The sequence below is a fragment of the Puniceicoccus vermicola genome (assembly GCF_014230055.1).
In the GTDB taxonomy this organism is placed as follows: Bacteria; Verrucomicrobiota; Verrucomicrobiia; order Opitutales; family Puniceicoccaceae; genus Puniceicoccus; species Puniceicoccus vermicola.
In genome coordinates this window covers 7,501-65,171 of sequence record NZ_JACHVA010000081.1, presented here as the reverse complement: position 1 = coordinate 65,171, position 57,671 = coordinate 7,501, and the positions used below count along the sequence as shown (strand labels likewise).

Below are 57,671 nucleotides of genomic sequence, written 5' to 3'. Positions count from 1 at the left end.
ATGAGATCGATTTGCACACCCGCCTGGGAGGCTTCGTAGAGGGACTCGATCGTTTCCTGATCGATGAGGCTGTTCACCTTGGCGATGATCCGGGCTGGCTTGCCGGCGCGGGCATTGGTCGCCTCTTGTCGGATGAATTTCTGGATCGAAGCGTGGAGGTTGAAAGGGGCGACCAGCAGATGCTTGAAGCTGGGGGAGCGGGCGAAGCCGGTCAATGAGTTGAAGAGATCGGCGACCTCCTCGGTGATGTGTGGCTTGGCGGTAAAGTACGAATAGTCGGTGTAGAGGCGGGCGGTCTTCGGGTTGTAGTTTCCCGTCCCCATGTGAACGAAGCGGCGCAGCGTGTTGTCCGGCTCACGGCGAATGACGAGGCAGGTCTTGCAGTGGGTTTTGAGCCCGACCAAGCCATAGACGACGTGGACTCCGGCATCCTCCAGCTGTCGAGCCCAGTGAATGTTGTTCGCCTCGTCGAAACGGGCTTTGAGCTCGATGAGGGCGGTGACCTGTTTGCCTTGGGTCGAGGCTTCGATCAGTGCTTCGATGATCGGTGAGTCGCCGCTGGTGCGGTACAGCGTCTGCTTGATGGCGTAGACTTTCGGGTCCTTGCCTGCCTGCCGCAAAAATTCGACCACAGGGGTAAATGATTCGAAGGGATGGTGCAGGAGAAAGTCCTCCCGGGAAATCGTATCGAAGATATTCGTCGACTCGGCGAGAGCCTGCGGAGTCGATGAGGGGAAGGGAGGAAACTTGAGGTCGGGGCGGTCCACCATGTCATAGAAACCCATGACTCGGAGGAGGTTGATCGGGCCGTCGACGCGGAAGACAGACTCCTTCGAAAGGTTGATCGCCTGGAGTAGGCGCTCGAGTGCGTTTTCGGGAACCGTGTCGGCAATCTCGAGTCGCACCGAGGCGCCCTTCTTCAGCTTGTGCAATTCCTCCTCGATGGTTTGGAGAAGGTTATCCACTTCTTCCTCGTCGATGTAGAGGTCGCTGTTGCGGGTCACGCGGAAGGCATGGGTCGAGAGAGTTTCGAAACCCGGAAAAAGCTGGCTGGCATATTTTCCGATGACGTCGCTCAGGAAGACGTAGGTGCGGTATTTGGTGCCCTTGGAGGGGATTTCGACAATGCGGGGGAGAATGCGTGGAACCGGGAGGATCGCGAGTAGATCCTCCTCACCTTCCTCGTGGTTGCGAATGCAGGCGAGGATGTTGAGGGACTTGTTTGTGATCTGCGGGAATGGATGTCCCGGATCAATCGCTAGCGGGGTCAGAACCGGGAAAACGCTTTCTTCGAAGTACTTCTGGACCCAAGTGTCCTCGGCTTTCGTCAGTTGGTCGACCTTTTTGAAGACAATATTCTCTTCTTTGAGATCCGGGACCAGTTGGTTGTTCCAGCAAGCGTACTGGTCATTGACCAGCCGGGAAGTGATCTTGCGGATCCGGTTGAGCTGCTCTTTGGGCTCGAGACCGTCGAGACCCGTCCGAGTGATGCCGGAGTCCACCTTCTGCATGAGTCCGGCGACGCGGATCTCGAAGAATTCGTCCAGATTGGAGCTGACGAAGGCTATGAAGCGGACCCGCTCGAGGAGGGGATAGTCAGGATTGGTGGCCTGCTCGAGCACCCGCTGGTTGAAAGCGAGCCAGCTGAGCTCACGATTGAAAAAGGGGCGGTCCCCGTGGAACGGGCTTTTGACTCCTTCCGGGAGAGAGAGATTTGTCCGTTTGCGAGTGGTCACTTCTCTTGTTTAGCCCATTCTCCCAGTTGGGCAAGGATCGCTTTTTGCATATGGAGGCGGTTTTCCGCTTCGTCGAATAGAACCGATTTCTCGCTGGAAAGAACTTCTTGGGTCACCTCCTCGCCAGGGTGGGCTGGCATGCAGTGAAGGAAAATGCTCTCCGGTTTGGCCTTCTTCATGAGGTCGGCCGTCACCGAGTAGGGGCGCATCGCTTTTAGGCGAGCGGCTGCTTCTTCCTCATCTCCCATGCTGACCCAAACGTCCGTGTAAACGGCGTCGGCGCCTTCGATGGCTTCCTCGGGATTCTCCGTGAAGGCAGGAGTTTTTCCGGGGGCGATCCGGGCCAACTCCGCCGCAATTTCTTTCCCAGGGCCAAAGGAAGGAGGGCCGCAGAGGACGACTTCGATGCCGAACAGGGCGCCGGCGAGAACCCAGGAATTGGCCATGTTCGAATTGCAATCTCCGAAAAAGACGAGCTTGCGTCCCTTCAAAGAGGCCAGGTCCGCGCCGTCTTCGCCGAATTTCTCGGCAAGGGTGAAGACGTCTGCGTAGATTTGGCAGGGGTGCAGGTAGTCGGTGAGCGCATTTACGACCGGGATTCCCGCGTGCTGGGCGAACTCATCGACGATCTCCTGTCCGTAGGTCCGGATGACGAGGCCGTGCAGGTAGCGCCCCATGACTTTGGCGGTGTCTTCGATGCTCTCGCCGCGACTGATTTGAGTCGCGTTGGTGTCGAGGCGGACGGCGTGCGCTCCCAGCTCGCGGAGGCCGACTTCAAAAGATATCCGGGTCCGGGTGCTGTTTTTGTAGAAAATCATTCCCCAGCTCTGCCCTTCGAGGGGTTTGGGGTAAGACCCGTCGCGTAGCCTCTTGAACTCTGCTGCCATGCTGAAGATTAATGGAATCTCGGCGGGGCTGAAGTCCGTTTCTTTCAGGAAATGCCTCATTGGGAAGTGGTAGTTTTGGAGAAAAGCTTGAAATCATGCTCGGATATCGAGGGGATGGCAACCATGGAATCGTAGGTTTTCTCGGGCTTCGTGGGGGATTCCCTGAGGAAATCGGGAAAACTCGAGCGACGTTAGAGAGAAGAGTCGCCGCCCTGAGGATTGTCGACGGAAAATGGGGGAAAGGAGACCTTCTTGATTCTTTCTCTCAAGACGAGGCGACAGAGTGCATTCAGAGTTTGCAAACTGGGAAATTTTGTCGCTTCTTAATCGGTTTCTTGCCCCTTTCCGGGCGATGCCCTCGGTGGGGTCGATCGCTCTGGTTTGAGTTAGATGATATTCCTTTTCACAGTTCGAGCTTGGCGCCTGTGGGCGTTTGGGGCCTCCGTATTTCTTTTCTCTTGTCTGTCTGCGAAGGCGGTTTGGCAAGTTGGAGAGAATTATTGGCCTTTCTGGGTGAATCTTGAGGAAGAGGGGCCTTCGGGGCCGCAGCGGCGTGATCAATTTCTCGGACCGTTCGTGGAAGAATACACTTCTCCCGAGCAAGATTGGACGGCGGTGAGGCCTTTTGGAATCCGGTATACGGAAAATGCGCCGTTGAATCCTCGGAGCCTTTACATCTTCTATCCGTTCTACAGTTACCGGGCGACAGACCCAGGATATTACTGGAATCTTTTCTACCTGATTCGGGGCTCCCGCTATCAGACGAACGGAGAAATGGATAGCAGCACGTTCGAGATCTTTCCCTTCTATTTTGATTACGACTATCCGCACACCCCGGCCTTCAGCTACTGGGGAATTCTCCCGTTTTACGGAGAGATCAAAGACCGATTCTTTTTTGATCGGGTAAAGTGGGTCCTCTTCCCGTTTTATACGGAATGGGAAAATAATGGAGAAACCAGTTACGGGACGCCTTGGCCTTTCATCTTTCACCGGAGAGGTGCGGGCAGTAGCGGTTTTGCCTTCTGGCCTTTTTTCGGGACCTACAAACGCCCCGGGCACTATAGCTACAAGTATCTCCTCTGGCCGCTGATTTATCATCAGGTGAAGAACCTCGGCGCTGAGGAGCCTACCGTGAATTACGGGTTTCTGCCGTTCTACACCTATGAGAAACGTCCCAATATGGTGCAGGAGAATTTCTTCTGGCCATTCTTTGGGTATACGGATCAGCAGGAGCCGGATTATCATGAAACCCGGTATTTCTGGCCGTTTCTGGTGCAGGGCCGAGGAACCCCTTACGTCAATCGCTGGGGTCCGTTTTACACCCGTTCCATTCGCAATGGCGTGGACAAGCAATGGTGGATGTGGCCCTTGCTCAAGCGCCGGACATGGCAGACCGAGCAACTCAATGTTTCCAATTGGAGCTTTCTCTATTTCCTGTATTGGGCGGAATTTCAGACTGCGCGCGATCCGAATGTGGATTTCAGCGCCTCCAAAACCTACGCTTGGCCCTGGTTTTCGATGGGGAATAATGGGCAGGGGCGGAAGCAGTTTCAGCTCTTCACGCCCTTCCAGCCGTGGTTCAAGCACAACGAGGTCATTCGGGACGTCTATTCGCCCTTGTTTGCCATTTACCGCTACGACGGGAACAGCGAACTCGATACCTGGCGGCACAGTTTTGTTTTCAATCTCGTGACTGTGGAGAAGAAGGAGGTGGGTCACCGATTTACCCTCGGTCCGATTCTCGATGTGAGAACGGGAGAAGAAGAGGGGGGATTTTCAATCCTTCACGGATTGTTTGGAAGGAAACGAGTCGGTGACGAGACCGATTGGAAACTTTTCTGGTTTACCCTATGAGTAAGAATCGAATGAATTGCTTTCTGGATTCGACGCAGCGGGAATTTCCGGCAATCTAATTTTTGGGCAGGATGATTAAGCGAGCGAAAGGCTATTTAGATGATGTGGGATACCATGTCGTTCTCTTGGGGACGGCGTTGCGGTATCTTCCTGCACTGCCACGGCAGTTGAACCGAGTCTTGTTGTATTGCTTCGAGATGGGGTACAAGACCTTCCCGATCGTGGCGATTCTGAGTTTCTTCATCGGGGCAGTTCTGGCTCTGCAAACCGGCTTTGCGTTGCAGCAAGTCGGAGCCCAGTCGTTTATCGGTTCGATTGTGGGGCTTTCGCTTTGCCGGGAATTGGCGCCAGTGATGACCGCCTTCCTCCTATCGGGCCGGGTCGGATCTGCGACCACGGCCGAGTTGGCCTCGATGAAAGTGTATCAGGAGATTGATGCCCTTCAGACGATGAATATTTCTCCCGAGAAAATTCTCGTCATGCCCCGTTTGGTCGCCGCATTTCTAATCACCCCGCCGCTGACCATGTTTTCCATTTTCATTGGATGGTTTGGCGGCATGGTCGTAGCGAAGTATGTGAACTTTATCTCTCTTTCCCCAACCATCTATTGGCGGGGGATGTTGGATTTTCTTACCCGGGAGGACGTCACTGACGGGCTCATCAAAGGGCAGATTTTTGGTTTCTTTGTCATTCTGATCGCTTGTGCGCAGGGCCTCAATACAAGTGGTGGGCCGCGTGAAATTGGTTTCTCAGTTACGCGTTCGGTCGTGATCTCCATGATCTTTATCCTCTTTACCGATTACTTCATCACCCAGGCTCTTCTTTAGTAATCATGTCTTCAGTGCGTTCAGAAAAGAAATCCATATCCGTTACCGCAGAGGGAGTGGGGGTGCGCTTCGGAGAGGCCCAGGTCATTTCCGATGTGAGCTTCTCGGTCAAGGAAGGGGAGATTTTTGTCATCATGGGCCCCAGTGGTTCCGGGAAATCCGTCCTCCTGCGGACGTTGATCGGCCTCCTGAAACCCACGGATGGGCGGGTCTTGATCGGGGACATGGACGCGAGTGATCCTCTCACCCATCACAAAGTGAAAACCGCATTGGTTTTTCAGGCAGGCGCACTTTTCAACAGTATGTCGGTTTTCGATAACCTCGCTTTTTATCCGCGGGAACATCGTTTGGCCAAAGAGCCGGAAATTCGGGAAAAGGTGGAGGAGGCCTTGGAGATGCTTTCACTGAAGGAGGCCGCGGATAAGATTCCGGCCGAACTGAGCGGAGGCATGCGCAAACGGGTCGCGATTGCTCGATCATTAGTGATGGAGCCACAGCTCTTGCTCTACGATGAGCCGACCTCCGAGCTCGATCCCACCATGGCGGCGACCATCAGCGAAGTCATTGCCACTCTTCGGGAAGAGCTGAACGTTACCAGCATTGTCGTCTCCCACGACCGCGATCTGGCCGCAAACATTTCGGATCGCATGATCCTTCTGAAAAACGGAACCATCCGCGCGACAGGAACCGCTGAAGAAGTGATGGGAACCAAATCAGAAGAAATTGAGGAATTTTTTAGACCGGAGATCGATATTGAGAATCCCCGGTTCCGCCGACAAAATTAAGGAAAAGTCAAATGAGCGACAAAGCACAATACAGTGGAGTAGGGCTGTTTTTTATCATCGGTTTGGTGATCACCTATTTCGTTTACACCTCTTTGAACAAAGCCGGCTCAGCCAGCGCAGAAGGTTATCCCATTGACGCCCCTTTCAATAACATCTTGCAGTTGCGGGTGGGTGACGACGTCCGGATGTCCGGTGTGAAGGTCGGAACCGTAATCGGCACCTCATTGAAGGAGGGCCAGGCCGTGGCCAAATTGTCTATTCAGAAACAATACGAAATCCCTACCGATTCAGTGGCCTCCGTTTCCATGGCGGGTCTTTTGGGAACAAACTTCGTTTCGATCGAAATGGGTAAGAGTTTTAGCGATCCTCTGAAGCCCGGTGAGGAGATCAAAACCAAACCTTCTGTCGACATTAACCAAATCTTCGAGGAAGTAGGTGCCGTGGCCGACCGCATCGATGGTGCGCTATCAGACATTGGCGGAATGTTTAGCGGCCAAGGAGACGGATTATTTGCCGAACTGGGAGGCATGATTAAGGAAAATCGGGGACGCATTGGAAGCTCACTTGAGAACATCGAAATAATCACAACCCAGCTGAGTGAAGGGAAGGGGACCGTGGGTAAGCTTCTTTTCGAGGATGAAGGCTACAACGAGCTCATGGCGACCGTGGCCGAGATCAAATCCGCCGCCGGTCAAGCCGATGAAATGCTTGCCGGAGTGCAGGGCATCGTCGACCACGTGAAGAGTGGCGAGGGTTCGCTCGGAGAGCTTCTCTACGGCGATCAGATTGCCAACGAATTGAAGAGCACGATCGCGAACGTCCAAGAATTCTCAGCTCGGTTGAACGATCCCAACTCCACCATCGGCCGACTCTTGAGTGATGACACCATTTACTTTGAGGTTCAATCGGTTGTGCGGAAGGCAAGTCGAACTCTGGATAGTGTGAACGATTCCGGCCCGATCTCAGCAGTGGGTGTGGTGACCGGGGCTCTCTTTTAAGAAGGCCTCCCACGAGACCCGTATGAACGGGGATAGCCGACTAAGCTGATCGAGGAAACAACGCCGTTTTTAACCAAACAGCTTAGCCCGCAACCCAGTTCCCACAGCCAGACCACCCCAGTCTGCACCAGACATTGCATGCGCCCGCTTGGGACGCTTCCCAGGATCTCCCTGAACCTGCTCCTCCACAAACGAGGGCGAACCCAGTACCATCCCGTCCGTAAAGTACCGCACCCGGCACCGCAAAACCACAGACAAGGGCAGTTTCCCCTTCTCCTCTTCCAGAACCCGCACCGCTTCTTCCCGAGAAATCGACTTCTTCTCAGCCTTCTCCCCGGCCCCGACTCCATACAAAGTCTGCCGATACCCAGCCAGATCCTTATCCACAACCGAAAGCCCAGCCCGAGCCATCCGGCCCCCGCCCAATGCCTCGGCATACCCACAAAACCGGTAATCCTTAGGATCTGACACCAACCCCGCCCGAACCGCATTTAAGTCGATATAGGCAGCCACCGTCCGCAGCGCCCAACGATCCCCTTCCACCAGAACACTCTTAAACCGCTCACACCAAAGCGGTCCAAAACGATCCCGCGACCGGTTAAACCAAAGCGTAAACCGCTGCTTCAGAGTCTTCATCATCCAGGAAACATCCCCCATCCGTCGCAAAAGACTCTTCCGCAAATCCCTCCCTTCGGAAGAATCATCCCGGAGATGCCCCTCCAAAACCTCAGCCCGCATCGGATTCCAGGGCGTAGGCTTCGGATAAAGCCGACGATACCGGCGCACCAACTCCGCATCCGAAATGTCAACCTCCGCCGGCACCTCTACCAATACATGGAAGTGGTTCTTCATCACCGCATAAGTAACCACCCGGATCCCCGAGAAATCAGCCACCTGCCAGATCATCTTCCGCAAAACCTCCCTCTCCCGGTCGCCAAAGAGAGCCTCTCCGTTCACCGTTCGACTCATCACATGGTAGTAGGCTGTTTGTCCTTCGAGCTGAATCCGTTTTCTTCTCATGCACTAATAGAAACAGTGAGCCATACCTATGGCGATACTTTTTTAACCAGGTTTAAAAAATAAAAGAATTATCTTCCCGGCTTGCTTCTAGAGCGGGGGATCGCAGCCTGAGGGGATGGCTGAGACTGTTTCTCTTTCGGATTCGATTTCATTTTCCAATGATGGCCCCCTGGTCTTGATGGCGGGGATTAATGTTTTGGAGTCGGAGGATCTGGCTTTTGAGGTGGCTGAGACGATGGTCGAGGTTACGGGGCGTTTGGGGGTTCCTTATGTTTTTAAGGCTTCTTTTGATAAGGCGAATCGGTCTTCTATTCATTCGTTTCGCGGGCCCGGTTTGGAGAAGGGATTGGAGATCTTGGCGGCGGTGAAGGCGAAGTTTGGGGTTCCGGTGATTTCGGATGTTCATGAGCCTTTTCAGGCGAAGCCGGCGGCTGAGGTTTGTGATATTTTGCAATTGCCGGCTTTTCTCTGTCGCCAAACCGACTTGGTGAAGTCTTTGGCTCGGGCTGGGACGGTTATTCAGGTGAAGAAGGGGCAGTTTTTGGCGCCGGATGATATGCGTCATATTTTGACGAAATTTGCGGAGTGTGGGAATGAGCGGATTCTTCTCTGTGAGCGTGGGGTTTCGTTTGGTTATCACAATCTGGTGGTGGACATGCTGGGATTTGGGGTGATGAAGAATCTTGGAGCTCCGGTGGTTTTTGATGTTACGCATTCTTTGCAGGTGCCTGGGGGGCGGGAGAGTTCTTCGGGAGGGCGTCGGGAGGCTGCCTTGCAATTGGCGAAGGCCGGGGTTTCCCAGAAGATCGCGGGGCTCTTTCTCGAAACTCATCCGAATCCGGATAAGGCTTTGTGCGATGGTCCGAGTGCGTTGCCTCTATCGGCTTTCGAGCCGTTCCTGCAACAGGTGATCGAGGTGGATCGCTTGGTGAAAGGACAGCCCGATCTGGATTTGAGTTAGCCTTTGGGGTCGGCCTTTTCCTGAGGGTGGGGCGGGAAACTTTGGATTCGATTGGATTTCTTCGCGAGGATGGGCAACTCTATGAGCATGTCCGCTGGGATTTTGCGCCGTACTTTTCTCCTTCTCCTTTTTCCTTTCTGTCTTTTTGCGGAGAAAGCCCAAGACCCTTTGCGGGTCGGAATGGAGCTGGCCTATCCTCCGTTTGAGATGACTGATGCCGCGGGAGCTCCGGATGGGGTGAGCGTGGCGATCGCCGAGGCGTTGGGAGAGTTTTTGGATCGTCCGGTCGAGATTCGGAATATTCCTTTCCAGGGGCTCATTCCAGCACTGAGAACCGGAAAGATTGACCTCATTCTCTCCTCAATGACCCAAACGGAGGAGCGGGCGCGGGCGATTGATTTTTCGGACCCCTATTTGACCACGGGTCTGACTCTTCTGGTGGGAAAGGACTCCGGGATCGAATCGATCGATGATGTTGGCGATGGCTCGGTGGTGGCGGTGAAGCAGGGGACGACTGGGCATCTCTACGCGATGAGAAATCTGCCGAGATCGAGGGTTCTGGTTCTTGATAAGGAGTCGGCGGCGGTGCTTGAGGTGGTCCAAGGCAAGGCCGATGCGTTCATCTACGACCAGATGTCGACTTTCAAGCATTGGCAGCGCAATCCGGACTCCACCCGTGCTCTCCTCGACCCCTTTCGCAAAGAGTATTGGGCGATCGGGGTAAAAAAGGGGAATCAGTCTCTCCTAGATTCGGTGAATACTTTTCTTGCGGAGTTTCGGGCTTCCGGTGGGTTTGACGACTTGGGTGATCGCTATTTGTCAGAGCAGAAGGAGGCCTTTGCGGAGTTGGGCTATCCCTTTGTCTTTTAGTTTGTTTCGCTGAATGGCTTTTCTCTCCATCTGGAAAAAATCCGAGATTCCGGGCGTGAAACCGTCTCTCACCGGGCAATGTCTCGGATGGGCGGTCGCCTTTCTCGGATTGGCCGCGTTTTTCAGCTTTGCTTTCTTGCAACTGGATTATGCCTGGAATTGGGAGGGCGTCTGGGAATATCGGCAGAAGTTCCTCAACGGATGGATTACCACGGTCTGGATTTCAGCAGCGGCGTTGTTCCTGAGCGCGGTTCTCGGCTTTGGGGTGGCACTCGCGCGGTCGTCGCCGGTCTATATCTTGCGGAGCCTTTCGACCGTGTATGTGGAATTGATTCGGGGGACGCCGTTTCTGGTCCAGATTCTCATCTTTTTTTACATCGTTGCCGACGGATATGGGATTTCCAATCGGTATATGGTCGGGGTTTTGGCGCTGTCGCTTTTCTCCGGAGCCTACATCGCGGAGATTTTTCGTGCGGGCATTGAGAATGTTTCAGCATCACAACGGGAAAGTGCCCGGGCCGTGGGATTCACGCGGTGGCAAACCCTCCGATTTGTTATTCTACCTCAGGCGATCCGGCAGACGTTGCCTCCGTTGAGCGGGCAGTTTGCGTCTTTGATCAAAGATAGTTCGCTCCTTTCGATCATTGCGGTGAATGAGCTGACGTTGAACGCTCAGGAGGTGAATTCTTTCACCTTCAGTGCCTTCGAGAGTTTTCTACCGCTGGCCTGCGGCTATTTGATTTTAACTCTCCCGATTTCCCTGTTTTCCCGACGTATGGAGGAGCGTCTGAAGCATCCGTCATGAAGCTGAAGGTCGACCAGTTGTCTTTGCGATTCGGAGAGAGCGAGGTGCTCCGCAGAATGTCGGCAGAAATTTCGGAGACCCGCGTTCTGGCAGTCGTGGGTCCTTCAGGTGGGGGAAAATCGACGCTCCTGCGAGTCTTGTCGGGGCTCTTGCGTCCCGATGAAGGACAGGTTCTCTGGTCGGGGGGGCCGATGTCTTTCCGGGAGAAGGATCTTCTCGCGTATCGCCGCCGGGTCGGCACCGTTTTTCAGGCCTTCAATCTCTTCCCGCATCTTTCAGCCTTGGCGAATATCACTCTTCCGCTGGTGAAGGTGCATGGTTGCTCGCCCGAGGAAGCACGACAGCGGGCGGAGACCCATCTCAATCGCTTCCAGCTGCTCGCTCACGCTGGGAAGAAGCCGGGAGCCCTTTCCGGAGGGCAGAGGCAGAGGGTAGCGATTGCGCGGGCGATGGCGATTCAGCCCGAGTTGCTCTTTTTCGACGAGCCAACGTCAGCCTTGGATCCGGAAATGACCTACGAAGTCCTCGAAGCGATCCGGGAGGTTCGGGAGGAGGACCGTGATTTGGTCTTGGTGACCCACGAAATCGGATTCGCCCGAGAAGTTGCGGATGAGTTGTGGTTTCTCCACGATGGAAAAATTCTCGAGACGGGACCGCCTCAGCAGGTGATCGACCAGCCTCGTACGGAGGAGGCTCAGCGGTTTTTTGAGCGGATACTCCGCTGGTGAATCTGACTCCCGACCTAGAAGCAGAAAGGGCAGTTTTCCATACTTCCGTCTGGCATCTGGACCAAGTCGGGGCCGGCATAGAGCCGCCAGGCAATCATGGCCGCGAGGATGAGGGCCATGCCGCGTTGAATCCGTTTCATCCAGATCGGAGAAATACGCGTCTGGATCCGGGCGTATTGAGTATGAGTCAGCCAAATGAGGGGCAGAGTCCCCAGTGCGAAAGCGAAAAGAAACTGAGCGCCGTTGGTCATCGATCCGGTCATGAGGGCAACGCCCAAGACCAGATAGAGGGGGCCGCAGGGGAGGAATGGTGTGACCAGACCGAGGAGGCCTCCGGCGAAGGTGCGAGGGAGCTTCCGGAACTTCAAGTTGAGCTTAAAAAACCACTTGCTGACGAACTTGGGTTTCGGAATTCGTTTTTCGAGGCCGAAGGCGACGGCGACAAAGAAGATGACCAAGGCCCATGGGAAAAAGTGCAGGGAGCTGGTGTCGAACCAGGTAAACGGGGCCGCCCCGACTGCTCCGGCGATGGCTCCCAAGAGCGTGTAGGCAAAGACGCGGGCTCCGTGGTAGACCGAGGTGACCACGATCGGATTGGCTTTGTCTTCGCCTTGAGGAAGAAAGGCGCAAGCCAGCGGTCCGCACATCCCCACGCAGTGGACCGATGTGACGACTCCCGCGAGAAATGCTGCGGTGGGGCCGGTAATAGTTTGCGGGTCAATCATGGATCGTGGAAAGGCCTAACTGTAGATTAGAATTGGCTTGGTTCAATCTGTTCCGGCGCATTGTTCACGGCGAGGTAGATAAAAAAGACCCATGCTCCGACAGAAAGGAGGAAGAGGATGACCAGAAAGATCCATGGATATCTTTTCAGGATTCCTCTCATGAATCGCCTCCGAACTGGAGTTCCATATCTTCACGGAGTAGGCGGGGGTCGGGTCCGAGAAATTCCACTTCGCGGGAGACGGTGAAATCTCCCGGTTGTCCGTTTACCTGAATCGTCAAAGGAAAGGGCCCGTCGTATTTTTCTTTCGGGAGAAGGATGACGTATGGGCGGACAATTTCCTGCATCGGGGCGACGGTGATCGAGCCCTCGAAACCGGCCGTAGAGAGGCCTTCTTGTTCGGAGACCGCCTCAACCGAGAACGTAGCCGGTTGGTTACGCTTGTTGATCAGACGAAGGTTGAACTGGTTGCGGATGCTGCCGTCCGATACGAAGAAAGGCGTTCCGGTCATCCGTGAGACACCGAGATTGCCGGGTTTGACGTGTGTCACTGAGATTGCGAACGCGGCAATCCCGAAGCTCATGAGAGCAAAGTACAGGAACAGGCGGGGTCGGATGATCTTGTGCTTCTTGCCGGAGAGACCATTCAAGGAATCGTAACGGACGAGACCGCGCGGGCGACCGATCTTATCCATCACCTCGTTACAGGCGTCTACACAGTTCGAGCAGCCGATGCATTCCATCTGGAGGCCTTGGCGGATATCGATACCCGTGGGGCATACGGAGACGCACCGGTGACAGTCGATGCAGTCTCCTTCCTGAAAAATCTGATCGGCTTCCGAACTCTCTGGAGCTTTACGGGCTCTCTTTTTTCGTCCGCGCGGTTCGCCGCGGATTTCATCGTAGCCGATGACGACGGAATCATCGTCGATCAGAGCGGATTGGAGTCGGCCGTAGGGGCAGATGATGAGGCACAGCTGTTCGCGGAACCACGAGAAATTGAAATAGAGCACCCCGGTCATGAAGAGCATGAATACGAAAGCCCGGGGATGGGAGGCTGGTCCTTCGGACAGCCAGGAGAAAAGGATATCCACCGTGATGAAATACGAGAGGAAGAGGTGGGCAATCATCCCGGCGAGGATGATGTAGATGCCGTGTTTCAGGAGTCTCTTCGTGACCTTCTCGGGGCACCATTCCATGGCGTCGAGTTCCTTCTGCTTCTTGGCAGGACCCTCGATCCATCGCTCCACGCGGCGGAAGACGTGCTCAAGGAAGACGGTTTGGGGGCAGGCCCAACCGCACCAGATGCGCCCGAAGAGCGAGGTGACGAGAAAGAGCAGAAAGCCGAGCCCGGTAATAAAAAAGAAGAGAATCCAGAGATCCTCGGCCGCCAGAGTGAGGCCGAAGAGGTGGAAGCGGCGATCTGCGATATCGAGAAAAACGGCTGGATAGCCGTTGATCGGAATCCAAGGGAGGGAGACGTAGATCAGGATCAGCAAAATGGCGCTGATCCGCCGTAGTAGAGTGTATTTTCCCCGCACATCGGCGGGACGAAGGAAATTCCGCGAACCGTCTTGGGCGATGGTCGTAACCGATTCGCGAGAGGGGGTCTGTTTATTGCGGTTCATTGCCACCTCCGTCGCCTTCTCCGGAGGAGTGGTGCGACAATACGTAGGCAACTACTTCGGCGACCTTCTTAGGCCCGAGAGTGGGGCCCCAAGCCTGCATCCCGGTTCCTGCGACACCGTTATTGACCGTGTTATAGACCTCGACAGGCTGTCCGCCGTGGACCCACTCGGCGTCGACGAGGTTGAAGCCGATGCCTCCCTTGAGGTCGGTGCCGTGACAGGTGTAGCAGATGGATTGGAAAGTTTCTCGACCCGCGGCGACGAACTGGTCGTTGCGACTCATCTTCCAAAGGTTGTCGTTGTCGAGCATGGCCAAGGTCGCTTCGAGATTGGCGGCTTCGATCACTTGGAGTCGGGCCTCTAGCTCGGCGACGTCGGATTTTCCGACATTGGACTGGAAGTAGAAGAACCAGTAAACGATGGCGAATGCGATCGCCCCGTAAAGGGTTACGAGCCACCAATTGGGGAGTCTCTGGTCGTATTCCTGAATCCCGTCATACTTGTGCTCGAGGAGACGGACTCCGGACTGCTGGTCATCCTTATTCGGGTTTGCGCTCATTGTCTGATGAATCGGATTTTTCTTTTTCCGCAGAGAGGGGAAGATTGGCCATCTCGGAAGCCTTGTCCTTTCTCATACGAATCGCGCGGACGACGATCAGGAGAAAGAGAAGAAAGCTGATGCAAAAAGCAAGAATGGGCAGGATTTGCTGCCATTCTGCGTATTGGATTCGGTGAAACATAGTTTAGCTTGTCCTCTAAAATCGTTGTTTCGATTAATCGTTTTTGGCGGTTCGAGCGGTCTCCTCGTAGGCTCCGAGCTTTTGGAGGTAGGAGATGAGAGCGACCATCTTGCTGTCGGGATCGACATAGAACTGCCGTTCTTTCAAATCATTGGCGATCTCGAGCGCCTGCTTTTCGGCGAGACTGCGGACAATCTCTTCGTCCATCTCGACCGGGTAGGGCACTCCGAGCCAGTCACGTTGAACGGCAATACGGTCGGCGAGGCTGGGAATATCGATCTTCTGGTCGGCGAGGAACGGATAGTTCGGCATCGTCGATCCGGGAGAAAGATCTCGTGGATTCATCAAGTGACCATACTGCCAGACGTTATCCCGTTTCCCGATCCGCATATAGGTGTATCCGTCCTTGATCGCACCGCCTTCGCGGGCGAGGTCTGGACCAGTCCGCTTGGAGCCCCATTGGAAGGGGAAGTCATAAATGGACTCACCGAGGCGGGAATACCCCTGATCCTGGCGGGAGCCATAGCGGAGGACGTCCGGGACCATGGTCCGGATCATTTGGCTGTGACAATTGTAGCAACCCTCACTGATGAAGATATCGCGTCCGGCGAGTTCGAGGGGCGTGTAGGGGATCTGGATTCGGCCTTCGATGTTGGAGGCCCGCTCGACTGTAATTGTCGGAATAATCTGGATCGCACCGCCGATCGCGACGGAGATGAAGGTCAGGATGGTAAAGCCCGCCCAGTTCTTGAGGAGCTTGTCGTACCATTCGACCCAGCGGGCACCACTGATCTCAAAGTGGGCTACGGCCCCGAGAACGGTGAGAATGGAACCGATCATCCCAAGGATGAGCCATCCGCCGCCCCCAAAGAGCCAGAAGGATCCGAAAACAATGATTCCGGTCGAGTAGGCGACTGGAGCATTGATGAAGGCTTTGAGGAAGCCGGGTTCACGCGACTCATCGATCTCGACTTCGATTGTTCCTGTGGTCGGTTCCCCGGCGCGAATGGTGCGGAAAATATTGTAGGCCAGCAACACATAGCCTGCGAGGTAGAAAACGCCGCCGATGAGGCGGAACAGCATCGGTGCCCGAATTGCATTCAGGGTTTCGATAAACTCGGGGTAGGCGAGAGTCGTGCCGTTGACCGCGTTGAGCATGATGCCCTGAGTGATTCCGGAGACCCACATCGCTCCGACGTAGAGGAGGATGCCGATCATCCCCAGCCAGAAGTGGAGATTGGCGAGGGCGACCGAGTGAAGACCCCGGCAGCTGACTTCGGCATCGTGGGGTTCGACCGGGTCCTTCTTCCGCCGCCAGAGGCGGGGTGCGAGCCAGTAGAACATCCCGGCGGCCATGAAACCGTTCCAACCAAGAGTTCCCGAGTGGACGTGACCGATGGTCCAGTCTGAATAGTGGGAGAGGCTGTTTAGGGATTTGATAGCGAGGAGGGGGCCTTCGAAAGTGGCCATCCCGTAAAATGTCACTCCGGCAATGAGGAACTTGAGAACCGGGTCCGTGCGAAGACGGTGCCAAGCCCCGCGAAGGGTGAGGAGGCCGTTGAGCATTCCCCCCCAGGAGGGCGCCCAGAGCATGAGGCTGAAGATCATTCCGAGAGCTTGGAGCCAGCTTGGCAGGGCGGTGTTCAAGAGGTGGTGAGGGCCGGCCCAGATGTAGATAAAGACCAGCGACCAGAAGTGAATGACCGAGAGGCGGTAACTGTAGACCGGGCGCTGAGCCGCTTTCGGGATGAAGTAGTACATGATCCCGAGGATCGGTGTCGTCAGGAAGAAGGCTACGGCGTTGTGTCCATACCACCACTGGACGAGAGCATCCTGAACCCCGGCAAATATCGGGTAGCTGTGGGTGAAGCTGGTCGGGATGGACAGGTGGTTAACGATGTAGAGCATCGCCACGGTTACGATTGTCGCGATGTAGAACCAGAGGGCAACGTAGAGGCTGCGCTCATTGCGTCGGATCAAGGTCCAGAAGAAATTGATGGCGAAGACGACCCAGATCAGCACCACGCAGATGTTGATCGGCCAAATCAGCTCGGCGTATTCCTTCCCGCGGGTAAGACCGATCGGGAGAGAGATTGCCGCTCCGACGATGATCAGTTGCCATCCCCAGAAGTGAATTTTGGAGAGTAGGTCGGAGGCGAGCCGGCAGCGGCAGAGTCGTTGGGTGGAGTAGTAGACACCGGCGAACATCATGTTCCCGACAAATGCGAAGATGGCCGCGTTTGTGTGGAGGGGGCGGAGGCGTCCGAAAGTGATTTGCTGGAGGCCTTCGTTCTGGATGAGGCCAAAGGTTAGCCACTCCAGAAACTTTCCGTTCATCTGCCAAAAGTTTAGCTGTGAGGCGATGAGGGCTCCGGCCGACATTCCGATGACGCCCCAAAAGATCGAGGCAATCGTGAACTGCCGGACAATCCGGTCATCGTATTCAATGGTTACGCGGGAATGGTTTTCCATTTTTCTAATTCGTGGCAATCGAGAGAAATATTATTGAGAGCTTTCCTGTGAGGTTCGCTGGTCCTCTTCCCGCAAAGGTTGCAGGGAGTCCTGCTCGGGGCTACCGGAGTGGCGCTGGTGTAGGAAGAGGAATAGGCATAGGAAAAGAGTGGCTAGAAGTAGGCTGATGAGGATGGTCAAGCCAATCACGTTCATCGGAAAGAGAATTGTTTCAGCTCGGCTAATGCCGAGAGACTCAATAAAAATAGCATCTAATAGCTATTAGCATAACTATGAGCCGGGCATCAAGCAATAAGTAGCCTTGATACGGGTTCTCATTAGTGGATTTTCCGCAAAAGTTTGTTTATCGCGGAGCCGATGTGGGAATTCCAAATTAGAGGAGGCCCAAAGCTCGGAATGCGCGGGTGCTGGATCAAGCGTTTTGGCGATACATCCAAATACCCGCCGCGGTCGCGATGACGAAAGGGCTCCACGCCGCGAGGAGCGAGGGGAGGATTTCGCGCTGACCGGCGAACGAGAAGACTGCGGTGACAGCAAAGAATCCCAGATAGATCCAGACGGCGCGGAAAAAACCTCCGGAAGCGCGGGAACGGCCACTGCCCAAGGCGCAGGGGAGCGTGATCAGAACGACCACGAAAAACTGGAAAGGGGAGGAAAGAATCGAGTAGTAGCGAGCGCGGTAGGGTTTACTCTTGGGCACATTCCCCATTTCGCTCAGGAGGCCGGCGAGTTGGTTGAGGGAAAGATCTTTCGGCCGCTGGCTGAATCCAACCAGTAGGATCGGGCTCATTTCGCTATTTATGAGCTCCATTTGATCGAACTGGACGAGGGACTCGGGGATTCCGGAATCTTCGCTCAAGTTCATAATCAGCCCGTCCTCGAGGATCCAGTGTTCCTTCTCGGTATCGTAGACGGCTCGGGCGGCTTCATAGCGGATGCGCTTGCCGTCCCCTTGGGGCAGAGAGACGGAGACGCCGAAAGCCTCGTTGCTCGAGCGGCGATAGACCTCCACAAACCAAATCTCATCGCTGCCGGGAATCGCGACGGCGAGATCCTGGGTGGTTCCGCGGATATGGTCGCTGCGGCTGGCCAGGTCTTTTTCTTTGACCTGCTCCTTGATCAGACGCGAGTTCTCGATGGATGAAGGGGCAAGGGAGCCGTTTAGCCAGAGAAGGACGGCGGCGAGAAGTCCCGCGGCGATCCAGTAAGCGCGGCTGAGGCGAAAGAGACTGATGCCTGCCGAACGGATTGCCACGATCTCTCCGTTGCGGTGAAGAGAGGCCAGGGAGAAGAGGAGCGAGAGCAGAAAGCAGATCGGAAGCAGGGAGGGGAGATATCCCGGGATGAGAAGCAGAAAAAAGGTGATGACCTGATCCAACGGTGCCTTGCGGTCGAGAAATCCGGGGAGCTCGTTGTAGATCTCACTCAGTAAGAGGAGCCCGAGGATGGCTCCCGCAGCGAGGGTGAAGATTTTCACCCACTCGCGGAAGATGTAGAGGTCGATGCGCAAAGCCGGAACTGCCGTTTATTGATAGATCCAGTAGCGCTGGCTGAACTCTTGGAAAGTGTCCGCCTCGAGCTCGAACTTGCGAAGGAAATATTTCAGGTCAACCCGGCCACCTTGAGTCGAGATGGCGTTCCACCACTCGGTCGAGCCGACGTGCTTGTTGTAGAGGGTCATCTGCGCTTCGGTGGCCGAGGCGAAAGGATTCTTTCCGGACCATTGGGCGGCGAGCTTCATCATTTCAAAGCTCAGCTGGGTCGGACGGAGGACATTGTAATCGTCGACGATCACGTACACGCCCATGCCCATGCTGCGGTTGGGGAGTTGATAGCGCTTCAACTGGTAGCTGAGGCCGGGAATTTTCAATTGTTCCAGCTTGGCCTTCAGGGTGATGGGCGACATGCCGGGATAGGTGAGAAGGCGGAAGGGGAACGGAGTGCCATAACCGTGGCGGAAGCCGCCCAGTTGCGTGCCCAGCCCGGTCATCGGATAGCCGAGAACGGCGGAGAGGTCGGGGATGGCTGGGGAGGTTGGCACCCAGCGCAAGCCGGTTTGAGGCCAGAGCATGGAGCGCTTCCATCCCTTCATCGGCACGATCTTGAGATCCCCCTCGAGGCGAACCTTTGCGGGGACTTCGAGCCAACCGGGCACTTCTTTCAGCATCCGGGCCAGCTCTCCGATGGTGAGACCATAGACGTAGGGCATCCGGTAGTCGCCGACGTAGCTCATCCAGCGGGTTTCCATCATCGGACCGTCGACCTTGAGGCCTCCGAGCGGATTGGGGCGATCGAGGACGATGAACTCCACGTCGTTTTCAAAACAGGCCTCCATCGCCAGCTTCATGCAGCTGATGTAGGTGTAGGAGCGGACGCCGAGATCCTGCAAATCGACAACCATGGCATCGATGTTGGAGAGCATCTCCGGGGTGGGCTTGCGGTATTTGCCGTAGAGCGAAAAAACGGGGAGGCCAGTTTTGGGGTCAATCCGGTCGAGGACGGGAACGTTGGCTTTCTCGTTGCCGTAGACGCCGTGCTCGGGGCCGAAGAGGGCGACCAGATCGACATTCGACGCGCGGTTGAGGACCTGAATCGTCGACTCCCCTTGGCGGTTCACTCCGGCGGGATGAGTGAGTAGCCCGATGCGCTTTCCCTCCAAGAGGTCGAACCCCCGCTGGTTAAGAGTGTCGATTCCGAGAAAGATCGAGCGAACGGTGCGGGGTTTGGCCGAGCTCTGACTCTGGGCGGAGGCAGCGACTGGCATGCCCAAGGCAAGGCCGAGAGAGAGGAGGCTGAAGAGGCGAGTGAAGACCGAATTCATGAGGTTTTGTTCCTATTCGGCGCGTCTCAGAATGACGAGGAGAATTTTAACGACGAGCTTCGGTGGGGCCCGGTTTTTTCCGGTGAGTGGTGGCCAGAGGCAGAATCGAACTGCCGACACAAGGATTTTCAGTCCTCTGCTCTACCGACTGAGCTATCTGGCCGTTTCCTTTGAGGGAAAAGATGAGGGATGTCGAAGCAAGGGAGAGAGGTCAAGCAAAGCTTCGAAAAAATCTTTCTTGGATGATTTTTTTGATTATAGAAACCAGGTTTCAAAAAGTTGACGGATTGAATGGTGAAGAATCGGAGGGGAGCATTTTCCGAATTAAAATCGGATGGAGGCGCTTGCGTTCCGGCGAGGAATGTGGTCTCTTCCGGGCTGAGACATTCCTGGGGCGTTCGGCCTTTCAACCGTTTCTTTCCTTACTCTATCAATAAGGGAGCTCGATCCCGAGCGGGTGCTGTCAAGCCGCCCATCGGAAGACAAAGCCCGTGAGGAGAGCACCCACCTGGTTTTCGAAGGAAAGAACATCCTATCGGCGCATCCGGGTTTGTCTCTCCTCCCCGGGGGGAGACGCTTTAGGTTGTGGGAGGCTCGCTATTGGAGATCTTTTCCCGCGTCGCGGAAAACTCCTGTTCGCAGGCGAGGAATGCGTCGACGATACGGGGGTCGAAATGGGTTCCGCTCTCTTCTTTAATGATTGCTACAGCTTTCTCGTGGGAGAATGGATCCTTGTAGGGCCGGCGGGAGCGAAGGGCATCGTAGACGTCCGCCAAGCCCATGATCCGGGCGCAGAGGGGGATGTCTTCACCGGCGAGGCCATCGGGATATCCGGTGCCGTCCCATCTTTCGTGGTGGGAGCGGGCGATCTTGATGGCCATGGAGAGAAAATGGTTGGAGGGGAACTTTTTAAAGACCGCGTGCAAGGTGTCGGCACCGATGACGGAGTGGCGCTTCATGATGTCGAACTCGTCGGGTGTGAGCTTTCCCGGTTTAAGGAGGATGCTGTCCTCAATGCCGACTTTTCCGATGTCATGGAGGGCGCTGGTGCAGACGATGTCTTCGAGGAACCTATCGTCGATGTGCTCGGAGTAGGGACCTTTGCGCAGTTCCAGAGAGAGGATTCTGCAGAAAATCTGGATCCTCGCCATGTGCTTTCCCGTTTCGAAGTCGCGGGACTCGGAGAGTTTGGCCAACGCGAAAATCAGCGCCATCTGGGATTGGGAGATTTCTTGCACCTGCTGTTCGACCAAATCGCTGAGCGTTCTCGCGGTGGCCCGGGCCTCTTCCTGCTTGCGGCTTAATTCCAGGTGAGTGGTGATGCGAACATCGATCTCTTTGGCGTGGAAGGGCTTGGTCAGATAATCGACGGCTCCGACTTGGAAGGCGCGAACCTTTTCGAAGGGTTCCTGAACTCCGCTGACAAAAATGATGGGGACGTGGCTCAGAGAGTCGATTTCCCGAATCAGCTCACACGAGCGATAGCCATCGGGATCCGGCATGATCGCGTCGAGGAGAATGAGATCGGGTTGAATGCTCTCTGCCGACTCGAGGGCTTCGGTGGCTTTTTCGAAGCCGAATGTCTTATGTCCCTGTTCTTCGAGAATCTTGCAAATCATCTCCAGTGTTTCCACTGAATCGTCGACGACGAGAATTTTGGAGCGTTCTCCTAAACCGGGGGTTATTGAATCCTGCACTGTGAAAAATGTTGGGTCGGGGTTGCTCGGAAGGCGAACTTTTTCAGTAAGAGTTTGGTTTTTTACGGATTTTGTAATCGTTTACGAGGCAGGGGTTTGGGTCTTCTCTTTGGTTTTAACTGGCCGACCTCTCATCGCGTTGACCATGAGGTGAAGAGTTTTTCCGGCGGACCAAGGTTCGTGTCCCGCCTTTCGGTTCTCTGCAGCGATCTCGAAGGCCCGAGCCCATTGGGCGAAGACTACGCTGTAGGCGTACATGAGGGAGTGCTTCGGGTCGTAGATGTGGGTGGGTTCTGAGGTGATCCCATTAAATTCGAGGACGGTCAGGTGCTGTCCTCTTTGAAGGTCTTCATCGGATGGGCACTTGACGTCCAGACGACCGAAGCAGAGGCCTTCCACCCCGTCGAAGATCTGGTTAACCGCCTCAGTGAGCTCGGGAGTGAGTAGTGACGATCCGTCGAGGAAGAGGCTGCCACGGCAATGGGATCCGAGGGTCGCCAGTTCGTATTCTTCTCCTTTGGGAGGAATCGAGAGCAGGTGCGCACGATGCTTGTCGCGGAAGTAAGAATAGCAGCAGACGGCGCGATCGTCTGCGAGAATCAGTTCATCAAGCGTTTTGATCCCATCTCCGGTCACGGTTGTATGAATCTTGCGGGTGATTGATGTGACGCGTCCCTTGGATTCGCTGGGCTTCTTTTCGAAGAAAATCCCGTATTCCAGGCCGGGGATAAATTCTTGGACGATCGGATCCCGGTCAATCTCCTCAAGGGCGCGGATCAGATCAGACTCGTTGTGAACAATCGAGACCCCATCGCCCCGTTCGCCGAAATCCGGTTTGCAGACCAAGGGAAACGGGGACGGTAGCTGATCCTGAAAACTGCGGATCTGTGGGAGCCACTCTTGAACGGAGCCTTGAGGGGGGAGAGAGAGAGTCCGGGCGATCTGGCCCTTTCCCGATTCCAGGAGGGAGTAGATCTCACGTTTGGACTCGAAGGCGATCCCACCTCCTGCGATTCCCGGATTGGCTCCGGTAAAGAGGGAGGGTTTGCGGTGCCGGATCCCGAGCCAGAGAACCCAAAGAACCACGGGAGGGTAAAAAATCCAACGAGGCCAAAACTCCCAGCGGACCTTTCGTTTCCAGGAGCCGTAGGAGATGCGACGTCCGCGGGCGGTGAGGAGCGGTACGATTACCTTGGTCACGAAGAGGATGAAGGCGATCAGCACGATGAGGGCGGGGAGGGCCCAGTGCTCGAATCTGGCGAAAATCTGAAGCAGGGGGTTCCCGATGAGCATCGCGAGTCCCACGAGCAAGGGGGTCCAGATAATCGCGGCGATCAGGAAGTAGAGGAGGAATTTGGATACCTGGGTTCGGGCCATTCCTGCCGCAAAATAGACCGCGAGTCGGCTGCCGGGGATAAAGCGGGAGGAGAGGATTACGACTGCGCCGCGGCGGATAAACCATTCTTGAGCGGTGTCGAGACGCTCCTCGGTGAGAACCCAGCGGAACGGCGGATAACGGACCGCTTGTGTCCCGAAGAATCGACCGCCGAAGAAAATCGCGAGATCGCCGACCAGGATGCCGAGGAAGCAAGCGAGCGTGGCCACCGTAAAGGACAAGGTTCCGGCTGCTGCGAGGATTCCAGCGATCACGCAGGTAAGATCTTCGCTGGCGAAGGTGGCAAAAAAGAGAATGACGGCGAGAAACATCAATCCTCGACCGGAGGCGGGAGCGCCCGGACTCGAAGCTTTCTTTTCGGCAGCTTGCAGCAGGCGGGTTGGCGAGGCGTCCGCCTTTGCCCGGGCGACACCTGCTGCCGATTCATGGACGAAACCGTCGATCCGCCGAGCGACGTCGGCCGCTTTTCTCATGATCAGTATGTGACCACCCTTCATCTCCACCAGTTCGCTCTGGGGGACGATGCGGTGATGCTCCCGGGCTGCCGAGACGGGGACGAGAGCATCTTCCTTTCCATGAATGATCAGAGTCGGAACTTCGACCTGGGAGAGGATTTTGCGGAGTGGGCGCTGGTCTGCATCCGAAAAACTGCGGGCGTAGTCGCTGTTGAGGATCGCGTTGTCGAGGTAGCCGAAATGGGGAACTAGCTCTTCGACGAGGACGAAGAAGCCGAGCTGCAGAGAGTGTAGAGCGTGGTTGAGGGTATAGTTTCCCAGGAGCTCTTGCTCTTGAACTCCGATGGACGACACGAGAATGAGACTGCTCACCTCATCGGGATGCTGTTGGATCATCTGGAGGGCCGGACCTCCGCCCCGGCTGTAGGCAACGACCTGGACCGAAGGAATGCCGAGGGATTCAATGAGCTGGTGAAGGTAGTCCGCGTCGGCGCGAAAGGACCCATCCTCTACCTCATAGGTGGAGTTGCCGTGCCCAGGGAGGTCCGGGGCGATGAGGCGGAGATCTTCGGGGAGCTCGTCAAGAAGCGGCAGGAGAGCATCCGTTGCGACCGGGCTCCCGTGAATGAGGAGGACCGGGATCCCATCCTTGGGGCCTTCATCGAGATAGGCGATGCGGATCGAGTTCCCCTCGTCCTCGCCATAGCCCTGGGCGACAAAGGTTTTTTGCTCTCGATCCAGGACCGGTTTCGTCGGGAAGACCGCTCTCTTGAGATGGGATGCACCCAAGAGGACCAAATAGAGAGCCAGAATCCAGAGGAACCACTTCTTGCGCCGTGCGTTCATGAAAAGAGTTTGCGCGGGGTCCGGACCTCCGTGGGGTTGAGAAACGTACTGTTCTCCGGATCAAAAAATTGGTGCCGCATCGAAATCTCCCCGCCTCCGAGGCGAACGATGGTGAGAGAGCGGGTATGGGCATCGTCTCGGACCATTGCCGGACCATAGGCGGGTTGATCGGGGGTGGATGTCCCGTGGAACTCCAGGAGCTCATGAAGTTTGGGGCGGATCCCGACCTGCTTCTGATAAAGGTCTCGTCGAAATTCTGTGACCTCATTGCTCTTCCACGAGGAGGTCGTCAGGGGAAGTTTTACCTCGGTGATGTTGGAGTTGGTCAGGGTTGAGCCGTTCCAGGTCAGGAGCTCACCATCGCCGTCGGCCGAGTAGAGGACGAGATGAAATGGCTCGAAATGGGATTCTTGCACTCGCCCGGCGATTTCGGAGATCGATTGCTCCGCGCGTTTGTGGGCGACCGCGGTAATGGGAAGGGTGCCGCGGCTAATGGTTTCCGGATGCTTTGGCTTTCCCATTTGGGTGCTGGCGTCGTAATGGTTTAGAATCGCGGCGGTCAAACCGTACTCATTCACGGCGATCCAGCTTCCTTGGCTTTGTGGGTCGGTTGGAGCGAGGAATCGCGGGAGGTGAATCGGTTCGTGTATTCGCGGGGGCACTTCGACCGGGCGGGTCCGGCGCTCATCCCGATTAAATAGGAAGCACCGAAAACGGTCACCCTCCATCCAAGTTGCCGTACACATTACTGGCTGGCCTGGCTCTGCTGGGACTGTTGGCTAGAAAGGCTCTTGCGGTGAGCCAAAGTCGAAGGAGCGACGCCAAAGTCATCGGGGACCCCGTATCCGTTGTGGCGGGCGATCATCGCGATGAGAGCATAATGGTGAACCGTATGGCTGAGTCCGAAAAAGAGTTCCCTCTCGGCCGTTGTAGGAATTTCGGCTTCCGGATCGTCAGCGGAGATGCGAAGGGATAGGTCAGATTTGAAGTCATTTGGACGATCATTCTCACCGGTAAGACGAGTGCGGATGGTTTCGATTCGTTGAAGGGCGCGGTCTGGACGTTTCTCGGTTTCTGCGTCGCGGTCGCGGGAGTGGTAATCGACCTTCCCGGACTCGAGGCCGTCGAGGAGACTATCATAGTGGTCGAGGATATGTCGCAAATGGGCACCGATTGAGGACGGGAATACTGGGGCCTCCGTCGCTCCGTAGAGTTCTTCCGGCATGCCGTTGAGAAAGTCGACCGCCTGATTGAGGAGAGCCAGATTTGCCTTAGTCGCCGAAGCATTGAGTAGGTGGGTCATCATGAATGGAAGATGTCAATTAACGGTCGTTGGTCGGTCCGGGACGGAGCCGGCTAGTCTGATGTTCTGTGAGCGGTTGAATGTAAAGTGGGAGAGGAGAGCGGTTGCTCTGATTTTCTTTTGAGGGCGAAAGCAAAATTTTTCAATGTCGAAACGAATAGGGAGAAAGGGGAGGGTTTCCCTTGCATCGCTTGTGGAATGGCGGTTTAGTCAGCGCAATTCGGGTTCGAAGATCGTCTGGTGAGTAGACGGTATCAAAACTCTAATTAAAAATCGGATTTATTATAAAAGACTGGCTCGGAGACACTTCCCGAGCGAAGAAAGCGGCCGACGTCCTATTTGAAGGGTTCGGCAGTAGGTTTGGTAGAACCACTTATAAAATGCCTCAGCAATCGCTGGGGCTTTTCCGCTTTTGGGGCCTTGTTCATCCGTCGGAGCGAGATTGGTTTTTACCCCTATTAGCAGGTGTTGTCCATGAATTCCGTTTCGGCGGAGCTGCACCATCTCCGAATGGCAAAGACTTTTTCGAGTACAAACCTCAACACGAAAACGAAACATGAAACGAAATAAACTGATAAGGATGAATCACTGGGGGAGGACCGCTGTAACCGGTCTCCTGCTCGCGGGCCTTGTCTCCAGCTCACAGGCACAGTCAAGGCCAGAGCCGGAGGAATCCGTGGAACAATTACAAGAAAAGGTTCGCGATCTCAATCGCCAGCTTGAAGAAGCCAAGAAAGCCTTGGCGGAGAGCCAGAAGGAGGATCAGCAGGCCGAACAGGAAGCCTCCCAGGCGGAAACGATGCAGCAGGAGCTTGATCGGATCGAGGCATCGCCGAAGATCGGACCCATTACTTTCGGCGGAGCGATCCGTGCGAACTATATCTATGGTGACTATGTTGATACCGGAGGACCTTCACGGGGAAGTGACGGAGGAAACTTCGAGCTCGATACTTTTCGCATTAACGCAGACCTCCTTTACGGGAACATCGTCGGTAAAGCAGAGTATCGCTGGTATAACGGTTATAATTTCTTCCATACCGCATGGCTCGGATACAATTTCGAGGATGATAGTCAGGTTCAGGTGGGTCTGAATCGGGTTCCTTTCGGCGCCGGACCCTATGGCGTTTCCCAAAGTTGGTTCTTTGACCAGTCTTACTACGTCGGTCTTGCCGATGATATGGACCTGGGGATCAAGTACCTGTTCAACCTAGGGGACACCGAACTCGCTCTGGCTTACTACTATTCCGCTCAGCCGAATGGATTGGGTTATACCGATCACGCTGCTCGCTACGACTCCGACATGGTCAGAAATGACGAAGGTGTTGGATATGAAGAGCGCAATCAGGTCAATGCCCGCATTATTCAGCCTATTGAATGGGACGAAGGCATTACAACGGACCTCGGGGCTTCTTTTCAGATCGGTCAGCTGATCAATAAAGGGGATGCAGACGAAGGCGAAGATGGCACCGCTTACGCAACTGCGGTCCACGCGGTGAACCAAATCCATAACTGGAAGCTCGCACTGCAGCTCACCTATTACAACTACGACATTGATGGTTCTGATCTGATCAATCGTGGTTTTTATGACTTCTACGCGGATATCGCGACCGAAGGTTGGATTCCTGCCGTTTCCTTGAGTTACTACAAGGAGACTCCGGATATCCTCTGGCTCGACTATGTGATTCCTTATATTGAGTACAGCTCGATTATGAAGAACGGTGAGACCGCTGATGGCGCCAGCTTCAAGGACAGTGATTTGTTCACGATTGGAGCCGCATGGGCGCACAACGGTTGGTATATCTATACTGAATACGCGTATTCGAACGGTAACTCCTTTGTCGGAGGCGATCCATACAATAACTTCGGTGCGAATTTGGATGCGACCTGGGAAGGCCGATTCAACATTAACTTCGGTTATTACTTCTGATCGGTCGTTTCGACGGCATTTTTAACACGGAAACCGGCGGAGTCGATCCTCCGCCGGTTTCTTCACCCATTGAATTATTATGAGCGAAGCGAATATCGTTGAGGTAAAGAACCTCTACAAAATCTTCGGTAACAATCCGAAAGAGCGGGCCATGCCTCTCGTTGAGAAAGGGTTGTCGAAGGCCGAGATTCTTGAGAAGACCGGATGCACCGTTGGAATTAACAACGCATCCTTTTCGGTGCGAAAGCGTGAGATCTTTGTGATTATGGGACTTTCCGGAAGCGGTAAGTCGACGGTCATTCGTTGCGTGAATCGGCTTATCGGTGCAACCGCAGGGCAGGTGCTCGTCGATGGCCGCGACGTGCTTTCGGCCTCACGGGAAGAATTGCGGGAGATCCGCCGGAAGAAGATGAGCATGGTCTTCCAGCGTTTTGGCCTGCTTCCACACCGAACGGTGATCGATAATGTCGCTTTTGGCCTGGAGATTCAGGGAATCCGAAAAGAAGAGCGCTACAAGAAAGCGCAAAAGGCGATCGAGACAGTCGGTCTAGCTGGCTACGAAGAAAGCATGACGCAGGCACTGAGCGGCGGCATGCAACAGCGAGTCGGTTTGGCTCGGGCTCTCGCCAATGACCCGGAGATCCTGCTTATGGATGAAGCCTTTTCGGCGCTCGACCCGTTGATTCGGGTGCAACTCCAAGACGAGTTGCTCGAGTTGCAGGCAAAGGATCATCGAACGATTTTATTCATCACCCACGATTTGGACGAAGCTCTCAAGTTGGGTGACCGGATTGCGATTATGAAGGACGGGGAAGTCGTCCAAGTCGGAACCCCGGAAGAAATTCTCAGCAAACCGGCAAATGACTATGTGCGCGATTTTGTTGAGAACGTAGACCGTAGTAAGGTCATTACCGCGGGTTCGATCATGCGCAAGACCGACGTTGCTTATGTATCGAATGGACCTCACCAAGCGTTGCGGCAAATGAGGAAGCTCGGCGCGTCTACGTTGTATGTGCTGGATCCCGACCGGAAGTTTCGTGGGCTAATTCGATTGGAAGAGGTTGCGGAACTGGCGAAGAAAACGCCAGAGAAGGAAGACGAACGCCGCACAATCGAGTCGGTCATTCATACTGAATACTATACGACGTCTCCCGATGTCCCCATTGCGGATCTTCTCGAGGAGTCGGCCAAGAATATTGTGCCACTAGCCGTCGTTGATGAAAAAGGTGCCTTCCGCGGTATCGTAACCCGCCCAGCTATTCTCTCCGGTATTGCCGGATAATTTATCGTCATGATTAACATACCTATAGGTGAATATTTTGAGCTGATGGTCCGTTGGCTGAAATCGTCGTTTTCGGCGTTTTTCGACGGAATCAGCACCGTCCTCGACTTTCCGATTCAGGTGGTCGAAAGCACACTCCTTCTTGAAACGGAGGGACTCTATCCATCCATCCTTTTTGGGATCCTGCTGGCCATTGTGGCTGGTTTTCTGGGACGTCGTCTCTGGGGTGGGAAAGCTTTTCTCCCCATGTTCCTGGCGTTGGCTCTGGTTTTCGGAGGCGCGGAATTCTGGCGTTTGAGAACACTCTCTTCGGAGGTAACTCCCGAATTAGCGGCATCGATGGAAAAGGAATTTAATACCATGCTAGGGTCGCTCGAAGAGTCTGCCCCCGAGGACTTTTCCGGAGCGGAAACCGTTTTGGAAAACATCCGGGACGCGGTGCCCGAGAACGACGATCGTGATTCCGCCGAGTATCAGGTTCGGGATGCGGCAGGTGATGGCCTCCGGGATATCCGCCGAGCGAGGTCCGCGGAATACGATGAGGTGTTCGATGCTTTGGATGAGACTTCGGAAGCGTTAGCGGAACACCTCGTGGAGATTTCGGAATCCAATTTGAGTGCTCTGGAAAATGAGCGTGAACGCTACGAGAGTTTGACTCTGATTGAGGAGTCAGAGCGTCTGATCGATGATCTTCAAGAAGTCGTCGAAGACGGAGAGGGCGGTCTGCTCAATGGGTTTATCAACCATCGCTCCTATTCGGAGATTCGCGAATTGCTCACCGTGACCCAGGCTTATTATGCCGAACAGGGTAAGGATCAGATTGCGGATGAGGCGAAGGCCGTCGACAAATCCATGGCTCTTTTGAATCCAGATCGTCTCCAATGGTTCGCCCCGGTCGCGACGACCGTCTTGATGGCGATGATTGCTTTCTTGATCGCTGGCGGAGGAATGACGGTCTTCACGATTGTCGGGTGCTTCCTGATCATATCGATGAACCTCTGGATTCCGACGATCGAGTCACTCGCGCTTGTCCTCTGTGCGACTTTCTTCGCACTATTGATTGGAGTTCCGGCTGGAATAATGGGCGCGCGTTCGAAGATTGCGGCGAAGATTATTCGCCCGGTTTTGGACTTTATGCAGACGATGCCAGCCTTCGTCTACTTGATCCCCGCGGTCATCTTTTTCGGTCTCGGAAAAGTCCCGGGCTCGATTGCGACGCTGGTGTTTGCAATGCCTCCGGCTGTTCGCCTGACCAGCTTGGGAATTCGCCAAGTGCCGGAGGAAGTCGTCGAAGCTGCGCAAGCGTTTGGCTCGACTGGAAAACAGCTTCTCTTTAAGGCCCAGCTGCCCATCGCTATGCCGACGATTCTCGCCGGTGTGAACCAGACCATCATGCTTTCCCTGTCGATGGTCGTCATCGCCGGGATGATTGGAGCCGGCGGATTGGGTGAAGTCGTTTTGAGCGGCATCACCCAGATGAAGCTGGGGCTCGGGTTTGAAGGCGGCCTTGCCGTTGTCATTCTCGCCATTTACCTCGACCGGGTTACCCAGGCTCTGGGAACCCCGAAAACCTAAAACCAAGAGAAAACACTATGAATAAGATAAAAACCATAACTTCGGTTTTCGCCGCCGGATTGATTTCGGCTGCCGCGACTGCCGATACCGTGAAGATTGCCTATCCGAATTGGTCGGAAGGGATCGCTATGACAAATCTGGTTGCAGCGATTCTCGAAGACGAGATGGGCTACGATGTGGACCTCACCCAAGCGGATCCTGGGGTCATCTATGCTGCACTGGCTGACGGAGATCAAGATCTTCTCCTGGATGCTTGGCTGCCGAACACTCACGCCGATTACTGGGATCAGTATGGCGATCAGCTTGAAAACCTCGGCACAACCTTCGGGTATGGGGTAACCGGTTTGGTCGTTCCCGCCTACATGGATGTGGAGAGCATTGAAGATCTCAATGACATCGCCGACGAGCTGGACAACAAGATTACCGGAATCGGAATGGGTGCCGGAATCACGAAGAACACCAACATCGCGATTGATGAGTATGACTTGGACTTCACCCAAGTGAACTCGAGCGGACCGGCAATGACGGCCGCCCTCGCCAATGCGATTGAGAATGAAGCGCCAATTGTGGTGACTGGTTGGAAACCTCACTGGATGTTCGGTCGCTTTGATCTGAAGGTCCTTACCGATCCCCGTGGCGTCTTCCCGATCGATGGATTGCGTAAAGTCTCCCGCGTCGGCTTCAGCGAAGACTATCCGGATGTGGCGGATTTCCTGAAGAACTTTTCGTTGACCGAAGATCAGCTCCTCTCGCTGATGCTCGCCATCGATGAATCGGACGACGACGCTTTGGACGTGGCTTCTGACTGGGCTCGTGATAACAGCCCTCTCGTTGAGTCCTGGCTCCCCCGCCGATAATTGTCGCAGAGTTTGAGTCGTTTCATCGACTCGACATTTTCAGGCCCTCCCCATTTTCGGGAGGGCCTTTTTTGTGGGGGGAGGTTTGGGAAGACTTCCTAGCTCTCGTCTGATTCCAGTCTCAGAAACAGGAGCCGGAGGCTGTTGAGGCAGACGAGGACGGTGCTTCCCTCGTGGGCGATAACTCCCACGGTGAGGGGCACGAGCCCGAGAATGGAGGTTCCCATCATCAGAACGACGGTGCCGAGGGCGATGGTCAGGTTCCACCGGATGATCCTCTTGGCGCGGACGCTGAGCAGAAAAGCGTCGAGGAACTTTTCGATTCGGTCGTTCATGAGGACGATCTCGGACTGCTCCAGAGCGGCGTCACTCCCGCGGGCGCCCATGCCCGCAGAGACGTAGGCGGCAGCGAGGCTAGGGGCGTCATTGACCCCGTCCCCGACCATCGCGACCTTGCGGCCTTCCGCTTTCAGATCGAGGATGGCTTGCACCTTGTCCTCGGGAAACAGACCGGCTCGAACCTCTTCAATGCCAAGTTTTTTGCCAACTTCTTCGGCGGTCGATCGACGGTCACCCGTCAGCATGACGGTGCGGATGCCGTGATCGTGAAAACGTCGCAGCACTTGGGCTGACTGGGAGCGGATGCGGTCCTGCAGGAGGACGCGTCCGATGAGGCCACGGTGAACCACCCAGACCTCGGTGATGGCCGGAGGGGGATCGGGGACGTTGCGCAACACCTCGCCGAGATCGTCTCGGGAGAAAAGTTCGCGGCGCCCGAGGAAGCACACTTCCTCATCCGAAACGGCTCGAATCCCTTGGCCACTGATCGATTGAAACTCGCTGACCTCCACGGCTTTGAGGTGGTTTTTCTCCCCATATTGGGTGATGGCACGGGCGATCGGGTGGTTGGAGTTGCGCTCGAGGGAGTAGGCGGTCTCGAGAATGAGCTGCTCGGAGCCTGGGGGAAAGCTCTCGGCTCCCGTAACTTCCAACTCGCCCGTGGTCAGCGTGCCAGTCTTGTCGAGAGCGACACAATCGATTTCGGCCAGTTTTTCAATCGGCGCTCCTCCCCGAAAAAGCACTCCCATGCGGGCTCCGCGAGCGATGCAGGCCAAAATAGCTGAGGGGATCGAGAGCACGAGCGCACAGGGGCTGGCGACGACGAGGAAAGTCATGGCGCGGTAGAAGGCAGAAGGCTCGCTTTCGGTCCCCAGGAATGGTGTGAGTCCCATGATGAGCCACCAGCCGAAAAACACGAGTGCGGTGGCGGCGAGCACCAGATAGGTGTAGTGAGTTCCAAAGCGGTCGGTGAATCGTTGGCTCGGAGCCCTCTGCTTCTGGGCCTGGTGGATGAGGCGGATGATTTTCTGAAGGGAGCTGTCCTCGGCCCGTCGGGTGACCTCCATCTGGACGGAGCCCCAGAGGTTGAGGGTGCCGCCGAAAATTTTATCCCCTTTCTCTTTTTCCACCGGAACGGATTCTCCGGTGAGGTTGGCTTCGTCGGCCGCCGTTTTCCCGCTGATTAAATTTCCATCGATGGGAAAGAGTTCGTCGGGCTTCACTTGGACGACCTGCCCAATTTCGACCTCGCCGATGGGGACTTCGCGAAAAGTTCCATCTGGGAGGCTGAGGCGCGCCTTCTTCGGGGCATTGGCGACGAGCGACCCGATCTCGCGATGGGTGCGATACATCGCGAAGTGTTCCAACGCACCCGAGAGGGAGAAGAGGAAGAGGAGAAGAGCCCCCTCGATGTAGGCACCGATCGCGGTGGCGCCGACTGCCACCGCGAGCATGAGGAAGTGGATGTCGAGAACGCCGCGACGAACCTTGTGGAATGCGTCGATCGAGGCATCCCATCCGCCTGCGATCATCGAAACTGCGTAGAAGCAGATAGCGACCGGGAAGGAAATCATTCCGGTCTTTTCCAGAAGAAATCCGGCTGCGAGTGAGACCCCGCAAATCCCCGCGAGTGCGGAGAGGAAACGCCATTCCTCGCCGGTGGCTTCTTCTTCGGAATCTTGCTCGTCGGGCCAGGAGAATTCGCGCCACCGCCAGAAATGGGGAGCGGTCGGGCAGCTTGCTTTTTCAAAGAGCAGCTGGCCGTCGATATTTTTGACGAGAATGCCTCGGCTGTGAATGATCGGCGCGCTTTTCCAGTGTTTCTCGCGGCGTTCGTTTTCGAGCTCTTCGATGACCCGGGAAAGTGTGTCCCGGAGCGTTTCCTCCAGCTCGCCTTCGTCCGACGGGCCCAGCGTAGCCAAAGCCACTCGTCGTTCCTCCGGTTTGACGAGAATCGCTTCTAAGTTGCCCTTCTTCCTAAGGAAATCGGCAAGAATATCCTGCCAGCTTTCCTTGCTGGGGGTCCCTGGAGAAGTAGGCGTTTGGCTCATTGTTTGGAATTATTCTAATTAAAATGTAGAGCCGAAACGATCTTTGGCGATCTAAAAATTATGTAAGTTCTCTGGATCGGATGGGGTGGAAAAGGGGAGGTCGGGAATGGATGGGAAGGATTGCTCGCTTTTCGTTTCGCGAGGTTGCATGGGCGGCATTTCTTCCCTTAGTATTAGGGAATGGAATCATCGGTCCTGGACAAGTCGCGGGTCAGCTGGGCGCGAGAACGCCTGTCGCTCCTTTCGGAGAATATCGGATCCGTAATCCGGGGGAAAGAGGAGGTCATTGAACAGGTGCTGGTCTGCGTGGTCGCAGGGGGACACCTTCTGGTCGAAGACCGTCCCGGTGTCGGGAAAACGACTTTGGCCTATTGCCTTGCCCGGTCGCTGGACGGCGATTTTTCGCGAATCCAGTTCACCAGTGATCTTTTGCCGTCTGATGTTCTTGGCGTTTCGGTCTTTGATGAGCGGGGGCGCGAATTTATTTTTCGGAAAGGGCCAATTTTTGCGAACATTGTCCTCGCGGATGAAATCAACCGCACGACCCCCAAAACGCAGTCCAGTTTGCTGGAAGTCATGGATCGCTCGAAGGTTTCGATTGATGGGGCGACTTATGAGGTGGGGAGGCCCTTTATGGTCTTTGCAACCCAGAATCCGGTCGATTTTGAGGGGACCTTTCCTCTGCCCGAGAGTCAGATGGACCGTTTCCTCATGCGCATTTCGATGGGGTATGTGGACTACGATTCCGAGTTGGAGATTTTACGGGATCCGAACCTGGCCTACGATGATTTGCGAATCGAGTCGGTGATTACGACGGAGGAGCTTCTGGAGATTCAGAAAATGGCGACTCAGGTCTTTCTCGAGGATTCGCTTGAGCACTACCTGTTGCGCATCGTCCAATCGACCCGAACGGAGGCGGAGTTTCGTTCCGGGGTCAGCACGCGGGGACTTCTCGCTCTGAAGCGGGCTGTTCAGGCCCGGGCGATTTGTGAGGGCCGGGATTTCGTGATCCCGGACGATGTTTTCTCGACGGCGCTTCCGGTGTTGGTCCACCGCCTGGTTCCTCGGAAGGCGACGGCGGATGCGATTGAGGAGCGCAAGATCGTTCAGCAGATTTTGAAGAGCATCATTGAAGAGATTCCGGCGCCCTAGCGGGTGCGGAGATCTTTAGGAGTTTTACGTTAAATGGGTACCTCTCGCTCTTCGGATGTCGAATCAGACGTAAGTAGGTATCATCGGAATGTGTCGGAAGAGGGAACTACGGCTCTTCCGGAACGGATTAGCCGGGCTTGGTGGAGACGGATCCTTGCTCTCATCATTCCTCCGCGTCGCCAGCGCAACCGGCCAACGATATCGGGGTGGCTTCTCATTCTGATTGCGGTGGGGATCGGGGGCGCCGCCTATAATACCGCGAGCAATATTCTGTTTCTGGTTCTCTCCTTTGTTTTCTCCCTGTTGATTGTAAATGGCATCCTCTCGGTCATCAATTTTCAGAAACTGTACTGGGAGCTTCGTTTGCCCTCGGAATGCAGGGTCGGGGAGACGGTGAAGGGGGCTTTATTCATCCGCAACCGGAAGCGTTTCTATTCGACGAGGGCGGTTTGGTTTATTGTTCGGGTTGGGAATCAGAAACCGCAGAGAGTCTTTTTGCATGATCGGATCTCCCCTGGGGATTCGAAACTGCTGCCGTTTTCCTTCACCGTAGAGAATCGGGGAAAGGAGAGAATGACGGTCGAAGGTCCGGAATCGACCTATCCCTTCGGATTCCTCAGAAAGCAGACTGGGTCCTATGTGGGGATGGAGTTTTTAGTCTGGCCGGCGCTCGATTCTCGTCCGGTGAAGATTCCGGCTCCGCGGCGCACATCCCGAATGGGCGGCGTTCATCGGCGGGTCGGAGCGGGAACGGACCTGCTTCAATTGCGGGATTATCAGAAAGGGGATCCCCTGCGTCGTATTCACTGGAAGGCGACCGCCCGCACTGGGCAGCTGATGGTTCGACAGCTCGCTGACGAGGGCAATGGGATGTTTACTCTGCATATCGATTGCAGTGAGACCCTCTGGCCGGATGCTGAGTCGTTCGAGCTACTGTTGAGTCGGGCCTCCACGTTGGCTGGGAATTTATTCACCCAGAATCGTCTGCATGGGTACTTTTTCAATCGGGAGGAATTTCGCTCGATCCGGCACCTCTCGGAGTTGAACGAGTTGAATGATCGGTTGGCCGTCGCGGAACCTTTTCCGGGGAGATCGGGAAGGATCGCGCCGACGGGGAATCTCATCCGATTCGTTCCGTCCGATACTGGCGGTGTGGGACTGGAGCTGGCCGGATGAACCCGTCCGTGACAGAGATGCTGCGGCTGAAATGGTTCCTCGGCCAAATCCTCGCAATCCTTTCCCTCTGGACGGTCTCGGCCTTGGATATGGCGCGCGGACCCGTGTGGCTGGGTGTTTTTATTCTGACGCTGGTGGTGACTGCTTACCCATATCTGCCGGCGAAGATTCCCTCTCACGCACGCAAGTTCGTTGCTCCCGCACTGATTTTGGTTTTTCTTGGGGATCTGCTCCTGAATGGTCGCGAGATCATTCCGCCGATGGTTCGGCTGCTGCTGATCCTCCTCGCCATTCGAATCGTGACTCTGCGTCGCAATCGGGAGGATTTGCAGCTGGTATTGCTGACCATGTTTCTTTCGGTGGTCTCGGGGGTTTTCACGCTGTCGATGCTTTTTGCGGTGCAGGCATTCCTCTTCGCAATGACCTCCATTGGTCTCTTGTTTCTTGTCAATTTGCTGGAGTCGAGCGGAGAGCCAGAAGAAACGGATGCGGATTGGAAAGCGTTCTCTTGGCCGGAATTTTGGCGCTTTTTGCGGTCCTCGGCGAACTTTCGGATGTTTCGCTCACTGGTGGTGCTGCTTCTTCTCTTACTCGCGACCACCGCGATTCTATTCGTTTCGATTCCCCGGGTTCATCTGGACCAAGCGATTCCATTTTTAAGACTCCAAAAGCAGGGCAAGAGTGGGTTTAGCGATGTGGTTCGATTGGGCGATGTCACGAATATCCAAGAGGACGATTCGGTTGCGCTGTGGATTGACGTTCCGAGCATCGATGCGGTCCCTTCGAATCCCTATTGGCGGATGTTGATTCTGGACCGATACGATCAAGGAGCCTTCATCAATAGCCTCTTTTATTCTCCGAACGGGAGTCGCTCCCTGCCCAATGTTCATTCGATCAAGCCATCATTTCCGGAGAGCTGGTTTGAGGGGCCGAATCCGTCTGCCGGAGAATGGACCTTCTACATGGAAGAAGGGGTCAGCCAATATTTGCCAATGCTGGGGCCTTTTCGGGAGTTAACGTTTCAAGGTCGTCAACCGCTGCAACAGAACCTGGAGGTTTTGGTGTTTCGCATGAGGGAGTCTTCTGCGTCGGTTTTCTCATATAAAGTAAGAGACTTTGTTGTTCGGCCCTCAATTCCTGCCAGCTCATTGGATCTTCCCTTGATTGTGCCGACGGAGCCGACGGAGTCCTTTGAAGGAATGCTGCAATATCCTTTCACGACGCTGGAGGTGCCAATCGAATCGGAGGAGCAGGTTTATCTCCGGAGTTTGTTGAAGGACATTCTTAAAGAGGGCGGGGAGTCTCCGAACGAAATCGCCGGGGAGATCATGAATTATCTGCAAGCGAATCACCAATACAGCCTCTCTCCCGGAGGATATGGGCTGGGGGATCCAATTGTGCAGTGGTTGAGAGACGGACGTCCTGGGCACTGCGAGTTTTTTGCCGGAGCCTTCACTCTCCTGGCTCGCACGGCTGGGGTTCCAACGCGAATGGTGGTCGGCTTCAGTGGAGGCACTTGGAATTCCTATGAGGACTTTTTCGTTGTGCGGAACCGGAATGCCCACGCGTGGTGTGAGATTTTTGATGGGAAGGATTGGGTGCGTTACGATCCAACACCGGGTGGGGCTGGTGGATTTGGGGCGGCCATGGCCAATCAGGGGCGCGGCGATTTTATCCATGAAAGTGATTTTCAAGCATGGATTGATAGCCTGCGAGTCATGTGGTTCCGCCGGGTGATCAATTTTGATGACTCCTCCCAGGAAAACATGATCGAGGATCTTGCAGTTGGATTCCGTGAGGCGGGGAACTTTGTGCGAGGGTTTGTGGTCGCAATTTTTGAGGTTCTGGCCGAATGGGGAAAGGCGATTTTCCAAACCCTCAGGGAATCTCTGCTGGCAGCCCTTGCCGCAATCGCCCTAGTGATTCTGATTACAATTCTCTGCCGGGGGAGCGGTCTCCTCTGGATGGATTGGGGTCGCGATGGGATTTCCGATCCGGTGCGAAGGAAGGCGGGTCGTGAATTGCAGCGATTGAGCGATTTGGTGGTCGAAGGACACGAGCGGGAAGAAGTACGCGATCAGCTAAAATCTGAACTCCTCGCCGTGCGATTTGGACCTTCGCCGGAGTTCCAGAGAGCGATTCGTCTCTTCCGCGAAGCGAAACGTTTCCGGAAAGGCAAAGTGATTTCCCGGTCCGGAAAAACCTGAATTCACTTCGAGAGAGTGGAGAAATGAGAGCGGAAGGCCCCTTGGAGCCGCTCTAAAAGCGAAGCGGATGGAAAATCTCTTGGAACCGATGCCAGTTTACCTTTTGCTTTGCTTATGGGAATGGAAAGCAGCGTCTATACATCGGTTGAAGAATTGGATAACGTCATCGAGCAGATCAAAGCGGCTCGGAAAGATGGCATCCCGGAAAAACTTTCAGGAATCTGCGGATTTGATGGATTTATCGACACTTTCATCGAGCTGGAGAACCCGGACAGCATGGAGAGTTTTGGGCCTAAGGTCGCCGACGCCGCTGGCATCGCCACCTCCTTTACCGCTCGGCATCAGGGAGATCGTTTCGGTGGCAACGGCCCGCTCTTTGCGTCGGCACTACACGCTTTTTTCCATGAAGACGTCGATATCACCTACATGGGTGCCATGGGCGATCAAGAAATTCTCCCAGTCTTTCGGGAAGCCTTGGAAGACAAGATGAAGCGGCTGGTTTCGCTCGCAGATCCCGCCCACAGCGATTGTTTGGAATTTCGCGATGGGAAAGTGATGCTGAGTGATTTGCGAACCTGCTCGGAAATTCACTGGGATCGTTTGCTGGAGCGTATGAGTCGTGAGGACTTGGATGCAGAGCTCAAGAAATGCAACTTTGTTGGCGCAGTGAACTGGGGGAAGCTGGTCAACGTTGGCACCATTTGGCAGGGAATCTCCGAAGGTCTTTCCTCACTCGGGCGCGAGGCAAAAGAGGTGCCGTTCTTTATGGACTTGGCCGAGTTCGAGCAGCGTCCGTTGGAAGATCAAAAGGAACTGGTGAAGCTGGTGAGTGCGATCACCAAGGAATGCGATACCATCCTCAGCTTTAATTTGAAAGAAGCATGGCAGATGGCCGAAGTCTTTGGCGGTAACTTCAAAGGCGAGAAAGCCCCTGAGAAAATTGCCGAGTTGGCCGGATTCCTCTTCGAGCAGATGGATGTCGATCGCATTGTCATCCACCCGAACGACGGAGCTGCCTGTGCAAGTGCCAATGGCTCGGTGTACGTCCCAGGCCCCTTCTGCCAGAAGCCTCTGATCTCCACCGGCGCAGGAGACACTTTCGGTGCCGGAGTCATGTCAGCCCGACTCCTTGGATTGAGCGACGAGGCTATGGTCGTGTGCGGAGCCTGCGCTAGCGGCTACTACGTGCGGACAGGAGAGTTTCCCTCTCTGGATCAAATTCTCGATCTGGCTGCGAAATGGAAAGAAGGCTCACTGCCCGAGCGCCTCTAATCCCGAAGGATCCAAAAGCCCGGGCGATCATGCCCTTCAACCTCTGGTAGAGGGGTAATGGACCCTCTATAATAAACCAGGTTAAAAAATACTTAACAAAGCCTAGGTGGCGTATTTTTGATAGGGAATACGAGGGTGTAGTAGTTCCGTTCCGATTGAAAAGGTCTCTGAATATCGGCGCGATTTTCGTCTCTAGAGGACCCTTTTGATCGCTCGGAGATCAACCGATCTGGTTGCGAAGGAAGCTCCCAAAGCCGGATCCGAGGGTGACTCCGATTAGGCATAAAGATACCGTACCGATGGCGGTAATGGCTGCGGCGATGGATTTGCCGTTCTGCAGAAGAGTGATGGTCTCGAGGCTAAACGAGGAGAAGGTGGTGTAGCCTCCGAGGAATCCGATGAGAATGAGGTGACGGAAGAGAGGGTGGTGCTCAAAAGAACTGCCTACGGCGAAGGCCGCTCCGACCCCGATGATGAAGGAACCGGTTACGTTACAAAACATGGTGCCGACTGGGAGGGCGTGCCTTCCGGCGAATAAATCAGTGATCCAGATGCTCATGAGAAAGCGGCTGGAGGCACCGAGTCCTCCTCCGACGAAAACGGCGATCAGGTGAGCAGTCATGTTCTATTGGCTTATTGGTAAAGTTTGAGAAGCCGCCGGCGAATGCGCCAGACGAGCCATAAGTTTGCGAGGAGTAGAAGCAAGGCCCAAGCCAGAAAAGTGATGTTTGCGGGATGACTCTCGATGTGGAGACCCGCCTCCTCGAGGAAATTCGCGATAGGGCGTCGACTGAGCCAGACGAGTCCGAGCCCGATCAGAGCCGGAGCCACTGCGCTGACGAGTCTCATGATGACCAAGCGCCGGAGAAGCGTGCCTGGTTGATGGCCGAGGAAATAGAGCTTGTGGATTCGCTCGCGATGGTCGGAGATGAGAGATTCGGCTTCGGCGAGAAAGAGGAGAAGAATGAGGACGAGGATGAGAGCACCGGCCGAGCCGAGAACTCCAAGGCTCAGGTCGAGGAGGATTTGGAGGCGGGCGGTCTCTTTGGTTCCCCGGCTGCTGAGGAGTCGGTTGTCCTCTAGAAGGCGGTAGAAGGCGGACGAATCAGGATTCTGGAGAGCGACTGCGACTCGGTTGTAGCCGGAGGAGTCGGCGCTTCCGTATCGCTGATTGGCCCAGGAAAGAAAAGAGACGGGAACGAGGATCGACTCGATTTGGTCGCTGAAGCCTGCAATGGAGGCGGTGAATCGAAGCGGATTGCCTCCTTGCGCCGGGTAGACGATCAGGGAGAAGCGAACACGTTTTGCGGTCTCCTCGGAAACCGGCGGGAGACCCTTGCCCGGGGCAAATCCAAAATTGTAGAGATTGAGAAACTGTCGGGGAACGAGGACGGGAATCACCGGATCGCCCGGATTCCATTGCCAGCCTTGGGTTTCGGGGTCGAAGAGTTCAGTGGGAATGGCCTCGAGAAAGATTTCGCTGACGATGGATGGGATTGCTCCGCCGCCAATCTCGACGGTGGTGGGGAAGTGGTTGCGGAGAACGGGTTCTGCGATACTGACTCCTTCGACTTCGCGAATGCGTTGAAGCAGCGAAGGAGTAATTGAGGAAGAGGTAAACCCCATGCTGTCGCTCAGTTTGACCTGACGATTGACGAAAACCATGTCACCGCGGAACCATTGCTCCTCTCCTCGGAGAAGGTTGCGGAAGTCCATCCACCCTTGCAAAGCCCCAAGAGCGAGAAACCAGCCGAGGATGGCCGCGAGGGCGAGACCGATCTGTCGACCACCGCTTCCTTGGGCCGATCTGGGAAGAAGAGGAGGTCTGCGCGTTCGACCCTTCGATCGATTTCGAAGATCAGAGCTCATACGCGAAGAATTTGTTGGGCCGGAAAAGGGGGAATGGCGGTCTGTTGGGAGATAATCCAGCCAGCCTTGCGCTCCGAGCAGACCGTGCGAATTAGTTTGAGGCTCCTCTCCGCGGAGTCCGGGTCGAGATGGCTCACGGGTTCGTCCAAGAGGATGAATTCGAAAGGCGAGGCAAGCGCCCGGAGTATGCAGAACCGTTGTTGTTGGCCTTGAGACCAAGTGGAAGGAGGGCGGTCAAGGATGGCGGCGATCCCGAGGTAGTCGGCCCATTGGTTCAGGTCCTCTTCTTTAACCCCGGGGGCGCGTCGAGGAAGGTATTCCAAATTTTCCCGACCGGTTTTCTCCTCAAAAAGGTGAAAGTGCTGAGCGACAAAAGCCAGCCGCTCTGCCCGAACTTCAGGCCAAACGCGGTGGGGTCGTTCGGAGGGAGGCAGCCCGTCGATTACGAGATCGCCTCGGTAGCGTCGTTCCAGGCCGAAAAGAATGCGAAAAAAAGTCGATTTTCCTTGGCCGGATGGACCCCAAAGGATGACTCCGTCCGGTGCCTCGATCTGGATTTGTTTTCCCCAGACATCCGAGCTTTCGAGGGTGCTTTTTGCTAGGTAGTCGGGCTCGACTCTCTGTAGTTGGATGCGCACGGATCTACTTTAGCTCCGCCTGTAACTCTGAATCCACATTTATCGAATTGAAAGGGGCGTTTCTTCGTGTTTCAACTCTTTCGTGGGAGGGGATTTCGAGAACTCAAGGAAAGCCAAAGAACCATTGCTAGTCGGTCCGATTTGCGTGGGAATTTTTCTCTTGGTGATCGTTCTTTTGTCTTTCGCCTGGATTTGGCGGGTCGAAATGAGAGAAACGGCTCAGGAAGGGGCCGCGAAGCTGGACCTCCAGCGGGCCCGTCTCGATATCGATTTGACCACCCCCGTGAAGGCGATTCAGGAAGCCCGATTCTTGTCGACGGCCTCTCTTTCGTCGGAACGGTATCAGCAGGCTCTCAAGTCCATCGTCCGTGAGAATGAAAGCATTGAAAGCCTGAGGGTTCTCGACAATATGGGCCGGGAACTTCTTCGGGTGAATGAAGAATCGATTGAGGATCCGCAGGCTTCGACCGACCCGAGTGCTTCTGCGAATTTGAGCGATGAATACCTCGAAGAGTTGAGGAGCCTGTCGGCGGGAGAAATCATGATCTCGGACTTTTTTGTCGTGCCGTCTCGAGGACGACTGGAACCTAAGGTTTTTATCGGAACTGGGCTCTTCTTCGCTTCGGGGGCTCGGGCTGGATACATCGTTGTCGATGTGCTCGCAAATCAGATCCTGGAGGATGTGGCCGGACTGCTCGGGAACGGGAATCGTGACCTTTCTTTGATTTCGGCCGATGGCCGCTGGATTTACGATTCGTCGAGCGAGGATCCTTGGGCGAGCCTGAAAGATACCAGTCAGAGTCGTTGGATTCTCGATGAGCATCCGAATGTCTGGCGGGCGATGATTTCGTCGGGAGACGGCAGCTATTCTGAGGAGGGGTTGTGGATTTTTCGGGAGCATATTCCTCTTGAGACGAATCGATCGAAGGCTCCGCGTGTCCTGACTGTGGACTCGGCACCGATCGGGGCGATCAACGCCGATCCGTTTTTCATCGTACGCCAGGTCAGCGACAAACCCTCTTGGCACCAGATCTTAATGGTGATGATTCCGATTGTGGTTCTCTTCATCTTGGCGATTGTGATCGTGGTTCCCGCCATGATTCGGAAGCAGAGGGCGTTGCGTCTGAGTCAGCAGGCCTCTCGTGACTTGAGTGATGCCAGCCTGAGAACTCGAATGGCCATGGAGGCCGCGGGTATTTCCGAATGGAGGATCGATTTCGACGGAGGAGTGGTGGAGACGGACAAGCGGATGGCTGGGATGCTTCTTCTCGGGCCGGGAGAGGGAATTCGGACCGTCGAAGATTGGGAGGGTCGAATTCATCCGCAGGATCGCAGCCGCGTTATCGATGAGCTCGAGCAGAGGTGGGGAGAGGGGAAGGGCACCTTCAGTTTACGTCACCGGATGAAACGGGGCGATGAAAGTTGGGGTTGGTATCGATTCCGCGGTGCTGTGCGCACGGATGAGTTTGATCATAGGAAGTTTATTCTCGGAGCCTATATCGATTTGACCGATGTGGTTCTGCGGGATGCCGAGCTGAATCGTCTGGAATTGGCGACTCGGCAGACGCTCTCGGGAATCGCGATTCTCGATCAAATGGGTTCCTTGGAATGGGCCAATCCCGCGTTTCGCGACCATCCGGAGAGGCAGGGGAAAGAGATTCTCGGTAAGCCGATTTGGGAACTTTTTGTTTTCTCGGGAAATCAGGTTGCTGAAGAACAGGAGACTATGCGCAGTGCGGTGATTCGGGGGACGGAGTTTAGTCTTGTCGTCGCCCGAGCGTCTGGGGGGGAGGAGGCCTTTTGGTCCCGCGTCGTTGGAAATCCAGTTCTGGATGAAGGGGGAATCCCGACGAACTACCTTGTGATCGAGAGCGATATTTCCCGGGAGATGCGCGTCGAGTCGGATCTGCGCAAAAGCGAATCTCTTCTTTTGGAAAGCCAACGCCTTGCTTCGATTGGGTCTTGGGAGATTGATCCTGTTGAGGATACAGTTTTCTGGTCCAATGAGGTGTATCGGATTTTTGGAGTTTCCCGAGATTCTACGATGACCCTCGATTTGGCTTTGGACCTTTTTGACAGGGAGGACCGGGAAGCGATGGCGGCCAGTGTAAAAGAGGCCATTGAAACAGGAAAGGGCTTTGAGCGGGAGGCGATGTTTCGGCGCCCGGATGGCCAGACCCGTTGGGCCTTTGCGAAAGGGATGGCTCTGCGCGAGGGAGGTGTCACCACGAAGCTGTACGGAATTGTTCAGGATATCTCCGCTCAAAAAGATTCGGAGACCGCTTTAGTGCGGGCAAAGGAGGAGGCTGAAGTTTTAAATGGACAGCTTGCAGGTGCTCTGGACAAAGCCCGAGACAGCGAGAAAAAGGCTCAAGAGGCGAGCGAAGCCAAGAGCTCCTTCCTGTCGATGATCAGCCACGAGATTCGGAATCCGATGAATGGAGTCATCGGCATGGCCGATCTGCTGAGACAGACCGAGCTCGACGAGGTGCAGGCTGATTATGTCGAAACGATCCACAGTTCTGGATCCACAGTCGTCATGCTCCTCGACGACATCCTTGATTTTAACCGCCTTGAACACGGTAAAATTCAGTTCGAACACAAGGAGTTTTCTTTAGATTCGGCAGTTGAAGAGTCCGTTCTCTTCTTCTCTCCAAAGCTTGTCCAGAAAGGGGTCGATTTTGCTTATTGGATCGATCCGGAAGTGCCGAAGTATGTGATTGGTGATATTACTCGAGTGAAGCAGATCCTCTTTAATCTCCTCGGGAATGCGGTCAAATTCACCGACGGAGGCTCTATTACGGTTGAGGTCGAACTTCGCGAGCGTCGTCAGAACGACCGCTGCCTTCTTCTCTTCACGGTGAAGGATACAGGGATCGGAATTCCCGAAAACCGTCACGACCGAATCTTCCAATCCTTCAGTCAGGTTGATCCTTCCATCACGCGTAAGTTTGGTGGAAGCGGCTTGGGTCTGGCTATTTCCAAAGAGCTCTCTTTGCGGATGGGAGGAGACATTGAGTTTGAAAGCGAGGAGGGTGAAGGAACCTGCTTTGAGGTTTTATTGCCTTTCTCGGCCTCACATTCCCGAGAGCCAGTTCAAAAAAGAAAAGGTGGAGGCCACGTTTTGGTTTGGACACGTCTCACCACCCGCGAAAAACAATGCCGATCGATATTGGAGCAGGCTGGTCTCTCGGTGGAGTTCTTCTCCGATTCGGAGGGGTTGGTTGCCGCAATTCGCGAAGCAGCGCCGGATGTCTGGATTTTTATCGATTACAAATTGCTTGAGGGGGATGCTTCCCTCTTGGTGGCTTTGGAATCGCGGCCGACCGAATCCAATCCAGTGGTAGTGATTAGTGTTCCCGGGCAAAAAACGGAATTCCGGTTTCCGGTGGTTTGGTTGACGAAGCCGGTTTCGGAGAAGCGAGTCCTTAGCATTTTGGAAGGAAGCACGGGCAAGAAAAAGATCCGGACGGCAGACCCCATGTTTCCGGAAAAAAGCGAGTCCAATAATGATATGAGAATTCTAGTCGCAGAGGATAATTTGGTGAACCAGAAGGTGATCCGCTTGCTATTGAAGCGATTGGGCTATGATTGCACGGTCGTGGAAAACGGAGCTCGCGCCGTCGAGAAGGTGATGAACGAGTCTTTCGATCTAGTTTTGATGGATATTCAAATGCCGGAAATGGACGGAATCGAGGCCAGCGGGAAGATTGTAGAGGCGATTGCCTCAGAGAAGCGTCCGAGGATCGTCGCCCTCACTGCCGGTGCCACTCGCGACAACCGGGAAGATGCCGAGGAGGCTGGAATGGACGGATATCTCACCAAGCCAGTTCAAGCCGGGGCGTTGGAGCAAGAGTTGCAGGCCACCAGCGAATTCCTCGCAAAACGCGGCTAATACCGAATTTAGTAAGTTTTGACCGTTATGGTGCAGCGCAGAATCGAAGCAGCGCAAGGCGCAGGGACCTTCGATTGTGGGCGCATCCCCCTGGGACGGGCGGGAAATGAGCCTGAGCAGCGTTACCCCAAATGGCACGGGTCGCAGACCCGCCTCCAATTGGGCCGCCTCGCTCAGGCTCATTTCTCATCCCGCCATAACTATCAAAACTTCCTAAATTCGGTATAATACAAAACTCTGGAGGAGGGCAGCGTCTGCCCCGAATGATTTGCCCAACGACTAATTTGCCCAACGACTAGGAAGCGCCCGCCTTGCGGCGGGCGCTCCCTGTAAGGATTCCCCGAGGACCCGACCTACTGCTGTCTGAACTCTGGGAGTCGCTGTGAGGCAACTTCCTGACTCAGCCATTCGGCAAATTCGACAACGGTAAGGCTTGCCGGAGCGCTCGGATCGATCCGACTGCGCAACGATACTCTGCCTTCTTCCCGCTCCCGCTTACCGAGGACCAGCATGTGAGGAACCTTGGCCGTTTCTGCTCGGCGGATCTTCGCGCCCAGTTTGTCAGCTTGGTAATCTTTTCCGACCCGGAAGCCCTTGGCCTTGAGGCCTGCTTCAATTTCTTCGGCGTAGGAGACCAGTTCGTCGTTCATCGGAAGCAAACGAACCTGTTCGGGAGCGAGCCACGTCGGGAAGTTTCCGGCAAAATGCTCGGTAAGGACGCCCGTGAAACGCTCGAGAGATCCGAAGGGAGCCCGGTGAATCATGACCGGGCGGTGCTTTTGATTGTCAGCACCGATGTAGTTCAGATCGAAGCGTTCCGGTAGGTTGTAATCCACCTGCACGGTTCCGAGTTGCCATTCGCGACCGATGACATCTTCGACAACGAAGTCGATCTTCGGTCCGTAGAATGCGGCTTCTCCGGGCTCTTCGGTATAGTTTACGCCTATTACTTTGACGGCCTCTTTCAAAGCCGCCTCCGCTTTGTCCCAATTCTCGTCGCTACCGGTGTACTTACTCGATTCGGGATCGCGGAGGCCGAGGCGCACGCGGTAATCCTTCATACCCAGCGCTTCGAAGACCTCGCGCACGAGATCGAGACAGCCTTTGATCTCGGAGTTAACTTGTTCCGGCGTGCAGAAAATGTGCGCATCGTCTTGCGTGAAACCGCGAACGCGGGTCAACCCATTGAGCTCCCCGGATTGTTCCCAGCGATACACCGTGCCGAATTCGGCAAGGCGAACCGGGAGGTCGCGGTACGAGTGTGGTTGACTGTCGAAGATGCGTATGTGCATCGGACAGTTCATCGGCTTGAGGAGATAGCCGTCGACATCGCCTTCGGAGAGACGGTTTGACAATTCACTGCAGGAGCAGCCTTCGTGAGCCAATTGTTCGAGGCTATCGTGCTCGAGAACCGGGGCGAACTGGCTGTCCTTATAATAGGGGAAGTGTCCGGAAGTGCGGAAGAGCCCGAGTTTCCCGATGTGTGGGGTGAAAACTTGCTGATATCCCTGATGCGCGAGCTTACGGCTAATGAAATTCTGAAGCTCTTGCCGGATGATGGCACCATTGGGAGCCCAGAGCACCAAACCTTGACCGACCTTGTCGTCGATGTGGAAAAGTTTGAGATCGCGGCCGATCTTGCGGTGATCGCGGGCGCGGGCCTCCTCCAGTCGCTGGAGATATTGCTCAAGCTCCTCTTTTGAGGCGAAGGCAGTTCCGTAGATCCGTTGCAGTTGCTTGTTTTTCTCGTCGCCGCGGTGATAGGCACCCGCCACGTTCAGCAATTTGAAAGCTTTGACCTTCTTGGTGTAGTTGACGTGAGTCCCGGCGCAAAGGTCGGTGAATTCGCCGTTGCGATAGAAAGAAATGGTTTCGCCCTCGGGAATGTCGGCGAGGCGGCCCAATTTATAGGTTTCTTGCCCCATCTCCTTGATGAGCTGGGTGGCCTCTTCGCGTGAGAGTTCGAAACGCTCAAAGCGCTGGTTCTCCTTGATGATCCGCTTCATCTCGGTCTCGAGCTTCTCCAGATCCTCTGCGGTGAGAGAATGGTCCAGATCGACGTCGTAATAAAAACCGTCCTTGGTGGGCGGCCCGATGTCGAGCTGGGCCTCCGGAAAAAGGCGCAAAAGGGCAGTCGCCAAAATATGGGCGCTGGAATGTCGGATTTCCTCCAATGGTGTCATTGCGGGCATCCTGTAATGTTGCTACGAACTCTGGGAATAATCGCAATGCCGAAAAACCGGAGGGTGCTTGAAGGCAAGGATCCGAGGATTGCTCGAAATGTTGCCTTTCCCGGGTAGAGGAGCGCCTAATATCTATAGAAGGTAGACCTCCTTCGGTGGTGGAGGCGGCTGAGGGGCGGATTTCGTGAAGAAAACAAATCTTGCTGCGAATGTGCCTTCGGGATTTCATCGGGTTTACTATGACCCGCAAAGATTTTTCGATGAAGGAGTTGAGTCACGAAAGCGTTGCTGCGTTCTTATCCTTCGCTGAGAAGATCGCTCGCGAGGTCGGGGTTGGCATTGCTGATCGTTTCCGCAGTCGTTCTTTTTCAGTGGAAAACAAGGAAGATGGCTCTCCGGTGACCGAAGCGGATCAAGAAGCGGAAAAATACCTCCGAAGCTGTATTGAAAAAGAATTTCCAGAGCACGGGATCATCGGGGAGGAGTTCGGTGCGAAAGGAACGGGACAAGAATTTATCTGGGTCATCGACCCCATTGACGGGACCAAGAGTTTTGTTCATGGCGTACCGCTCTTTGGAACTCTGATCGGCCTTCTTTATCGTCGCCGCCCATTGGTGGGCGTGATCCACCAGCCGGTGCTCGATCGGTTGGCATCCGGGGATAACCGTCAGGCTTGGCTCAATGGAGAGCAGATCCGAGTGCGCAAAGAGCGTCCCCTGTCGGAAGCGACCCTCCTCATGACCGATCCGTCGGATTCGCTTTTGTTGGAAAGAGGGGATTCCTATAAAAATCTGATCCGGGAGGCCGGCGTAGTTCGCTCCTGGGGAGATTGTTTTGGCTACCTTTCCCTCGTCATGGGGCAGGCCGATATCATGATCGACCCGATACTCAACCCCTGGGACATGCTTCCGCTGTTACCGGTGCTACGAGGGGCCGGAGCCGTTGTTTCGGATTGCAACGGGGGTCCGCCGGAAGATGGAACATCCCTGTTGGCTACGACTTCCCGCAGTCTGCAGCAAAGAGTTCTGAGAGGGCTGGAAGATTTCCCGATGATCGCCCGATGAAGGCGGAGGCCGGAGCCCGGCTCATGGCTACGGCGGGACAGGTCGTCGAATCGACCATGCAGGAGCTCCCGGAAGAGATTCGAGAGATTGCCGTCGAGATTCCGGTGCTGCTCTTTGAGAAAGTGCCGCGGCGTTTGATCGAAGAAGGCTTGGAGCCGGATCTCCTCGGATTGTTCGAAGGGGGAGACCTAGGAGAGGAAGATCAGGCCGGGCAGGCCCGGATCTACCTATTTCTGGAAAACCTCTTCGATTTTGCCGACGGGGATCAGAAAACTTTTTGCGATGAGGTCCGCGGCACCCTTCTTCACGAGCTCGGGCACCTTCTCGGGTTTGACGAGGAAGATTTGGTCGTACGCGGTCTGGATTGATGGGTTGAAACCACTGGGTCCGGAGGATTTGAAATCCTTGATGGAATCACTTCTGTCCCATCCTTCGGGGATGGCTTGATTTTTCGGCGCCTTCGAAGCCTTCTCCTTTCTGAGGTGGCCGGTCCGCGTAAACGGAGGATTCACGACCGATTTTGGGTGCGGTAAAAATCTGATCACCGGAGCTCTCGAGGGAGGTCGAGCCGAGCTCTGTGCGAAGGTTTCGTGAAGGTGTGCAATCGAATATGGCTCGAAGTAGGCCAATAGGAGTCTAATAGGTGAAATACGAGTGCCCGGAAAATTGGTGGAGCTACTGTGCTTACAGTATTGACGACTACTGTAGTTGCAGTAGTATTCGTTCCCATGAAAAAGAAGCCTTCTGATTTCGAGTTACAGGTGTTGGGGGTGCTCTGGGAGGCGCCCGGATTGACGGTGCGGGAGGTGCGGGAGCGTTTGCCGGATGGGAAGGAGCGGGCCTATACGAGCGTCCTTTCTGTGATGCAGGTCATGCGGAAGAAGGGGCTGCTGGAGAAGGAGAAAAGTTCTTCGGGGGGCGGTGATCTTTGGACCGCGGTGGTTGATCGCGAAGAGATTTCGAAGCCGATTCTTCAACGGCTGACCCAACAGATCTTCCGGGGACGGCCGAGTCTGGTCATGCAGCAACTGCTCGATTCGGAGAATGTTGATTACGAAGAGATCGCGGAGATTCGCAAGCTGTTGGCCTCTCTCGAGGAAGAGAAAAAATAGGAGTCATCGATGAACTTTGACGATCCCCGGGAGATTCTTCAACTGACGGCGGAGGCGCTGCTTCACAATCTCTGGCAGGGGTGGGTCCTGGCTGCGCTGGTTTACTTTCTTCTACGCCTGATCCCGGCGGCTCGATCCGGTCTCCGCTACGGGGTGGCCTTCGCTGCCTTGATCCTTCTCGTTCTCGCCGTTCCGGTGACGATTGCCTCTCTCTCTTTTACCGGAGAGGGAGATCCCACCTCGTCGCCTCTATTGGAGATTTCGGAAGAGAGCGGGCGGTCAGAGTCCGTGGCTGTGGTGTCGGTCGCCGAGCCCTCGCGTTCGGAGTTGGACCGGGTTATCGATTACCATGAGGAAGCACTGGCCGGAAATGCCCGAAGGGCGGGATCGAAATCGTGGGCGGCCTGGGTCGTGGCGGTTTGGACCCTCGGCTTTTTTGCGGGGCTGATGCGTCTTCTTCGTTCAATGGTGGCCGTTTCGGCATTGAGAAAGGAGAGCGAGGAGTTTGCCGGATTTTCGTGGGAGGGTTTGGCGCAAAGATGTGGGCTGCGGAAATCCGTGCCGATCCGAGTATGTCGCCGGGTATCCGTTGCCTGCGTCTTGGGCATCGTAAAGCCCGTCGTACTCCTGCCGCTCTCCATGGCTACGGCCATGCCCCGGGAGCAGCTCGAGATGGTCATCGCTCATGAGTTTGCCCATCTACGGCGTCTGGATCCGTTGTGGAATCTGGTCCAGCTCTTTGCCGAAGCGCTTTTGTTCTTCAACCCCTTTCTCTGGTGGATCAGCGGAGTGGTTCGCGCCGAGCGGGAGGCCTGCTGCGATCAGGAGGCGGTCCGGGTGACGGGTCGGAAAAAAGAGTATTTGGAAGCTCTTCTCGAAACCGCCCAAGCGGGACTCGGAGGCAAGTTCGCAACGGCCTCCTCCTTTGCCGGGAAGGGCGGAAAAGGCTCCCTTCTCGGGCGCGTGAGGCGGTTGATCAGTCCGCAGGCGATTCCGGAGATGCGGTTGCGCTGGCCGGTTCTCTTCGGTTGGACGGCGGTGATTGCGGTCATGTTGATCGCGTTCCAGGTCGGCTCGATCGGGGTGGCGAAAGTGCTGACTGCGGAGGAACGGATACGAGAGATTGAGGCGGTGGGAGAAGTCTATCCACAGCCGTCACTGGAACGGAAAGAGGAGTTCGGACGTCCCGAGAAGAATCAAGAATTTGAAGTCAGTGGCGTTCTTCGGGGGCCGGACGGATCGGTCCCGGTGGGTCGTATTCCGATCCATTCCTTTAGTATCAGCGGAACCTCTTCGATCATGGCCTCGGCGCGTGCGGGGAGCGACGGGACCTTTACGGCATCCGTTCGGAAGGGAAGGGCGGAGCTTCTTTTCGAGCCGGAAAACTATGCGCCGTTCGAGTTCGATCTTGGCCAATTCGATGCCGACCGGACCGGGCTCGAGTTTATCCTGAGCGAGGGGTTTGTCGGGAAGCTGCGGTTCGTGGATGCGGAATCCGGCAAGCCTCTTTCGGGGGTCGAGTTGAAGACGAGCGTTAATGCGGGAAGGGTGCAGGGATCCCCGAAGGAACGGGTTTCGGATGAAGAGGGAATCGTCATCGTTGAACACATGAGCGAATTGCCGCTGAAAATAGAGGCAAGTCTGTCCGGATATGGCGAGGGTTTGTGGGAAAAGGTGTCGATAGAGCCGGGCTTGATCGAGGAGTTGACCTTGTCTCCGACCGAACCTCTTCGGATCGAGGTGCTTTCGGCGGAGGATGGAGAGCTGCTCGGAGACGTTTCTTTGCGGATGGTGTTCCGCTTTTCCACGGGTTTGAACCAAAGTCTTGATAAGTCCGGCCCGGTCATTGCCACTTCGGGTGAAGAGGGGGATTTGGTCGCTACCAGTTTGGGCGCGGGTTCGATCTATTATTTCTTCGTTGAGAAAGAGGGGTATGAAAGTGCCTTCATCGGTCCGCTCGGTGCGGGCGGATCCACTTCGGTCGAGTTGAGGAAGTCGAGGCCCATTCGATTCGAGATTACCGGATTGCCGCCAACGCAATCGGAGGTGGAGGTGACCTTGAGTCAGTCTCTCGAGACGCCTAGTTTAAGTTCGGGGATCGGAAGGGAAACCGTTTCGTCACCGGTGGTCGGTGGAGGGGCGACGATACTCTGGTCGCCGTCGGTCCGTGTTCCGGTTCGGATGAAAGTAGCCGACCAGCAATTGTCCTTTTCGCCGGAGGAGTGGGAATCGGGCCCGATAGCAATTGCGTTTTCCACGAGTGCGGATCAGCCGAACGTCGATCAGAGTTCAGAACCGACGGTTCAGCTTGGAATGCTGGAGATCCGTATCCGGACTCCGGAGGGCGATCCCGAGGCGCAGGGAAAACTTGTGGTGGAATATATCGAAAACGGGGACATTAAAGGAAAGGTTCGCCGAATGAAGAAGCGCGTTCTCGAGCTGAGAGAGGGAGTTGCTTCGCTGAAAGTTCCGTATCCCAACCGTATCGGGATTCAACCCGAGGGGCTGATCGGCTATTGGATTGATCCGGTTCGCTCGCATGAAATCAGTGAGCCGGGTGCGACGATCACGGTCGACGCCGTTCCAGCCGGAGCGATTTATGGATCGGTCCTTGAGGAAAACGGAGATCCGGCCGATAGCCTTTTGATCGGCGTCTTTCGTCGCCAGAAGGCGGATGAGAACCGTTCTTCCAACATCGGCGTCGAAGTGAAAAATTCCGCGACCCAGGAGGACCAGCAGAATCGGTTTTTGGCCAGCCCTCTTCCTTTGGGGGATCAATATGTGGTCAGCGTCTCTAGGGAATTTACCTATTTATTCTCCAAGCCGGTGCTTCTCGATGAGGGGGCTCCGATAAAGGAATTGGTGCTCACCCTTCCGGAAGGTATTCCGGTGGAGGGGCGCCTCCTGCGCCCGGATGGTTCACCGGCCGCGTTTCAATGGTTGAATCTCTTTATCGAGGCCGATGGCGGGCATGGATTCGCACGCGGGGGCGTGATTACCGATGGTGACGGACGGTTCGTGATCGACGGGGTGAACCCGGAGGTGCGGGGAAAGACCTATCTGGAGATTGAGGACGTGGAGGGCTGTCAGCCGAAACGGTGGGATATCAATTTTGGCAAGTCCCGTCAGGAGATCCAGCTTGCTCCAGGGAGCGAAGTGTCGGGAAGGGTTTTGGATGCCGCAACGGGGAAGGCCGTTGTCGGGGCCGAAGTCTACGCCTCGCGTGAACCCTACGTGCCGGATGCTTGGCCTAGCTGGTTCAAGGGAGGAAAGACGGATGCCCAGGGACGCTTCATTTTCACCAACCTGCCTCAAGGGAACTTTCGGATGAACACTCGGGCAGGCAAGGGCGGCGAGGTGGAGGTCCAGTCTGGGGTCGGCGAAGAAGCGGTGCTCACGGTGGAATTGTATGAGTGGTTTGACGGGAGTTTGGCTGACTAGCTTATCGGCGATTTCGCGAATCATCCTCAGCTTTTTTTTTCGATACGGATTCAGTTGGGGGGGGGGCTCGTTCATTTGTTCTTTTTTTTCAAACCATGTCTAAATCCGTTTTTCCCTATCTTTTCTCCGCTCTCTTTCTTTTCCTCCTCACGGGTTTGTCCGGTTGTGCGACTGCGGCTGAGATTGAGGAGAGCGATGGGAATGTCATGGAGGAAGATCCCTCGCTTGAGGATCAGGGTAAGATTAATAACTAGGCTTTCGAGTGAGCAGACCAAACTCGTCTTCGCGTAGGTCTTTGGGGCATTCCATCTTTACCGTGGTTACAATGTTGTAGTTCGAAGGTCTCACTGAAAAATCATAGATTCTTTGGGTCATTGCCTTGGCTCGCGGGTTTTGGATGGAGCGCGGAATTCATTCCGCCCCGCCTGCAAGAGCCTTTTTTTGTGGATCGTTTCTGCGTTACTCTTCCGGCAAGTAAACTCCTTTCGGGTGGGCGCAGTTCTACTGCCACCGGAAATCGTCGGATTATGCTTCCTTAGATGGTCCCCTCCAGATAGTTCACGGAGGCGCGAAAGAACTACCTTTTCCTTGCCGTTTCGCTCTCTCAGATCGTCTACACCATGTCGCACGCAGAATCTCCTCTTCCCGAATCACCCACTGCCGTTGACGAGTTCTCCCTAGGGGAGCTCATACTCTTCGCCGAAAGTCACGAGCTGAAGACGCTTGACGCGGGAAGGCTGGCGCGGACCTCGCCGCACACAGTCGCGAGGTTTCTTGAACGCCTTGCAGTGGACGATCGCCGCGTCGTCCTCCGTCTGCTCAATATCGAAGAGGTCGCCGATGTTTTGTCGGAGATGGAAAGCGATGACGCAGCCGAGGTTTTGGGGCGAATGCGCGAGAACCGGGCGGTGCAGGTTCTCGAAGCCCTCGACCCGGATGATTCGGCGGATATTTTTGGGGAACTCAAAAAGGCGGAACAGAAGCGCTTGTTGGGCGGAGTGGATCCTCAAACGGCCGATACGGTCCGGACGCTGATCAGCTATCCCAAGGACTCGGCCGGTGGCGTCATGACGACTGACGTCGCTACGGTTTCACGGCAGATGACGGTGCGACAAGCCGTCGACCATATTCAGACATTAAACAATCGGTTCGAGCACATTCATTACGTCTACGTCGTCGATGATGAGGGGAAATTGATCGGAACCGTTTCCATGCGCGACCTCGTCATTTCCAAAACCGATGATTCTATCGGCGATATCATGAAATCGGAGTTGAGGGGAGTTTTGGATGTCATGATGGATCAGGAGGATGTCGCGTTGGAGATGGCCAAGCACAACTTCCACGCCCTGCCGGTTGTCGATTCCGGAAATCTCCTGCTCGGGATGGTAACGGATGATGACATCATTGACATTATTAACCAGGAGGCGACCGAGGACTTCCAGAAAGCACTCGGTGCGGGTGGAGACGAGGCGATCCACGATCCGATACTGAATAGCGTCTGTCGGCGGAGTCCGTGGCTATTGGTCAATCTCCTCTCCGCCTTTTTCGCTGGAGGGGTGATTTCAATTTTTGAGGAGCAGATCAGCCATCTGACCATCCTCGCCGTCTGTATGCCGATCGTGGCCAGTCTCGGGGGAAATGCCGGAGGGCAAACTTTAGCCATCGTGATTCGAACCCTCGCCTTGGGCGGTTTGGAGCGTAAGGACTCGAAGTCCGTTCTCATCCGCGAGGCATTCAAGGCTGGTTTGAACGGCATTCTCGTCGGAATGATCTCCGCTGTCGCGGTGGGATTTCTCGCCGGCCGATGGGATGTCTCGATTGTCCTCTTTGTCGCCATGATTCTCTCCATGACTTATGCGGGTTTGGCCGGAGCCCTGATTCCCATTACCCTGCGAAAGATGAATCTCGACCCTGCGCAGAGCAGCCAAATGTTTCTCACCGCCTCCACGGATATCGTCGGTTTCGCGATCTTCCTCGGTCTTGGCAGTTTGTTTTTGCTGTAGACCGACGGTTTCCTGCCAATCGATCAATCCGCCAGAGAGTTCCTCTCTGGTAGTCTTTTCTACGAGAAAATCGGAGGTGCGGTCAGGATGTGCAGAGAACTCTCGGGGCTCTGGCTGATATTGCGGACCCGTTAGGTTCTCAAACCGATTTTCTCCGGAGTCGAAATATCCTCTTTTCCGAAGGTTTATCGAGGTGGGTAGCCCTCAGTCTCGTAGGCTTTCCTGATCAGAAACTTAATCGTTTTTGTGGTGAGGATCCCCAAAAGGATAGGAAGAAGAAACAAGGCGAGGACCGCGCCTTTCCCCCAATCTTCTTCGTTGGATTGAGAGAAATCGACGGCCAGCGACTTCGTTGATATCCACACGAAAAATCCAGCCACGTAGGCCATTCGATTGGCTGTCTTTCTTCCTCTCCGCTTCAAGAACGATGCACTCGACCAACTTACGCCGATCGCCAAGGCCAGAGCCGGAATGATTGCGGCCAGTGAGAGCGGGCTCGATTCGCCCGACAGCGCCGAGGAAAGTAGCGTAATCGGCAGAGCCAGAGAGAAAATTCCCAATAATAGAAGAAGCAAGGAAAGAGCCGTCAGGATGATTCTCATACTGCACTCCACATTCCCGAATCCCGTCTCCCCGGTCACGCTAAAAATAGGGTGTTGTCGACTGGTTCCCGGCTTTCTGATGAGAGGGGCTCAGGCTTCTTCCTAGAGCTTCTGATAATTCGCTGGCGAGTGGAGGGGGATCGAATTGAGGATTGGTTGTGACCTCCGTTCTTCGTTGTGGTAGGCACTGTTAGCAACGTCCGGCCTCTAAAGTCTCCGAACTGTCTACCTACGTCAGGATCCCTGCTCTTCTTTCTCTTCGACGGGAATGTGAACCTCGAACCTCTTGAGAAACCAGAGGGTAAATGGTCCGTCCCAGAAAACTCCTTTCGCGTCGCCGGTCGCTCGCCAATCCGACTGGTTCGCCAGCCATGCCTCGAGTTTCGCTTTCGCTTCTTGAAAGTTGGACGAGCTGTAGCTGCCGCGGACTCCGATGCTGGCCACTGAACGCTCCGGGAGTTCGCGGACGGTAACGTCGTCTGTGTTGGTCAATTCTTCTGACTCTACGCCGTCACCGATGTAAAAGAACATCTCGCCGGGATTGATTTCGGCTTCGACGGGAGTCGTCATGGCGATGTCTCGGTCTTGGATGTAGCGGAAGAGTGGTCGAAAAAGCTGGTTGTCTTCTTCGAAATAGCTCTTTCCCGATTTCGAGACGATCAGGGTCGCGCCCGGTAGCTTCTTTATCTCGATCTCCCCGACCGGCGTTTCCGGATAGGCTTGTTCGGTGGCAGACATGGAATGAAAAGCAGATAGAAGGAGGGAGGTCGCGAACCAGAGTGGTTTCGGGAAAATTCGCAGGGTCATTCGAATAGGTATCCATCTGGTGGATTCCTGTCAAACCAGTGCCCACTGTGTGGCAAGCGCAGAGGGCCTATGACCATTGCATTCTGGAAAGGGGAGTGCGCCGGACGGTCGACAGCAATGTCGGTTGGGAAGGCGCTCGGCCGAGACCGAACAACAAGTAGGCTAGAGAATGTTTTCAGTTCCCGGATTGAATCCAAGAATTTCAACTCCGGCTTTTGTTGCTTCTTGGAGAACCGCTTCTTTATCGAGGATGACGGTTTGATCGGTTGCCAGTGCCGCAGTGGTGATTCCGGATTCGATCATTGTTTTAAGTGTTCGAATGCCGAAGACGGGCACGTCGAAGCGGAAATCGTGATCGGGATGGGGAATCTTGACGAAGATCTTTTGATCAGTCTTGAAGCCGCCACCGCGTTTGAGCATGTCGTCTGTTCCCTCGAAAGCTTCGACGGCGAGGACGGTGCCCTTGCGGACGAGAACGCCTTGGCCTATGTGGAGTCGAGCGGACTCGCGGGCAATGTGAATGCCGTGGGCCAAGTGTTCGGAATCACAGGATTGCTTTATTTTGGTCATCTTGCCTGCGTCGGCCAGGTCTTGGTCGATAAAGGCGCGGGCATCCAAAACCGTGCATCCAGCGCCTTCGATTTCATTAACGATGGCCCCGAAAAT

46 protein-coding genes, 1 tRNA gene, 1 other RNA gene and 1 pseudogene (2 of these 49 only partly in view) are annotated in these 57,671 nt (G+C 55.2%); 24 read left to right on the top strand and 25 right to left on the bottom strand.

The genetic code is table 11. The features are described from left to right. Both ppk1 and argF read right to left on the bottom strand, forming a co-directional pair. Window positions 1-1,736 carry the 5' portion of a polyphosphate kinase 1 gene (ppk1, locus tag H5P30_RS09640; RefSeq protein WP_185692735.1) on the bottom strand. 508 nt of this gene lie to the left of the window's left edge, so only the first 1,736 of its 2,244 coding nucleotides appear in the window; it begins with the start codon at window positions 1,734-1,736; its stop codon lies beyond the left edge, outside the window. Further along, window positions 1,733-2,683, bottom strand: coding sequence for an ornithine carbamoyltransferase (gene argF / locus H5P30_RS09635; protein WP_185692734.1), 951 nt, complete (start codon window positions 2,681-2,683; stop codon window positions 1,733-1,735). The genes ppk1 and argF overlap by 4 nt, the downstream gene beginning before the upstream one ends. A gap of 330 nt (window positions 2,684-3,013) precedes the next feature. Here argF and H5P30_RS09630 point away from each other — a divergent pair, with 330 nt between their 5' ends. The 4 genes from H5P30_RS09630 (at window position 3,014) to H5P30_RS09615 (ending at window position 7,087) form a co-directional block, all read left to right on the top strand. Continuing rightward, entirely contained in the window at window positions 3,014-4,477 is a 1,464-nt protein-coding gene (locus H5P30_RS09630) for a hypothetical protein (RefSeq protein WP_185692733.1), read from the top strand. Window positions 4,478-4,548: 71 nt separating this feature from the next. Next, the gene (locus tag H5P30_RS09625; RefSeq protein ID WP_185692732.1) at window positions 4,549-5,304 is read left to right on the top strand and encodes an MlaE family ABC transporter permease; all 756 of its coding nucleotides are present in this window, start codon (window positions 4,549-4,551) and stop codon (window positions 5,302-5,304) included. A gap of 5 nt (window positions 5,305-5,309) precedes the next feature. Continuing rightward, a complete protein-coding gene (locus tag H5P30_RS09620; protein ID WP_185692731.1) occupies window positions 5,310-6,089 on the top strand; it encodes an ABC transporter ATP-binding protein in 780 nt (259 codons plus the stop codon). A gap of 11 nt (window positions 6,090-6,100) precedes the next feature. After that, window positions 6,101-7,087 carry an MlaD family protein gene (locus H5P30_RS09615; protein ID WP_185692730.1) on the top strand — a complete coding sequence of 329 codons (987 nt, stop codon included), beginning with the start codon at window positions 6,101-6,103 and terminating at the stop codon, window positions 7,085-7,087. A gap of 69 nt (window positions 7,088-7,156) precedes the next feature. Here H5P30_RS09615 and H5P30_RS09610 read toward each other — a convergent pair whose 3' ends face one another. Further along, window positions 7,157-8,107: a transposase gene (locus H5P30_RS09610; RefSeq protein ID WP_185692729.1), complete on the bottom strand. Its 951-nt coding sequence runs from the start codon at window positions 8,105-8,107 to the stop codon at window positions 7,157-7,159. Between the two features lie 115 nt (window positions 8,108-8,222). On the opposite strand from H5P30_RS09610, the gene kdsA reads away from it, so the two are divergent. The 4 genes from kdsA (at window position 8,223) to H5P30_RS09590 (ending at window position 11,471) form a co-directional block, all read left to right on the top strand. Beyond that, window positions 8,223-9,068 (top strand): 3-deoxy-8-phosphooctulonate synthase, encoded by an 846-nt coding sequence (gene kdsA / locus H5P30_RS09605; RefSeq protein WP_185692728.1) that lies wholly within the window; start codon window positions 8,223-8,225, stop codon window positions 9,066-9,068. Between the two features lie 87 nt (window positions 9,069-9,155). After that, window positions 9,156-9,938, top strand: coding sequence for a transporter substrate-binding domain-containing protein (locus tag H5P30_RS09600; RefSeq protein ID WP_185692727.1), 783 nt, complete (start codon window positions 9,156-9,158; stop codon window positions 9,936-9,938). Between the two features lie 55 nt (window positions 9,939-9,993). Further along, a complete protein-coding gene (locus H5P30_RS09595; protein WP_221774335.1) occupies window positions 9,994-10,743 on the top strand; it encodes an amino acid ABC transporter permease in 750 nt (249 codons plus the stop codon). Further along, window positions 10,740-11,471 carry an amino acid ABC transporter ATP-binding protein gene (locus tag H5P30_RS09590; RefSeq protein WP_185692725.1) on the top strand — a complete coding sequence of 244 codons (732 nt, stop codon included), beginning with the start codon at window positions 10,740-10,742 and terminating at the stop codon, window positions 11,469-11,471. Before H5P30_RS09595 ends, H5P30_RS09590 begins: the two co-directional genes overlap by 4 nt. A 14-nt stretch (window positions 11,472-11,485) precedes the next feature. On the opposite strand, the gene H5P30_RS09585 is transcribed toward H5P30_RS09590, so the two are convergent. From H5P30_RS09585 to H5P30_RS09545, 10 genes are all read right to left on the bottom strand, one after another. Then, window positions 11,486-12,196 (bottom strand): sulfite exporter TauE/SafE family protein, encoded by a 711-nt coding sequence (locus tag H5P30_RS09585; protein ID WP_185692724.1) that lies wholly within the window; start codon window positions 12,194-12,196, stop codon window positions 11,486-11,488. 26 nt (window positions 12,197-12,222) lie between these two features. Next, a complete protein-coding gene (locus tag H5P30_RS22250) occupies window positions 12,223-12,357 on the bottom strand; it encodes a hypothetical protein (RefSeq protein WP_281388041.1) in 135 nt (44 codons plus the stop codon). Beyond that, a complete protein-coding gene (gene ccoG / locus H5P30_RS09580; RefSeq protein WP_185692723.1) occupies window positions 12,354-13,823 on the bottom strand; it encodes a cytochrome c oxidase accessory protein CcoG in 1,470 nt (489 codons plus the stop codon). Before ccoG ends, H5P30_RS22250 begins: the two co-directional genes overlap by 4 nt. Beyond that, window positions 13,810-14,382: a cbb3-type cytochrome c oxidase N-terminal domain-containing protein gene (locus tag H5P30_RS09575; RefSeq protein ID WP_185692722.1), complete on the bottom strand. Its 573-nt coding sequence runs from the start codon at window positions 14,380-14,382 to the stop codon at window positions 13,810-13,812. Before H5P30_RS09575 ends, ccoG begins: the two co-directional genes overlap by 14 nt. Further along, complete coding sequence (locus H5P30_RS09570) at window positions 14,363-14,563, bottom strand: hypothetical protein (RefSeq protein ID WP_185692721.1); 201 nt, start codon at window positions 14,561-14,563, stop codon at window positions 14,363-14,365. Before H5P30_RS09570 ends, H5P30_RS09575 begins: the two co-directional genes overlap by 20 nt. Before the next feature lie 33 nt (window positions 14,564-14,596). Further along, window positions 14,597-17,035, bottom strand: coding sequence for a cytochrome-c oxidase, cbb3-type subunit I (ccoN, locus tag H5P30_RS09565; RefSeq protein ID WP_185692720.1), 2,439 nt, complete (start codon window positions 17,033-17,035; stop codon window positions 14,597-14,599). 30 nt (window positions 17,036-17,065) lie between these two features. Continuing rightward, window positions 17,066-17,230, bottom strand: a complete 165-nt coding sequence (locus tag H5P30_RS09560) for a hypothetical protein (RefSeq protein WP_185692719.1) — start codon at window positions 17,228-17,230, stop codon at window positions 17,066-17,068. 217 nt (window positions 17,231-17,447) lie between these two features. Further along, window positions 17,448-18,545 carry an LptF/LptG family permease gene (locus H5P30_RS09555; RefSeq protein ID WP_185692718.1) on the bottom strand — a complete coding sequence of 366 codons (1,098 nt, stop codon included), beginning with the start codon at window positions 18,543-18,545 and terminating at the stop codon, window positions 17,448-17,450. Window positions 18,546-18,560: 15 nt separating this feature from the next. After that, window positions 18,561-19,856, bottom strand: coding sequence for a DUF1343 domain-containing protein (locus H5P30_RS09550; RefSeq protein WP_185692717.1), 1,296 nt, complete (start codon window positions 19,854-19,856; stop codon window positions 18,561-18,563). 87 nt (window positions 19,857-19,943) lie between these two features. Next, window positions 19,944-20,019, bottom strand: a tRNA-Phe gene (locus tag H5P30_RS09545). A gap of 220 nt (window positions 20,020-20,239) precedes the next feature. Between H5P30_RS09545 and ssrS the strand changes: the two genes are divergently transcribed. Continuing rightward, window positions 20,240-20,411, top strand: a non-coding RNA gene (ssrS, locus tag H5P30_RS09540) — 6S RNA. 23 nt (window positions 20,412-20,434) lie between these two features. Here the strand turns inward: ssrS and H5P30_RS22475 are convergent. The 4 genes from H5P30_RS22475 to H5P30_RS09520 all read right to left on the bottom strand — a co-directional run bounded on the left by H5P30_RS22475 (window position 20,435) and on the right by H5P30_RS09520 (window position 25,556). After that, entirely contained in the window at window positions 20,435-21,553 is a 1,119-nt protein-coding gene (locus tag H5P30_RS22475) for an HD domain-containing phosphohydrolase (protein WP_221774334.1), read from the bottom strand. An 81-nt stretch (window positions 21,554-21,634) separates the two neighbouring features. Next, on the bottom strand, window positions 21,635-24,250 hold the full coding sequence (locus H5P30_RS09530; RefSeq protein WP_185692716.1) for an alpha/beta fold hydrolase: 2,616 nt from the start codon (window positions 24,248-24,250) through the stop codon (window positions 21,635-21,637). Then, on the bottom strand, window positions 24,247-24,996 hold the full coding sequence (locus H5P30_RS09525; RefSeq protein WP_185692715.1) for an NRDE family protein: 750 nt from the start codon (window positions 24,994-24,996) through the stop codon (window positions 24,247-24,249). Before H5P30_RS09525 ends, H5P30_RS09530 begins: the two co-directional genes overlap by 4 nt. After that, window positions 24,996-25,556, bottom strand: coding sequence for a DinB family protein (locus H5P30_RS09520; RefSeq protein ID WP_185692714.1), 561 nt, complete (start codon window positions 25,554-25,556; stop codon window positions 24,996-24,998). The genes H5P30_RS09525 and H5P30_RS09520 overlap by 1 nt, the downstream gene beginning before the upstream one ends. 553 nt (window positions 25,557-26,109) lie before the next feature. Here H5P30_RS09520 and H5P30_RS09515 point away from each other — a divergent pair. The 4 genes and pseudogenes from H5P30_RS09515 to H5P30_RS09500 all read left to right on the top strand — a co-directional run bounded on the left by H5P30_RS09515 (window position 26,110) and on the right by H5P30_RS09500 (window position 31,194). Beyond that, on the top strand, window positions 26,110-27,480 hold the full coding sequence (locus tag H5P30_RS09515) for a coiled-coil domain-containing protein (protein ID WP_221774333.1): 1,371 nt from the start codon (window positions 26,110-26,112) through the stop codon (window positions 27,478-27,480). A 79-nt stretch (window positions 27,481-27,559) separates the two neighbouring features. Then, window positions 27,560-28,762, top strand: a complete 1,203-nt coding sequence (locus tag H5P30_RS09510) for a quaternary amine ABC transporter ATP-binding protein (RefSeq protein WP_185692713.1) — start codon at window positions 27,560-27,562, stop codon at window positions 28,760-28,762. A gap of 876 nt (window positions 28,763-29,638) precedes the next feature. Further along, a pseudogene (locus H5P30_RS22470) lies at window positions 29,639-30,337 on the top strand (ABC transporter permease); the annotation flags it as partial. 17 nt (window positions 30,338-30,354) lie between these two features. After that, entirely contained in the window at window positions 30,355-31,194 is an 840-nt protein-coding gene (locus H5P30_RS09500) for a glycine betaine ABC transporter substrate-binding protein (protein WP_185692711.1), read from the top strand. A 98-nt stretch (window positions 31,195-31,292) separates the two neighbouring features. On the opposite strand, the gene H5P30_RS09495 is transcribed toward H5P30_RS09500, so the two are convergent. Continuing rightward, window positions 31,293-33,584 carry a heavy metal translocating P-type ATPase gene (locus H5P30_RS09495; RefSeq protein ID WP_185692710.1) on the bottom strand — a complete coding sequence of 764 codons (2,292 nt, stop codon included), beginning with the start codon at window positions 33,582-33,584 and terminating at the stop codon, window positions 31,293-31,295. 180 nt (window positions 33,585-33,764) lie between these two features. On the opposite strand from H5P30_RS09495, the gene H5P30_RS09490 reads away from it, so the two are divergent. From H5P30_RS09490 to H5P30_RS09475, 4 genes are all read left to right on the top strand, one after another. After that, entirely contained in the window at window positions 33,765-34,736 is a 972-nt protein-coding gene (locus H5P30_RS09490; protein WP_185692709.1) for an AAA family ATPase, read from the top strand. A 33-nt stretch (window positions 34,737-34,769) separates the two neighbouring features. Then, entirely contained in the window at window positions 34,770-35,912 is a 1,143-nt protein-coding gene (locus H5P30_RS09485) for a DUF58 domain-containing protein (RefSeq protein WP_185692708.1), read from the top strand. Beyond that, window positions 35,909-38,119 (top strand): transglutaminase TgpA family protein, encoded by a 2,211-nt coding sequence (locus H5P30_RS09480; protein WP_185692707.1) that lies wholly within the window; start codon window positions 35,909-35,911, stop codon window positions 38,117-38,119. Before H5P30_RS09485 ends, H5P30_RS09480 begins: the two co-directional genes overlap by 4 nt. A gap of 120 nt (window positions 38,120-38,239) precedes the next feature. After that, window positions 38,240-39,391 carry a PfkB family carbohydrate kinase gene (locus tag H5P30_RS09475; RefSeq protein ID WP_185692706.1) on the top strand — a complete coding sequence of 384 codons (1,152 nt, stop codon included), beginning with the start codon at window positions 38,240-38,242 and terminating at the stop codon, window positions 39,389-39,391. Between the two features lie 220 nt (window positions 39,392-39,611). Here H5P30_RS09475 and crcB read toward each other — a convergent pair whose 3' ends face one another. The 3 genes from crcB to H5P30_RS09460 are packed head-to-tail and all read right to left on the bottom strand — an operon-like array spanning window position 39,612 to window position 41,898. After that, a complete protein-coding gene (gene crcB / locus H5P30_RS09470; protein ID WP_185692705.1) occupies window positions 39,612-40,013 on the bottom strand; it encodes a fluoride efflux transporter CrcB in 402 nt (133 codons plus the stop codon). 11 nt (window positions 40,014-40,024) lie between these two features. After that, the gene (locus H5P30_RS09465; protein ID WP_185692704.1) at window positions 40,025-41,260 is read right to left on the bottom strand and encodes a hypothetical protein; all 1,236 of its coding nucleotides are present in this window, start codon (window positions 41,258-41,260) and stop codon (window positions 40,025-40,027) included. Beyond that, window positions 41,257-41,898, bottom strand: coding sequence for an ATP-binding cassette domain-containing protein (locus H5P30_RS09460; protein ID WP_185692703.1), 642 nt, complete (start codon window positions 41,896-41,898; stop codon window positions 41,257-41,259). The genes H5P30_RS09465 and H5P30_RS09460 overlap by 4 nt, the downstream gene beginning before the upstream one ends. Window positions 41,899-42,103: 205 nt before the next feature. On the opposite strand from H5P30_RS09460, the gene H5P30_RS09455 reads away from it, so the two are divergent. Further along, entirely contained in the window at window positions 42,104-45,793 is a 3,690-nt protein-coding gene (locus H5P30_RS09455) for an ATP-binding protein (RefSeq protein ID WP_185692702.1), read from the top strand. A gap of 353 nt (window positions 45,794-46,146) precedes the next feature. Here H5P30_RS09455 and thrS read toward each other — a convergent pair whose 3' ends face one another. Further along, the gene (thrS, locus tag H5P30_RS09450; RefSeq protein WP_185692701.1) at window positions 46,147-47,985 is read right to left on the bottom strand and encodes a threonine--tRNA ligase; all 1,839 of its coding nucleotides are present in this window, start codon (window positions 47,983-47,985) and stop codon (window positions 46,147-46,149) included. A 230-nt stretch (window positions 47,986-48,215) separates the two neighbouring features. On the opposite strand from thrS, the gene H5P30_RS09445 reads away from it, so the two are divergent. The 6 genes from H5P30_RS09445 (at window position 48,216) to mgtE (ending at window position 55,596) form a co-directional block, all read left to right on the top strand. After that, window positions 48,216-49,040, top strand: coding sequence for an inositol monophosphatase family protein (locus H5P30_RS09445; RefSeq protein WP_185692700.1), 825 nt, complete (start codon window positions 48,216-48,218; stop codon window positions 49,038-49,040). Continuing rightward, a complete protein-coding gene (locus tag H5P30_RS09440) occupies window positions 49,037-49,408 on the top strand; it encodes a metallopeptidase family protein (RefSeq protein WP_185692699.1) in 372 nt (123 codons plus the stop codon). Before H5P30_RS09445 ends, H5P30_RS09440 begins: the two co-directional genes overlap by 4 nt. Window positions 49,409-49,768: 360 nt before the next feature. Next, window positions 49,769-50,152: a BlaI/MecI/CopY family transcriptional regulator gene (locus H5P30_RS09435; RefSeq protein WP_185692698.1), complete on the top strand. Its 384-nt coding sequence runs from the start codon at window positions 49,769-49,771 to the stop codon at window positions 50,150-50,152. A gap of 9 nt (window positions 50,153-50,161) precedes the next feature. Further along, the gene (locus H5P30_RS09430) at window positions 50,162-53,593 is read left to right on the top strand and encodes a M56 family metallopeptidase (RefSeq protein ID WP_185692697.1); all 3,432 of its coding nucleotides are present in this window, start codon (window positions 50,162-50,164) and stop codon (window positions 53,591-53,593) included. A gap of 95 nt (window positions 53,594-53,688) precedes the next feature. Next, window positions 53,689-53,847: a hypothetical protein gene (locus H5P30_RS09425; protein WP_185692696.1), complete on the top strand. Its 159-nt coding sequence runs from the start codon at window positions 53,689-53,691 to the stop codon at window positions 53,845-53,847. Between the two features lie 366 nt (window positions 53,848-54,213). After that, a complete protein-coding gene (mgtE, locus tag H5P30_RS09420; protein WP_185692695.1) occupies window positions 54,214-55,596 on the top strand; it encodes a magnesium transporter in 1,383 nt (460 codons plus the stop codon). A gap of 185 nt (window positions 55,597-55,781) precedes the next feature. Here mgtE and H5P30_RS09415 read toward each other — a convergent pair whose 3' ends face one another. From H5P30_RS09415 to H5P30_RS09405, 3 genes are all read right to left on the bottom strand, one after another. After that, entirely contained in the window at window positions 55,782-56,198 is a 417-nt protein-coding gene (locus H5P30_RS09415) for a hypothetical protein (protein WP_185692694.1), read from the bottom strand. A 234-nt stretch (window positions 56,199-56,432) separates the two neighbouring features. Continuing rightward, the gene (locus H5P30_RS09410; RefSeq protein WP_185692693.1) at window positions 56,433-56,936 is read right to left on the bottom strand and encodes a heme-binding protein; all 504 of its coding nucleotides are present in this window, start codon (window positions 56,934-56,936) and stop codon (window positions 56,433-56,435) included. 231 nt (window positions 56,937-57,167) lie between these two features. Further along, window positions 57,168-57,671: the 3' portion of an LpxI family protein gene (locus tag H5P30_RS09405; protein WP_185692692.1), read on the bottom strand. The gene runs 366 nt beyond the window's last position; the window shows 504 of its 870 coding nt (coding positions 367-870); the start codon falls outside the window, past its right edge; it ends in the stop codon at window positions 57,168-57,170.

Bases quoted from the DNA above. Each gene is read 5' to 3' on its own strand.
- H5P30_RS09615 (WP_185692730.1), top strand. From the start codon at position 6,101: ATGAGCGACAAAGCACAATACAGTGGAGTAGGGCTGTTTTTTATCATC.
- H5P30_RS09410 (WP_185692693.1), bottom strand. From the start codon at position 56,936: ATGTCTGCCACCGAACAAGCCTATCCGGAAACGCCGGTCGGGGAGATC.
- kdsA (WP_185692728.1), top strand. From the start codon at position 8,223: ATGGCTGAGACTGTTTCTCTTTCGGATTCGATTTCATTTTCCAATGAT.
- H5P30_RS09465 (WP_185692704.1), bottom strand. From the start codon at position 41,260: ATGAGCTCTGATCTTCGAAATCGATCGAAGGGTCGAACGCGCAGACCT.
- H5P30_RS22250 (WP_281388041.1), bottom strand. From the start codon at position 12,357: ATGAGAGGAATCCTGAAAAGATATCCATGGATCTTTCTGGTCATCCTC.
- H5P30_RS09435 (WP_185692698.1), top strand. From the start codon at position 49,769: ATGAAAAAGAAGCCTTCTGATTTCGAGTTACAGGTGTTGGGGGTGCTC.
- H5P30_RS09525 (WP_185692715.1), bottom strand. From the start codon at position 24,996: ATGTGTACGGCAACTTGGATGGAGGGTGACCGTTTTCGGTGCTTCCTA.
- ccoN (WP_185692720.1), bottom strand. From the start codon at position 17,035: ATGGAAAACCATTCCCGCGTAACCATTGAATACGATGACCGGATTGTC.
- H5P30_RS09500 (WP_185692711.1), top strand. From the start codon at position 30,355: ATGAATAAGATAAAAACCATAACTTCGGTTTTCGCCGCCGGATTGATT.
- argF (WP_185692734.1), bottom strand. From the start codon at position 2,683: ATGAGGCATTTCCTGAAAGAAACGGACTTCAGCCCCGCCGAGATTCCA.
- H5P30_RS09515 (WP_221774333.1), top strand. From the start codon at position 26,110: ATGAAACGAAATAAACTGATAAGGATGAATCACTGGGGGAGGACCGCT.
- H5P30_RS09590 (WP_185692725.1), top strand. From the start codon at position 10,740: ATGAAGCTGAAGGTCGACCAGTTGTCTTTGCGATTCGGAGAGAGCGAG.
- H5P30_RS09475 (WP_185692706.1), top strand. From the start codon at position 38,240: ATGGAAAGCAGCGTCTATACATCGGTTGAAGAATTGGATAACGTCATC.
- H5P30_RS09530 (WP_185692716.1), bottom strand. From the start codon at position 24,250: ATGAACGCACGGCGCAAGAAGTGGTTCCTCTGGATTCTGGCTCTCTAT.
- H5P30_RS09430 (WP_185692697.1), top strand. From the start codon at position 50,162: ATGAACTTTGACGATCCCCGGGAGATTCTTCAACTGACGGCGGAGGCG.
- mgtE (WP_185692695.1), top strand. From the start codon at position 54,214: ATGTCGCACGCAGAATCTCCTCTTCCCGAATCACCCACTGCCGTTGAC.
- H5P30_RS09480 (WP_185692707.1), top strand. From the start codon at position 35,909: ATGAACCCGTCCGTGACAGAGATGCTGCGGCTGAAATGGTTCCTCGGC.
- H5P30_RS09560 (WP_185692719.1), bottom strand. From the start codon at position 17,230: ATGAACGTGATTGGCTTGACCATCCTCATCAGCCTACTTCTAGCCACT.
- H5P30_RS09495 (WP_185692710.1), bottom strand. From the start codon at position 33,584: ATGAGCCAAACGCCTACTTCTCCAGGGACCCCCAGCAAGGAAAGCTGG.
- H5P30_RS09575 (WP_185692722.1), bottom strand. From the start codon at position 14,382: ATGAGCGCAAACCCGAATAAGGATGACCAGCAGTCCGGAGTCCGTCTC.
- H5P30_RS09415 (WP_185692694.1), bottom strand. From the start codon at position 56,198: ATGAGAATCATCCTGACGGCTCTTTCCTTGCTTCTTCTATTATTGGGA.
- ccoG (WP_185692723.1), bottom strand. From the start codon at position 13,823: ATGAACCGCAATAAACAGACCCCCTCTCGCGAATCGGTTACGACCATC.
- H5P30_RS09550 (WP_185692717.1), bottom strand. From the start codon at position 19,856: ATGAATTCGGTCTTCACTCGCCTCTTCAGCCTCCTCTCTCTCGGCCTT.
- H5P30_RS09485 (WP_185692708.1), top strand. From the start codon at position 34,770: ATGGGTACCTCTCGCTCTTCGGATGTCGAATCAGACGTAAGTAGGTAT.
- H5P30_RS09445 (WP_185692700.1), top strand. From the start codon at position 48,216: ATGACCCGCAAAGATTTTTCGATGAAGGAGTTGAGTCACGAAAGCGTT.
- H5P30_RS09570 (WP_185692721.1), bottom strand. From the start codon at position 14,563: ATGTTTCACCGAATCCAATACGCAGAATGGCAGCAAATCCTGCCCATT.
- H5P30_RS09425 (WP_185692696.1), top strand. From the start codon at position 53,689: ATGTCTAAATCCGTTTTTCCCTATCTTTTCTCCGCTCTCTTTCTTTTC.
- H5P30_RS09455 (WP_185692702.1), top strand. From the start codon at position 42,104: ATGAGAGAAACGGCTCAGGAAGGGGCCGCGAAGCTGGACCTCCAGCGG.
- crcB (WP_185692705.1), bottom strand. From the start codon at position 40,013: ATGACTGCTCACCTGATCGCCGTTTTCGTCGGAGGAGGACTCGGTGCC.
- H5P30_RS09625 (WP_185692732.1), top strand. From the start codon at position 4,549: ATGATTAAGCGAGCGAAAGGCTATTTAGATGATGTGGGATACCATGTC.
- H5P30_RS09620 (WP_185692731.1), top strand. From the start codon at position 5,310: ATGTCTTCAGTGCGTTCAGAAAAGAAATCCATATCCGTTACCGCAGAG.
- H5P30_RS09630 (WP_185692733.1), top strand. From the start codon at position 3,014: ATGATATTCCTTTTCACAGTTCGAGCTTGGCGCCTGTGGGCGTTTGGG.
- H5P30_RS09610 (WP_185692729.1), bottom strand. From the start codon at position 8,107: ATGAGAAGAAAACGGATTCAGCTCGAAGGACAAACAGCCTACTACCAT.
- H5P30_RS09600 (WP_185692727.1), top strand. From the start codon at position 9,156: ATGTCCGCTGGGATTTTGCGCCGTACTTTTCTCCTTCTCCTTTTTCCT.
- H5P30_RS09585 (WP_185692724.1), bottom strand. From the start codon at position 12,196: ATGATTGACCCGCAAACTATTACCGGCCCCACCGCAGCATTTCTCGCG.
- thrS (WP_185692701.1), bottom strand. From the start codon at position 47,985: ATGCCCGCAATGACACCATTGGAGGAAATCCGACATTCCAGCGCCCAT.
- H5P30_RS09490 (WP_185692709.1), top strand. From the start codon at position 33,765: ATGGAATCATCGGTCCTGGACAAGTCGCGGGTCAGCTGGGCGCGAGAA.
- H5P30_RS09520 (WP_185692714.1), bottom strand. From the start codon at position 25,556: ATGATGACCCACCTACTCAATGCTTCGGCGACTAAGGCAAATCTGGCT.
- H5P30_RS09440 (WP_185692699.1), top strand. From the start codon at position 49,037: ATGAAGGCGGAGGCCGGAGCCCGGCTCATGGCTACGGCGGGACAGGTC.
- H5P30_RS09510 (WP_185692713.1), top strand. From the start codon at position 27,560: ATGAGCGAAGCGAATATCGTTGAGGTAAAGAACCTCTACAAAATCTTC.